At 70.4% G+C, this 56,518-nt stretch carries 51 protein-coding genes, 1 tRNA gene and 1 pseudogene (1 of these 53 cut by a window edge); 23 read left to right on the top strand and 30 right to left on the bottom strand.

What is annotated here, in order from left to right:
- A protein-coding gene (locus AC07DI_RS31370) for a D-alanyl-D-alanine carboxypeptidase family protein (protein ID WP_384252312.1) crosses the window boundary here: on the top strand, nt 1-825 show its 3' portion. 69 nt of this gene lie to the left of the window's left edge; the window shows 825 of its 894 coding nt (coding positions 70-894); the start codon falls outside the window, past its left edge; its stop codon occupies nt 823-825.
- Between the two features lie 108 nt (nt 826-933).
- Here AC07DI_RS31370 and AC07DI_RS31365 read toward each other — a convergent pair whose 3' ends face one another.
- Genes AC07DI_RS31365 through pdhA (AC07DI_RS31355) form a run of 3 tightly spaced genes read right to left on the bottom strand, consistent with a single transcriptional unit; the run spans nt 934 to nt 4,593 of the window.
- The gene (locus AC07DI_RS31365) at nt 934-2,400 is read right to left on the bottom strand and encodes a dihydrolipoamide acetyltransferase family protein (protein WP_478907816.1); all 1,467 of its coding nucleotides are present in this window, start codon (nt 2,398-2,400) and stop codon (nt 934-936) included.
- Between the two features lie 19 nt (nt 2,401-2,419).
- Nucleotides 2,420-3,400 carry an alpha-ketoacid dehydrogenase subunit beta gene (locus AC07DI_RS31360; RefSeq protein WP_384252314.1) on the bottom strand — a complete coding sequence of 327 codons (981 nt, stop codon included), beginning with the start codon at nt 3,398-3,400 and terminating at the stop codon, nt 2,420-2,422.
- A 2-nt stretch (nt 3,401-3,402) separates the two neighbouring features.
- Nucleotides 3,403-4,593, bottom strand: coding sequence for a pyruvate dehydrogenase (acetyl-transferring) E1 component subunit alpha (gene pdhA / locus AC07DI_RS31355; RefSeq protein WP_478907707.1), 1,191 nt, complete (start codon nt 4,591-4,593; stop codon nt 3,403-3,405).
- A 383-nt stretch (nt 4,594-4,976) separates the two neighbouring features.
- Here pdhA (AC07DI_RS31355) and AC07DI_RS31350 point away from each other — a divergent pair, with 383 nt between their 5' ends.
- Nucleotides 4,977-5,636 (top strand): response regulator, encoded by a 660-nt coding sequence (locus AC07DI_RS31350; protein ID WP_478907705.1) that lies wholly within the window; start codon nt 4,977-4,979, stop codon nt 5,634-5,636.
- Between the two features lie 73 nt (nt 5,637-5,709).
- Nucleotides 5,710-6,147 carry a pyridoxamine 5'-phosphate oxidase family protein gene (locus tag AC07DI_RS31345; RefSeq protein WP_384252323.1) on the top strand — a complete coding sequence of 146 codons (438 nt, stop codon included), beginning with the start codon at nt 5,710-5,712 and terminating at the stop codon, nt 6,145-6,147.
- A gap of 133 nt (nt 6,148-6,280) precedes the next feature.
- Here AC07DI_RS31345 and AC07DI_RS31340 read toward each other — a convergent pair whose 3' ends face one another.
- Nucleotides 6,281-7,855: a protein kinase domain-containing protein gene (locus AC07DI_RS31340; RefSeq protein ID WP_478907702.1), complete on the bottom strand. Its 1,575-nt coding sequence runs from the start codon at nt 7,853-7,855 to the stop codon at nt 6,281-6,283.
- Between the two features lie 308 nt (nt 7,856-8,163).
- On the opposite strand from AC07DI_RS31340, the gene AC07DI_RS31335 reads away from it, so the two are divergent.
- Nucleotides 8,164-9,831, top strand: coding sequence for a protein kinase domain-containing protein (locus AC07DI_RS31335; RefSeq protein ID WP_478907700.1), 1,668 nt, complete (start codon nt 8,164-8,166; stop codon nt 9,829-9,831).
- Between the two features lie 110 nt (nt 9,832-9,941).
- Here the strand turns inward: AC07DI_RS31335 and AC07DI_RS31330 are convergent, their stop codons facing one another.
- From AC07DI_RS31330 to pdhA (AC07DI_RS31290), 9 genes are all read right to left on the bottom strand, one after another.
- Nucleotides 9,942-10,487 (bottom strand): bacterial proteasome activator family protein, encoded by a 546-nt coding sequence (locus tag AC07DI_RS31330; RefSeq protein ID WP_384252331.1) that lies wholly within the window; start codon nt 10,485-10,487, stop codon nt 9,942-9,944.
- Nucleotides 10,488-10,552: 65 nt separating this feature from the next.
- Nucleotides 10,553-10,981, bottom strand: a complete 429-nt coding sequence (locus AC07DI_RS31325) for a hypothetical protein (protein ID WP_384252332.1) — start codon at nt 10,979-10,981, stop codon at nt 10,553-10,555.
- 529 nt (nt 10,982-11,510) lie between these two features.
- A complete protein-coding gene (locus AC07DI_RS31320; protein ID WP_478907697.1) occupies nt 11,511-12,488 on the bottom strand; it encodes an NAD(P)H-quinone oxidoreductase in 978 nt (325 codons plus the stop codon).
- 198 nt (nt 12,489-12,686) lie between these two features.
- Nucleotides 12,687-13,784, bottom strand: coding sequence for a potassium channel family protein (locus AC07DI_RS31315; protein ID WP_478907695.1), 1,098 nt, complete (start codon nt 13,782-13,784; stop codon nt 12,687-12,689).
- Nucleotides 13,781-15,379, bottom strand: a complete 1,599-nt coding sequence (locus AC07DI_RS31310) for a molybdopterin molybdotransferase MoeA (protein ID WP_478907693.1) — start codon at nt 15,377-15,379, stop codon at nt 13,781-13,783. The genes AC07DI_RS31315 and AC07DI_RS31310 overlap by 4 nt, the downstream gene beginning before the upstream one ends.
- Nucleotides 15,376-16,437, bottom strand: a complete 1,062-nt coding sequence (locus AC07DI_RS31305; protein ID WP_478907691.1) for an NTP transferase domain-containing protein — start codon at nt 16,435-16,437, stop codon at nt 15,376-15,378. The genes AC07DI_RS31310 and AC07DI_RS31305 overlap by 4 nt, the downstream gene beginning before the upstream one ends.
- 92 nt (nt 16,438-16,529) lie before the next feature.
- Nucleotides 16,530-17,978, bottom strand: coding sequence for a dihydrolipoamide acetyltransferase family protein (locus AC07DI_RS31300; protein WP_478907689.1), 1,449 nt, complete (start codon nt 17,976-17,978; stop codon nt 16,530-16,532).
- A 1-nt stretch (nt 17,979) separates the two neighbouring features.
- Entirely contained in the window at nt 17,980-18,996 is a 1,017-nt protein-coding gene (locus tag AC07DI_RS31295; RefSeq protein WP_384252350.1) for an alpha-ketoacid dehydrogenase subunit beta, read from the bottom strand.
- Nucleotides 18,993-20,138, bottom strand: coding sequence for a pyruvate dehydrogenase (acetyl-transferring) E1 component subunit alpha (pdhA, locus tag AC07DI_RS31290; RefSeq protein WP_478907687.1), 1,146 nt, complete (start codon nt 20,136-20,138; stop codon nt 18,993-18,995). Before pdhA (AC07DI_RS31290) ends, AC07DI_RS31295 begins: the two co-directional genes overlap by 4 nt.
- Nucleotides 20,139-20,326: 188 nt before the next feature.
- Here pdhA (AC07DI_RS31290) and AC07DI_RS31285 point away from each other — a divergent pair, with 188 nt between their 5' ends.
- Nucleotides 20,327-20,926 (top strand): Lrp/AsnC family transcriptional regulator, encoded by a 600-nt coding sequence (locus tag AC07DI_RS31285; protein WP_478907685.1) that lies wholly within the window; start codon nt 20,327-20,329, stop codon nt 20,924-20,926.
- 36 nt (nt 20,927-20,962) lie between these two features.
- Here AC07DI_RS31285 and AC07DI_RS31280 read toward each other — a convergent pair whose 3' ends face one another.
- Together AC07DI_RS31280 and AC07DI_RS31275 are read right to left on the bottom strand one after the other, a co-directional pair.
- Nucleotides 20,963-21,556, bottom strand: a complete 594-nt coding sequence (locus tag AC07DI_RS31280) for a TetR/AcrR family transcriptional regulator (protein ID WP_384252358.1) — start codon at nt 21,554-21,556, stop codon at nt 20,963-20,965.
- The gene (locus AC07DI_RS31275; protein WP_478907683.1) at nt 21,553-23,064 is read right to left on the bottom strand and encodes a 3-hydroxyacyl-CoA dehydrogenase; all 1,512 of its coding nucleotides are present in this window, start codon (nt 23,062-23,064) and stop codon (nt 21,553-21,555) included. The genes AC07DI_RS31280 and AC07DI_RS31275 overlap by 4 nt, the downstream gene beginning before the upstream one ends.
- Before the next feature lie 196 nt (nt 23,065-23,260).
- On the opposite strand from AC07DI_RS31275, the gene paaN reads away from it, so the two are divergent.
- Nucleotides 23,261-24,952 (top strand): phenylacetic acid degradation protein PaaN, encoded by a 1,692-nt coding sequence (gene paaN, locus AC07DI_RS31270; protein ID WP_478907681.1) that lies wholly within the window; start codon nt 23,261-23,263, stop codon nt 24,950-24,952.
- Nucleotides 24,953-25,063: 111 nt separating this feature from the next.
- On the opposite strand, the gene AC07DI_RS31265 is transcribed toward paaN, so the two are convergent.
- From AC07DI_RS31265 to AC07DI_RS31255, 3 genes are read right to left on the bottom strand one after another with little or no spacing between them, the layout of a single operon-like run.
- Nucleotides 25,064-25,894, bottom strand: a complete 831-nt coding sequence (locus AC07DI_RS31265; protein ID WP_384252364.1) for a TrmH family RNA methyltransferase — start codon at nt 25,892-25,894, stop codon at nt 25,064-25,066.
- Nucleotides 25,891-27,138 (bottom strand): HTTM domain-containing protein, encoded by a 1,248-nt coding sequence (locus AC07DI_RS31260; protein ID WP_478907678.1) that lies wholly within the window; start codon nt 27,136-27,138, stop codon nt 25,891-25,893. The genes AC07DI_RS31265 and AC07DI_RS31260 overlap by 4 nt, the downstream gene beginning before the upstream one ends.
- Complete coding sequence (locus AC07DI_RS31255; protein WP_478907676.1) at nt 27,135-27,911, bottom strand: DUF5819 family protein; 777 nt, start codon at nt 27,909-27,911, stop codon at nt 27,135-27,137. The genes AC07DI_RS31260 and AC07DI_RS31255 overlap by 4 nt, the downstream gene beginning before the upstream one ends.
- A 184-nt stretch (nt 27,912-28,095) precedes the next feature.
- Here AC07DI_RS31255 and paaA point away from each other — a divergent pair, with 184 nt between their 5' ends.
- The 6 genes from paaA to AC07DI_RS31225 all read left to right on the top strand — a co-directional run bounded on the left by paaA (nt 28,096) and on the right by AC07DI_RS31225 (nt 33,128).
- Entirely contained in the window at nt 28,096-29,190 is a 1,095-nt protein-coding gene (paaA, locus tag AC07DI_RS31250; protein WP_478907674.1) for a 1,2-phenylacetyl-CoA epoxidase subunit PaaA, read from the top strand.
- Nucleotides 29,187-29,477 carry a 1,2-phenylacetyl-CoA epoxidase subunit PaaB gene (paaB, locus tag AC07DI_RS31245; protein ID WP_384252373.1) on the top strand — a complete coding sequence of 97 codons (291 nt, stop codon included), beginning with the start codon at nt 29,187-29,189 and terminating at the stop codon, nt 29,475-29,477. Before paaA ends, paaB begins: the two co-directional genes overlap by 4 nt.
- The gene (gene paaC / locus AC07DI_RS31240; RefSeq protein WP_478907672.1) at nt 29,474-30,226 is read left to right on the top strand and encodes a 1,2-phenylacetyl-CoA epoxidase subunit PaaC; all 753 of its coding nucleotides are present in this window, start codon (nt 29,474-29,476) and stop codon (nt 30,224-30,226) included. The genes paaB and paaC overlap by 4 nt, the downstream gene beginning before the upstream one ends.
- Nucleotides 30,220-30,720 carry a 1,2-phenylacetyl-CoA epoxidase subunit PaaD gene (paaD, locus tag AC07DI_RS31235; RefSeq protein ID WP_384252378.1) on the top strand — a complete coding sequence of 167 codons (501 nt, stop codon included), beginning with the start codon at nt 30,220-30,222 and terminating at the stop codon, nt 30,718-30,720. Before paaC ends, paaD begins: the two co-directional genes overlap by 7 nt.
- The gene (locus AC07DI_RS31230; protein WP_478907669.1) at nt 30,720-31,805 is read left to right on the top strand and encodes a 2Fe-2S iron-sulfur cluster-binding protein; all 1,086 of its coding nucleotides are present in this window, start codon (nt 30,720-30,722) and stop codon (nt 31,803-31,805) included. Before paaD ends, AC07DI_RS31230 begins: the two co-directional genes overlap by 1 nt.
- A 189-nt stretch (nt 31,806-31,994) precedes the next feature.
- Complete coding sequence (locus AC07DI_RS31225; protein WP_478907667.1) at nt 31,995-33,128, top strand: acyl-CoA dehydrogenase family protein; 1,134 nt, start codon at nt 31,995-31,997, stop codon at nt 33,126-33,128.
- A gap of 48 nt (nt 33,129-33,176) precedes the next feature.
- On the opposite strand, the gene AC07DI_RS31220 is transcribed toward AC07DI_RS31225, so the two are convergent.
- The 4 genes from AC07DI_RS31220 to AC07DI_RS31205 form a co-directional block, all read right to left on the bottom strand.
- Complete coding sequence (locus tag AC07DI_RS31220; protein ID WP_478907814.1) at nt 33,177-33,506, bottom strand: rhodanese-like domain-containing protein; 330 nt, start codon at nt 33,504-33,506, stop codon at nt 33,177-33,179.
- A gap of 59 nt (nt 33,507-33,565) precedes the next feature.
- Nucleotides 33,566-34,495, bottom strand: a complete 930-nt coding sequence (locus AC07DI_RS31215) for a hypothetical protein (RefSeq protein ID WP_478907812.1) — start codon at nt 34,493-34,495, stop codon at nt 33,566-33,568.
- Between the two features lie 112 nt (nt 34,496-34,607).
- Entirely contained in the window at nt 34,608-36,104 is a 1,497-nt protein-coding gene (locus tag AC07DI_RS31210) for a DUF2252 domain-containing protein (protein ID WP_478907665.1), read from the bottom strand.
- Nucleotides 36,105-36,333: 229 nt separating this feature from the next.
- Nucleotides 36,334-36,420 (bottom strand) — tRNA-Leu (locus AC07DI_RS31205).
- A 549-nt stretch (nt 36,421-36,969) separates the two neighbouring features.
- Here AC07DI_RS31205 and AC07DI_RS31200 point away from each other — a divergent pair.
- From AC07DI_RS31200 to pknB, 6 genes are all read left to right on the top strand, one after another.
- Nucleotides 36,970-37,881, top strand: coding sequence for an FhaA domain-containing protein (locus AC07DI_RS31200; RefSeq protein ID WP_478907663.1), 912 nt, complete (start codon nt 36,970-36,972; stop codon nt 37,879-37,881).
- 10 nt (nt 37,882-37,891) lie between these two features.
- Complete coding sequence (locus AC07DI_RS31195) at nt 37,892-38,407, top strand: FHA domain-containing protein FhaB/FipA (protein WP_478907661.1); 516 nt, start codon at nt 37,892-37,894, stop codon at nt 38,405-38,407.
- A 131-nt stretch (nt 38,408-38,538) separates the two neighbouring features.
- Nucleotides 38,539-40,092 (top strand): Stp1/IreP family PP2C-type Ser/Thr phosphatase, encoded by a 1,554-nt coding sequence (locus AC07DI_RS31190; RefSeq protein ID WP_478907659.1) that lies wholly within the window; start codon nt 38,539-38,541, stop codon nt 40,090-40,092.
- A gap of 26 nt (nt 40,093-40,118) precedes the next feature.
- Nucleotides 40,119-41,549, top strand: a complete 1,431-nt coding sequence (locus AC07DI_RS31185; RefSeq protein WP_384252395.1) for an FtsW/RodA/SpoVE family cell cycle protein — start codon at nt 40,119-40,121, stop codon at nt 41,547-41,549.
- On the top strand, nt 41,546-43,015 hold the full coding sequence (locus AC07DI_RS31180) for a peptidoglycan D,D-transpeptidase FtsI family protein (RefSeq protein WP_384252398.1): 1,470 nt from the start codon (nt 41,546-41,548) through the stop codon (nt 43,013-43,015). Before AC07DI_RS31185 ends, AC07DI_RS31180 begins: the two co-directional genes overlap by 4 nt.
- Before the next feature lie 168 nt (nt 43,016-43,183).
- Nucleotides 43,184-45,217 (top strand): Stk1 family PASTA domain-containing Ser/Thr kinase, encoded by a 2,034-nt coding sequence (pknB, locus tag AC07DI_RS31175; protein WP_478907656.1) that lies wholly within the window; start codon nt 43,184-43,186, stop codon nt 45,215-45,217.
- Nucleotides 45,218-45,342: 125 nt separating this feature from the next.
- Here pknB and AC07DI_RS31170 read toward each other — a convergent pair whose 3' ends face one another.
- From AC07DI_RS31170 to AC07DI_RS31145, 6 genes are read right to left on the bottom strand one after another with little or no spacing between them, the layout of a single operon-like run.
- Complete coding sequence (locus AC07DI_RS31170) at nt 45,343-46,089, bottom strand: class E sortase (RefSeq protein WP_478907654.1); 747 nt, start codon at nt 46,087-46,089, stop codon at nt 45,343-45,345.
- A 24-nt stretch (nt 46,090-46,113) separates the two neighbouring features.
- Nucleotides 46,114-47,379 (bottom strand): class E sortase, encoded by a 1,266-nt coding sequence (locus tag AC07DI_RS31165; RefSeq protein WP_478907652.1) that lies wholly within the window; start codon nt 47,377-47,379, stop codon nt 46,114-46,116.
- Nucleotides 47,376-48,035 (bottom strand): aminodeoxychorismate/anthranilate synthase component II, encoded by a 660-nt coding sequence (locus AC07DI_RS31160; protein ID WP_478907650.1) that lies wholly within the window; start codon nt 48,033-48,035, stop codon nt 47,376-47,378. Before AC07DI_RS31160 ends, AC07DI_RS31165 begins: the two co-directional genes overlap by 4 nt.
- Complete coding sequence (locus AC07DI_RS31155) at nt 48,032-48,193, bottom strand: hypothetical protein (RefSeq protein ID WP_384252411.1); 162 nt, start codon at nt 48,191-48,193, stop codon at nt 48,032-48,034. The genes AC07DI_RS31160 and AC07DI_RS31155 overlap by 4 nt, the downstream gene beginning before the upstream one ends.
- A 52-nt stretch (nt 48,194-48,245) precedes the next feature.
- Nucleotides 48,246-48,989 (bottom strand): class E sortase, encoded by a 744-nt coding sequence (locus AC07DI_RS31150; protein WP_478907811.1) that lies wholly within the window; start codon nt 48,987-48,989, stop codon nt 48,246-48,248.
- Between the two features lie 27 nt (nt 48,990-49,016).
- On the bottom strand, nt 49,017-49,787 hold the full coding sequence (locus AC07DI_RS31145) for a DUF881 domain-containing protein (protein WP_384252414.1): 771 nt from the start codon (nt 49,785-49,787) through the stop codon (nt 49,017-49,019).
- A 141-nt stretch (nt 49,788-49,928) separates the two neighbouring features.
- On the opposite strand from AC07DI_RS31145, the gene crgA reads away from it, so the two are divergent.
- The gene (crgA, locus tag AC07DI_RS31140) at nt 49,929-50,186 is read left to right on the top strand and encodes a cell division protein CrgA (protein ID WP_384252416.1); all 258 of its coding nucleotides are present in this window, start codon (nt 49,929-49,931) and stop codon (nt 50,184-50,186) included.
- A 266-nt stretch (nt 50,187-50,452) separates the two neighbouring features.
- Here the strand turns inward: crgA and AC07DI_RS31135 are convergent, their stop codons facing one another.
- Nucleotides 50,453-51,358 carry a rhomboid family intramembrane serine protease gene (locus AC07DI_RS31135; RefSeq protein WP_384252419.1) on the bottom strand — a complete coding sequence of 302 codons (906 nt, stop codon included), beginning with the start codon at nt 51,356-51,358 and terminating at the stop codon, nt 50,453-50,455.
- A 135-nt stretch (nt 51,359-51,493) separates the two neighbouring features.
- Nucleotides 51,494-52,027, bottom strand: coding sequence for a peptidylprolyl isomerase (locus AC07DI_RS31130; RefSeq protein WP_384252422.1), 534 nt, complete (start codon nt 52,025-52,027; stop codon nt 51,494-51,496).
- 352 nt (nt 52,028-52,379) lie between these two features.
- Here AC07DI_RS31130 and AC07DI_RS31125 point away from each other — a divergent pair, with 352 nt between their 5' ends.
- The 4 genes and pseudogenes from AC07DI_RS31125 to AC07DI_RS31110 form a co-directional block, all read left to right on the top strand.
- Nucleotides 52,380-53,129, top strand: coding sequence for a DUF5324 family protein (locus AC07DI_RS31125; RefSeq protein WP_478907646.1), 750 nt, complete (start codon nt 52,380-52,382; stop codon nt 53,127-53,129).
- A gap of 215 nt (nt 53,130-53,344) precedes the next feature.
- The gene (locus tag AC07DI_RS31120) at nt 53,345-54,823 is read left to right on the top strand and encodes an aminotransferase class I/II-fold pyridoxal phosphate-dependent enzyme (protein ID WP_478907644.1); all 1,479 of its coding nucleotides are present in this window, start codon (nt 53,345-53,347) and stop codon (nt 54,821-54,823) included.
- Between the two features lie 29 nt (nt 54,824-54,852).
- Nucleotides 54,853-55,371: a flavin reductase family protein gene (locus AC07DI_RS31115; protein WP_478907642.1), complete on the top strand. Its 519-nt coding sequence runs from the start codon at nt 54,853-54,855 to the stop codon at nt 55,369-55,371.
- Nucleotides 55,372-55,514: 143 nt separating this feature from the next.
- Nucleotides 55,515-56,518 (top strand): annotated as a pseudogene (locus AC07DI_RS31110) (Fe-S oxidoreductase); the annotation flags it as partial.

Genomic DNA, 56,518 nt, shown 5'->3' with positions numbered 1-56,518 from the left:
GGCGGCGCCCTCACCACTACGGCCCACGCGGCCGCACCGCCGAAGCCGTCGATCGTCGCCAAGGGCGGCTTCGCGATGAACAACAGCACGGGGAAGAGCCTCTTCACCAAGGCCGCCGACACCCGGCGTTCCACCGGCTCGACGACAAAAATAATGACGGCGCGCGTCGTGCTCGGCCAGCGGAACCTGAACCTGGATTCCAAGGTGACGGTCCAGAAGGCCTACAGCGACTACATCGTCAGGAACGGCGCCTCGTCGGCGCGGCTCATCGTCGGCGACAAGGTCACCGTCCGTCAGCTCCTCTACGGTCTGATGCTGCCGTCCGGCTGTGACGCCGCGTACGCGCTCGCGGACAAGTTCGGCAAGGGTTCGTCCCGGGCCGCCCGCGTGAAGAACTTCATCGGCCAGATGAACACGACGGCCAAGAACCTGAACCTGAAGAACACCCACTTCGACTCGTTCGACGGCATCGGGAACGGCAGCAACTACTCGACGCCGCGCGACCTGACGAAACTCGCGAGCAACGCGCTGAAGTACTCGCAGTTCCGCTCGGTCGTGAAGACGAAGTCGACGAAGCAGAAGGTCACGACGAAGAACGGCGGCTACCGCTACATGTCGTGGTCCAACACGAACAACCTTCTCAGCTCCTACCGCGGCGCCATCGGCGTGAAGACGGGCTCCGGCCCCGAGGCGAAGTACTGCCTGGTCTTCGCGGCGACCCGCAACGGCAAGACGGTCGTCGGGACGGTCCTCACCTCGACGTCCGTGAACAACCGCACCGCGGACGCGAAGAAGCTGCTCGACTACGGCTTCAAGGTCGCCTGACGCCCAGCGGTTCTCCGCAGTCGCACGGGAAGGGGCCCGCCGCACTTTCGCGGCGGGCCCCTTCTTCATGCGCTGCGGGTACTACTGCGCCATGCGCTGCGGGTACCGCTACGCCCAGGTCAGCAACCGCTTCGGCCGCTCCAGGATCGCCGCCACATCGGCGAGCACCTTGGAGCCCAGCTCCCCGTCCACCAGGCGGTGGTCGAAGGACAGCGCGAGCGTCGTCACCTGGCGCGGCTTGACCTTGCCCTTGTGGACCCACGGCTGGAGCTTGATCGCGCCGACCGCGAGGATCGCGGACTCGCCGGGGTTGATGATCGGCGTGCCCGTGTCGACACCGAAGACGCCGACGTTCGTGATCGTGACCGTGCCGCCCTGCATGTCCCCGGGCGACGTCTTGCCCGACCTGGCCGTGGAGACCAACGCGCCGAGGGACTCGGCGAGTTCGGGCAGGGTCTTGGCGTGCGCGTCCTTGATGTTCGGCACGATCAGACCGCGCGGGGTGGCCGCGGCGATGCCCAGGTTCACATAGTGCTTCTGGACGATCTCCTGATTCGCCTCGTCCCAGGCGGCGTTGATGCCGGGGTTCCGCTTGATCGCCACGAGCAGGGCCTTGGAGATGAGCAGCAACGGATTGACCCGCAGCCCCTCGAACGCCTTGTCCTGCTTGAGCTCCTCGACCAGCTTCATCGTCCGCGTCACGTCGATCGTCACGAACTCCGTGACGTGCGGCGCCGTGAACGCCGATTCGACCATCGCCTGCGCGGTGACCTTGCGGACGCCCTTGACCGGGATACGGGTCTCGCGGGCATCCGTGCCCACCGCGGAAGCGGAGGCGGAGGCAGCGCCGGCCGTCGCCCCGGCCTCCGGGGCGGGCGCCCGCGTCACCTGCGGAGCGGGCGCGGAGACGGGCACCGAGGCGGGCTCGGCGGCCGGAGCCACCGCCGCGTGCACGTCCTCGCGGGTGATGATCCCGTCGGGCCCGGACGGGACGACCGCGGTCAGGTCGACGCCGAGGTCCTTGGCGAGCTTGCGGACGGGCGGCTTGGCCAGCGGGCGGGCGCCGTTCCCGTTCACCCGCACCTCCTGCGGGGCCGCCGGCTCGGGGGCCGCGACAGGGGCACCACCGGAGGCGGTGCCGGAGTCCGTGCCGGAGTCGGTGCCGGTGGATTTGCGGGCCCGCCGCTTCGTCGAGGCCTCGGACACCCCGTAACCCACGAGCACCGGCTGACGTCCGGCGGGCTCGGCCTCGGCGGCGGCCGCGGGCTCGACCGTCCCGCCCTGAGCCGTCACCGGTTCGGGCGCCGCCACAGGCCCCGCCCCGCCCGACACGTCGACCGCGATGATCACCTGGCCGACGTCGACCGTGGTGCCCTCGGGGAAGCGCAGCTCCCGTACGACACCGTTGAACGGGATGGGGAGCTCGACCGCGGCCTTGGCCGTCTCGACCTCGCACACGACCTGGCCGTCGGTGACCTCGTCACCGGGCTGTACGTACCACTTGAGGATCTCGGCCTCGGTGAGTCCCTCGCCCACGTCGGGCATCTTGAACTCGGCAAGAGCGGTGTCAGTCATCGTCGTCACGCCCTTTCCCTCAGTACGCCAGCGAGCGGTCGACGGTGTCGAGCACTCGGTCGAGGCCCGGCAGGTACTCCTCTTCCAGGCGCGCCGGCGGGTACGGCGCGTGATAGCCGCCGACCCGCAGCACGGGCGCCTCCAGGTGGTAGAAGCACCGCTCGGTGATGCGGGCCGCGATCTCCGCGCCCGTGCCCAGGAAGACCGGCGCCTCGTGAACGACGACGAGCCTGCGCGTCTTCTCCACCGAGGCCTGCACCGAGTCGAAGTCGATCGGCGACATCGAGCGCAGGTCGAGGACCTCCAGGGACTTGCCCTCCTCCTCGGCCGCCGCGGCCGCCTCCAGGCAGACCTTCACCATCGGGCCGTACGCGACGAGGGTGAGGTCGCTGCCCTCGCGGGCGACGACGGCCTTGTGCAGGGGGCCGGGGATCGCGTCCTTGTCGACCTCGCCCTTGTCCCAGTACCGCCGCTTCGGCTCGAAGAAGATCACCGGGTCGTCGCTCTGGATGGCCTGCTGCATCATCCAGTAGGCGTCCGCCGAGTTGGAGGGCGAGACCACCTTCAACCCCGGGACGTGCGCGAACAGCGTCTCGGGGGACTCGCTGTGGTGCTCGACGGCGCCGATGCCGCCGCCGTACGGAATGCGGATGACGACCGGCATCTTGACCTTGCCGAGCGCGCGGGCGTGCATCTTCGCGAGCTGCGTGACGATCTGGTCGTACGCGGGGAAGACGAAGCCGTCGAACTGGATCTCCACCACCGGGCGGTAGCCCCGCAGGGCGAGGCCGATGGCCGTGCCGACGATGCCGGACTCGGCGAGCGGGGTGTCGATGATCCGCTCTTCGCCGAAGTCCTTCTGGAGCCCGTCCGTCACGCGGAAGACGCCGCCGAGCTTGCCGACGTCCTCGCCCATGATGAGGACCTTGGGGTCGTTCTCCAGCGCCGTGCGCAGCGATTCGTTGATCGCCTTGGCGATGGGAAGCTTCTGGACAGCCATGGTTACTTGCCCTCCCCGCCCGCGGGCGCGTCCGCGAACGACGCCTGGTAGGCGGCGAACTGGGCGCGCTCCTCGTCCACGAGCGCGTGCCCGTCCGCGTAGACATTCTCGAAGATCGCCATCAGATCCGGATCCGGCATCGCCCGCACCACCTCTCGCACTCGCTTGCCCAACGCTTCGCTCTCGTCGTCGAGTTCCGCGAAAAATCCCTCATCCGCGTGACCTTCGGACTCCAGGTAGGCCCGCAGCCGCAGAATCGGGTCCTTGACTTCCCAGGCCTCCCGCTCCTCGTCCCTGCGGTACTTGGTCGGGTCGTCGGAGGTGGTGTGCGCGCCCATGCGGTAGGTGAACGCCTCGATCAGCGCGGGGCCCTCGCCCGCGCGGGCCCGCTCCAGGGCCCACTTGGTGACGGCGAGCACGGCGAGCACGTCGTTGCCGTCGACCCGCACACCGGGGAAGCCGAAGCCCTGCGCGCGCTGGTAGAGCGGCACCCGGGTCTGCTTCTCGGTGGGCTCGGAGATCGCCCACTGGTTGTTCTGGCAGAAGAACACGACCGGGGAGTTGTAGACCGCGGAGAACGTGAACGCCTCGGCCACGTCGCCCTGGCTGGAGGCGCCGTCCCCGAAGTACGCGATCACGGCCGAGTCGGCACCGTCCTTGGCGACGCCCATGGCGTAGCCGGTGGCGTGCAGCGTCTGCGAGCCGATGACGATCGTGTAGAGGTGGAAGTTGTTGCTGTTCGGGTCCCAGCCGCCGTTGTTCACGCCGCGGAACATGCCGAGCAGGTTGGTCGGGTCCACGCCGCGGCACCAGGCCACGCCGTGCTCGCGGTACGTGGGGAACACGTAGTCGTCGTCCCGGGTGGCCCGGCCCGAGCCGATCTGGGCGGCCTCCTGGCCGAGCAGCGAGGCCCACAGGCCCAGCTCGCCCTGGCGCTGCAGGGCGGTGGCCTCGGCGTCGAATCGCCGGGTGAGGACCATGTCGCGGTACAGGCCGCGCAGTTCCTCGGCGGTGATGTCGGCGACGTACGAGTCGTACACCGCGTTCTCGACCCGCTGGCCCTCGGGGGTCAGCAGCTGTACGAGCTCGGGCTCCGTGCTCTTCTGCGGCGCGGCCTTCTTGGCGCTCGCGCGCTTGCCGCCGCCCGTACTGCTACGGCGCGGTTTGCGCGCGGCGGTGCTCTCCACGGTCACGTGTGCTCCTCCGTCGGTCCGGCCCCCCAGGGTTACCGGGTTGGCCAGTGCGGCTCGCCTGGTCCGTGCCCGCGCACGGGGTGGGTGCGACTCAGCCGGGAAACAGGCGTGACAGGTGCCCCGGCAAGCGCCCTGCACAAAGCACGTTACCCAGTGCTTCCCATTTCTGTGAAACCCCATCTGACCTGCGAATTTGCTTGGATTACCAAGTATCTGACTGCTTGGATTTCCGAGTAAACCGAGAAAATCGGGAACACTTCCTGGTCACAGCACTGATCACAGCCTGGCAGGGGGCCGGAACACCGGCACGTTATCCCGGGTACCCCGGCGACGGGAAGGGTTCCGCCCGGGCACGGAAAGAGATCGTGTGTGAGACTGGGCCCGTGCGCGAAGACGGAAAAATTACGGTATTTCTCCTCGACGATCATGAAGTGGTCCGGCGGGGGGTCCATGAGCTGCTGTCCGTGGAGGCCGACATCGAGGTCGTCGGCGAGGCCGGAACCGCGGCGGACGCCCTGGTCAGGATCCCCGCGACCCGGCCGGACGTGGCCGTGCTCGACGTACGCCTGCCGGACGGCAGCGGCGTCGAGGTGTGCCGCGAGATCCGCTCGCAGAACGAGGACATCAAGTGCCTGATGCTCACCTCGTTCGCCGACGACGAGGCCCTCTTCGACGCGATCATGGCCGGTGCCTCCGGTTATGTCCTCAAGGCCATCCGCGGCAATGAGCTGCTCACCGCCGTGCGGGACGTCGCCGCGGGCAAGTCCCTGCTCGACCCCGTCGCCACGGCCCGCGTCCTGGAGCGGCTGCGCGACGGCAACAACGCCAAGGGTGACGACCGCCTGGCCGGCCTCACCGAGCAGGAGCGGAAGATCCTCGACCTGATCGGCGAGGGCCTGACCAACCGCGTGATCGGCGAGCGGCTGCACCTCGCCGAGAAGACGATCAAGAACTACGTCTCCAGCCTGCTGTCCAAGCTGGGCATGGAGCGGCGCTCGCAGGCGGCGGCGTACGTGGCCCGCATGCAGGCGGAGAGGCACTGAGGGACTTACGTCCCTGGTTGATGGGGCGGGATCCCCTTTTCGGACACCCCGCCGATGAACCAGGGTGGGTGGTATGCCCACCGACGACCAGCTCGCCTTCGAACTGCTCAGCCGCACCGACTACGGCCGGGTGGCGACCAGCATGCGCGCGCTGCCCTTCCTCGCGGCGTCCCGGCACATCGTCGTGGACGGCGCGATCCTGCTGCGCATGCACAAGGGGTACGGCTACCACCAGGCGTGCGTCGGCAGCGTCGTCGCGTACGGCGCGGACAACCTCAATGTCACGAGCGTGCGCGACGTCCGGTGGACCGTCCAGTGCGTCGGCCTCTGCGAGGCGGTGGAGCCGAGCACCGCGGAGCTCGCGCTCTTCGGGCCAGGCCCCCGCTTCGTGGACGGCGACCTGTTCGACCCGGTCTACCTGCGCATTCAGCCGCAGTTCAGCACGGTGCACACCCTGCGGGCGGGCGAGGACCGGACCGGCCACGACCTTCTGCTGCAGTACATGCACTAACCGCTGAGGATGCGGTATTGCGGTATTGCGGTATGCGGTATGCGGTATGCGGTATGCGGTATACAGAAGCGAAGACAGAAAGGCCCCCGCCGCAGCGGGGGCCTTTCTCATGCACGCCTCAGAGCTTCACGTCTCAGAGCCCGTTCTCACCGTCACCGGCACCGCCGTCACCCGCGCCGCCGTTGCCCTCGCCCGGGTCCGTCGGGTCACTCGTGGGGTCCGGCGGGTCCTGGGTGGGCGTAGTCGGGTCGGTGGTGGGATCCGTGGTCGGGTCCGTGGTCGGCGTCGTCGGGTCGTTCGTCGGCCGGGTCGGGTTGTTCGTCGGGTAGTTCGGCTTGGACGTCTGATTCTGCGGCGGGTCGTAGTCCGTCGCGCCACCGGTGTCCGTACCCGGGTCCGTCTCGTCGTCCGTCGTCTCGTCGTCCGTGCTCTTGGTCGGTTCCTTGGACTGCGAGTGCTTCGGCGTGGGCGACTTCGTCGGGTCCTTGTGGTCCTTCTTGTCGGCCGCGCTCAGTGCGAACGCGACACCCACCGCGATGGCGATGATCGCGAGCACGGCGATGATCCACATCCGGCCGCGGCCGGACTTGCCGCCCTGGGGCCCGCCGTCGAAGCCTCCGTCGTCGCCCCCGTGCTGACGCAGCATGGGGCTCGGGATCTGCGCGGTCCCCGAGTCCGGGTGCGCCATCGCGGTCGTGCCGGCGACGCCCATGGCCGAGGTGCCGCCACCCTCGTGCAGCGCGACGGGACCGGTGTTCCAGGTGCCCGTGTGGCTGCCCTGCTCGTGCAGCATCTGCAGCCCGTACTGGACGAGGCCGCGCATCTCCTCCGCCGTCTGGAACCGGTCGTCCGGGTCCTTGGCGAGGGAACGCATGACGAGCCCGTCCAGTTCCGGCGGGGCCGCGTCCGACACCTCGGAGGGCGGCACCGCCTGGTCCTGGACGTGCTGGTAGACGACGGAGAGCGGCGTCTCACCGGTGAACGGGGGCCGCAGCGCGAGCAGTTCGTAGAGCAGACAGCCGGTCGCGTACAGGTCGGAGCGGTGGTCGACGGCCTTGCCGAGCGCCTGCTCGGGCGAGAGGTACTGGGGCGTGCCCATGACCATGCCGGTCTGCGTCATCGTCGACTGCGCGCCGTGCAGGGCGCGCGCGATGCCGAAGTCCATCACCTTCACCGCGCCGGTGTTGGTGATGATCACGTTCGCGGGCTTGATGTCGCGGTGCACGATGCCGTGCTGGTGCGAATAGGCCAGGGCCTCGAGTACGCCCGAGACGATGATCAGGGCCTGCTCCGGACCCGGCGCCTCCGCGTTGAGCAGCAGATCGCGGATCGTCCGGCCCTCGACGATCTCCATGACGATGTACGGGACCACGCTCGGCCCGACGACGTCTTCACCGGAGTCGTACACCGCGACCACAGCGTGGTGGTTGAGGCCCGCGACGGACTGTGCCTCGCGCGTGAAACGGGCCTTGGAGACCGGGTCCTCTGCGAGGTCGGACCGGAGCAGCTTGACGGCGACGGTGCGGCCGAGACGTACGTCCTCGGCTGCGAACACCTCGGCCATGCCGCCCCGGCCGAGTCTGTGGGTCAGCCGGTAGCGGCCGTCGCCGACCAGCCCGCCGTTACCCCACAATTCGGGCGCGTCTGACATACCGCCGCCAGTCGCCTCGGGGTCGGACGGGCCCTGAGCGCGCTGCGTCTGTGCCATCAGTCCTCGCCGTCGTTTCTGGTCGTGGTACTTGGTGCTGAGTACGTCGCGGTACGGGGTACTCCGACGGGCCACGCTACAGCCTTCGGGCCACCCGCCGGTTCGAGGTGGACCGCACATCAAAGCCTTCACCGGGTGCCACGCGCAAACTTGTAACGCTTCCGAGACGCTTCTTGCGCGTACGGTCACGGAACGGGCACCGAGCTTGACGCGTCATCGTCCTCGGGCAGACTTGGCCTGGAATAAGCGGTAAATCGATCACCAGCCGCGGAGCCGTCCGGCAACCGCGCCGATGGGGGACGCACGAGATGAGCAGCCAGGACGGCGCACAGGGGCGGTATGCGGGGCGTTCGCTGGCCGGTGGCCGCTACCAACTGCGTGATCTGCTCGGCGAGGGCGGCATGGCGTCGGTGCACCTCGCCTATGACACCGTGCTCGACCGCCAGGTCGCCATCAAGACACTGCACACCGAGCTCGGCCGCGAACAGTCCTTCCGCGAACGCTTCCGCCGCGAGGCCCAGTCGGTGGCGAAGCTCACGCACACGAACATCGTGTCGGTCTTCGACACCGGCGAGGACACGCTGTCCGACGGCGACTCCGCCGCGGGCGACGGCGCTCCGATGCCGTACATCGTCATGGAGTACGTCGAGGGCAAGCCGCTCGGCTCCGTGCTCGACGCGTCCGTCGCCCAGTTCGGCGCGATGCCGACCGACCAGGCGCTGAAGATCACCGCCGATGTGCTCGCGGCCCTGGAGATCAGCCACGAGATGGGCCTGGTCCACCGCGACATCAAGCCGGGCAACGTCATGATGACCAAGCGCAACGTCGTCAAGGTCATGGACTTCGGCATCGCCCGCGCCATGCAGTCCGGCGTCACCTCCATGACCCAGACCGGCATGGTCGTCGGCACCCCGCAGTACCTCTCCCCGGAGCAGGCCCTCGGCCGCGGTGTCGACGCGCGCTCGGACCTCTACTCCGTCGGCATCATGCTCTTCCAGCTGGTCACCGGGCGGCTGCCCTTCGAGGCGGACTCGCCGCTCGCCATCGCGTACGCGCACGTCCAGGAGGAGCCGGTCGCTCCCTCCTCGATCAACCGCTCCCTGCCGCCCGCGGTGGACGCGATCGTCGCCCGCGCGCTCAAGAAGAACCCGAACGAGCGTTTCCCGACCGCCGACGCCATGCGCGACGAATGCCTGCGCGTCGCCCAGTCCCTCCAGGCGGCGGCCCCCAGCATCGTGCCGGGCGCGCAGACCTCGAGCGGCGCGGGCGTGGGCTCGGCGGTCTTCCCGCCGGTCGACACGTCGCTGCCGCAGAGCGGCCAGGTGCAGACCCCGTACCAGCCGGGTCCGTACGGCCCGTCCACCCCGGCCCCTGCCCCCACTCCCGGCTACGGCTACCCGCAGCAGAGCGGCTACCGGACGCCGCCGCCCGTCAACGCGTACGCGCCGCAGCAGGGCGCGCAGACCCCGCCGCCGTACAACCTCTCGCCGCAGCCGGCGACGTCCGCCTCGGTCGGGGCGGGCGGCACCGGCGGCGGCAAGCGTCGGAACATGCCGGTGATCGTCGGCTCGATCGTCGTCGCCCTGCTCGCCATCGGCGGCCTGATCACCGCCCTGTCGCTCAACAGCGACGACGGCGATGGCGGCAAGGAGGCCGGCGGCGACAAGTCGAAGCAGCCGGTCGCCGGGCACAAGGGGCCCGACCGCAACATGACGATGGAGACCGACGAGTGCACCGACCCTGAAGAGGGTTACAACGACGAGAACAAGATCAAGGTCCCTGACTTCACCTTCAAGGACTGGCGCTCGGTCCTGTCCTGCCTCCAGGCGGCCGGCTGGAGCTACGACAAGCGCAAGATCAACGAGAACGCGTACGGCGAGGACACCGTGATGCGGCAGAACCCGAAGGAAGGCACGGAGGTCGACCCGAAGACGCTGGATCTTCAGTTCGACATCTCCACGGGCAACCCCTCATAGCGGGAGCGGTCCTCTTCCTAGCGGGAGCGGTCCTCTTCCTGCTGCTACGCCGAGGGGCTCGGTACGCGCGATGCGTACCGAGCCCCTCGGCATAGCCGTATCCGCCCCTCCTAGAGGTAGGGGCCTCCGGAGCGTCCTGCGATGCCGCCGGTCTCGTCGTCATCGTCGCCGCCGCCCACGCCGGGCGGCAGCGCCCGCCGCATCGACTCCAGCTGGGCCCGCGCCGCCATCTGCTGCGCGAACAGCGTCGTCTGGATCCCGTGGAAGAGGCCTTCGAGCCAGCCGACCAACTGGGCCTGCGCGATGCGCAGTTCCGCGTCGCTGGGCGTCGACTCGTCCGTGAAGGGAAGGGAGAGCCGCTCCAGCTCCTCGACGAGCTCGGGGGCGAGGCCATCCTCGAGCTCCTTGACGGAGCTGGCGTGGATCTCCTTGAGGCGCACCCGGCTCGCCTCGTCGAGAGGAGCCGCCCGCACCTCCTCGAGCAGCTGCTTGATCATGCTGCCGATGCGCATGACCTTGGCCGGCTGTTCGACCATCTCCGTCACCGGAACCTCGCGGGATTCGTCGTCTCCGCCGCCACCGAGAGCCATTCCGTCCTGGCCCACGACCAGGACATGGGGGCTCTCCGGCGACCGTTCGTTCCTCGGCATCTCCATGCCGCCATTCTCGCGCACCGGTACATCACACGTCGGTAGTGCCCCCATTCCCGGCTGATCCACCCTCAGCCGCGGCGCAACCGCCAACCGAGGAAGCCGAGACCGAGGCCGATGAGGAGCAGGCCGCCGCCGAGGGGCAGGACGTGCAGGTTGGGCAGGACGGGGCCGGCGGGCGGGCGCTCCGGGGGAACGGCCTGGGTGTCCTGATGCCGCTCGACCGAGACCGGCTCCGGTTGCCGAGGAGGCGGGGCGAAGGGCAACGGCGACAGGTCGGGAACGCCCGGCCGCGCCTGCCCCGGCCGCTCACGCCCCTCCCCGGCACGGCTCCCCGCACGAGAGGTCTCGTCGACGGTGGTCACGGTCCGCCCGGGTGGCCGTCCGTCGGCCGCGTACGCCACGAGCCCGGACCCGACCGTACCGAGTACGGCGAGCAGCACCCCCACGACCAGGACCAGGGCCAGAACCAGGCGCCGCCCCACCCACAACCCATCCATCGCGCCGACCCTCCCGCCACCGGGTAACAAGATCAAACCCGCTCACACACCATGCTCAATCGTCACACAGCGCCACAACCCCGGCATCCGGAACCGCCACGAGGGCCCAGGGGCACGAGGAACTGCGCGCCAAGCCCCCGCCGAACCGGCACCCAAAAACAAGACCCCAGCCACCCCAGGGGCGCGGGGAACTGCGCGACAAACCCCCACCGACCCCGCACCCAAAAACAAGACCCCAGCGACCCCAGGGGCGCGAGGAACTGCGCGACAAACCCCCACCGGACCGGCACCGGAAAACGAGCCCCCAGCCCGCCTCAGGGGCGCGGGGAACTGCGCGACAAACCCCCACCGGACCGGCACCCGAAAACGAGCCCCCGGCCCACCTCAGGGGCGCGGGGAACTGCGCAACAAGCCCCCACCAGCCCCGCACCCAAAATCGAAACACCCACCCACAAACAAGGGGCGCGGGGAACTGCGCAAAAGCACAGCCACCCGCACCCCACCCCCGCTACCCCAGCCCGCGCCCCCGCTACCGGGTCAAAACCACCTTCCCAATATGCCCACTCTCCTCAAGCACCCGATGCGCCACCCCCGCATCCCGCATCCCCACAGTCCGATCCACAATCGGCCGCACATGCCCCCCACCGATCAACGGCCACACATGCTCCCGGACAGCCGCGACGATCGCCGCCTTCTCCGCCCCCGGCCGCCCCCGCAGCGACGTAGCCGTGACAGCCGCCCGCTTGTTGAGCAGCGCGCCGATGTTCAGCTCACCCTTCGCCCCGCCCTGCATACCGATGATCGCGAGCCGCCCGTTGACCGCGAGGGCCCGCACGTTCCGGTCCAGGTACTTCGCCCCCATGTTGTCGAGGATGACGTCCGCACCGGCCCCGCCCGTGGCCCGCTCGATCTCCTCGACGAAGTCCTGCTCGCGGTAGTTGATGAGGATGTCCGCCCCCAGCTCACGGCAGAACGCCAGCTTCTCCTCGCTGCCCGCCGTGACGGCGACCTTCGCACCGACCGCCTTGGCCAGCTGGATCGCCATGGTGCCGATGCCGCTCGACCCACCGTGCGCCAGCAGCGTCTCGCCGGGCCGCAGGTGGGAGATCATGAAGACGTTGGACCACACGGTCGAGGTCACCTCGGGCAGCGCGGCCGCCGTGACGAGGTCGACGCCTTCGGGCACGGGCAGCAGCTGACCGGCCGGCACGACGACCTGCTCCGCGTAACCGCCACCGGAGAGCAGCGCGCACACCTCGTCCCCGACCGCCCAGCCGGAGACGCCGGGGCCGAGTGCGGAGATCCGTCCGGCGCACTCCAGGCCGGGGTAGGCGGAGGCACCGGGCGGCGGGTTGTAGAAGCCCTGCCGTTGCAGCAGGTCGGCGCGGTTCACGGCGCTGGCCACCACATCGACGAGCACCTCGCCCTCGCCGGGCACGGGATCGGGGACCTCGGCCCATACGAGCGCTTCAGGGCCGCCGGGTTCGGGGATCGTGATCGCATACATGCTGGCGAGGCTACTCGCGTCACGGGATTCGCACCGGTTACCACCCACCCGATACGCCGCACCGCCCCCGCCCGACACCACGGGCCCCCGGCCCACTGCGCACAGCCCGCTCCCCGAACCCCGTACCGCGCTCGCCGCTTCCCGCTGCTCACCCGCGCCGGGGCCCCGCCTTAGCTGGGCCACCTCAGCCGGGCCGCCTCAGCCGGGCCGCAACGGCTTCACATCGGGTGCGACAGCCGTCCCCGGCGAGGCCCGGACGATCGTGATCAGCCGGTCCGTCAACTGCAGCTTCCCGACCGCCGGATCGTCGTACCCGAGCACCCGATGCCCGCGTACGACACTCACGACCAGGTCGTCCGTCTCCCGTACCCCGAGCCCCACCTCGGCCTTTATCACCGGCCGTTCGACGAGATCGAGCCCGCTGCCCTGTTGGATCAGGTCCTCCATCACCATGCCCGCACTCGGGCTGAGCACGGAGAGACCGAGCAGACGGCCCGCCGCGCTGGCGCTGGTGATGACCGCGTCGGCGCCGGACTGGCGGAGCAACGGCGCGTTCTCCTCCTCGCGCACCGCCGCCACGATCTTCGCCCCACGGTTCAACTGCCGTGCGGTGAGGGCGACAAGGACCGCCGTGTCGTCTCGTTGCGTCGCGATGATGATCTGCCGCGCCCGCTGCACCTCGGCGCGGAGCAGCACATCGCTGCGCGTCGCGTCGCCGATGACGCCCGCGAAACCCTCGGCCGTGGCGGCGTCGATGACCTTCGCGCTCGGGTCGACGACGACGATCTGCTCCGGCTTCAGACCGGTGGCGCAGACGGTCTGGATCGCGGAACGGCCCTTGGTGCCGAATCCGACGACGACGGTATGTTCACGCAAGTTGGACCTCCAGCGGGACAGACGCCACTCCTCGCGCGTCCGTTCCGTGAGCACTTCGAGAGTGGTGCCGACCAGAATGATCAGGAAGAGCACGCGCAGCGGCGTGACCATGAGGATGTTGGTGAGCCGGGCGCTGTCGCTGTACGGGACGATGTCGCCGTAGCCGGTGGTGGAGAGCGTGACCGTCGCGTAGTAGGCGGAGTCGAGGAAGTCGACGCGGCTGTCCGAGTTGTCGTGGTAGCCGCTGCGGTCGATCCAGACGATGAACGTCGTCAGGGCGAGGACCAGCAACGCCATCGCCAGACGGCGGGTGACCTGGCGCAACGGACGCTCGACCTTACGCCGGGGCAGCGCGATCCGGTGCGTCGTGTGCTGCTCTTCGGGGTGACGCGCGATCGCGTCATGCCCGGGAAGTTTCACGTGAAACGCTCCTCGCCGTCAGCGCCCTCAGCGCCGTCCGCCCCGGCTCCGCCGACCGGGCCCGGACCACCGTACGGGCCCGCCCCCGTCCCCACGTCCGGCACCGCCCACGGCAGGTCGAGGATCTCCACTTCCTGCCTCTCCCGCGCCCCGCCCGGTGGCACGACCGCGAGCCCGTCGGCCGCCGCGATGCCGCGCAGCATCGCCGGGCCATTGAAGCGCAACGGCACGGCCCGGTCGGCGCGCAGGGTGACGGGGACGAGGCGGGTGTCGTGCGGGTGGCCCTGTACTGCGTCGCGCAGGGGAGCGGTGTACGTGGAGGGCCCGCCGCAGCCGGACGCGCGCCCGGAGAGCGTACGCAGCAGGGGTTCGGCCAGCGTCAGAAGACCGGAGACGGCGGCGAGCGGATTGCCGGGCAGGCCGACGAGGTGCTGTCCGGGGCGGATGCGGGCAAGCAGCATGGGGTGGCCGGGGCGCACGGCGACGCCGTCCACGAGCAGTTCGGCGCCGATCAGCGCGAGGGTGGGGTGGACGTGGTCGACGGGACCGGACGCGGTGCCGCCCGTCGTGACGATCAGGTCGGCGGTGGACGTGGTGACGGCCTCGCGGAGGGCCTCGGCGTCGTCCCCGAGGCGCCGGACGGCGGTCACGTCGGCGCCCAGCGCGTGCAGCCAGGGCGGCAGCATCGGGCCGAGCGCGTCCCGGATGAGGCCCTCGCCGGGGAGCCCCTCGGCCAGCAACTCGTCGCCTAGGACGAGGACTTCGGCGCGGGGCCTGCGGACCACCGGCAACGTGTCGTACCCGGCGGCCGCGGCCAGCCCGAGCACGGCGGGGGTCACCAGGGATCCCGCGGGCAGGAGGTGGTCGCCGGAGCGGCACTCCTGGCCGCGCGGGCGGATGTCCTGGCCGGTGACCACCTCGCGCCGCGCGTGCAGCCTTCCCTTGTCGTCGATGACGCCGTGCTCGCTGCGCAGCACGGCGGTGGCGTCCTGAGGGATGCGCGCGCCGGTCGCGATGCGCACCGCCTCCCCGTCGCGGAGCGCGTCCGGGCGGCCGTATCCTGCGAGGACCTTGTCGGCGCGTACGTCCCAGGGGCCGGGTCCCGCGACGGCCCAGCCGTCCATCGCCGAGGTGTCGAAGGACGGCAGATCGGTGAGGGCGGTGAGCGGCGCGGCGAGGATCAGGCCGAGGGCCCGGTCGAGGGGGGCCGGGGCGGGCTCGGCCTTCGGCTGCGGAGCGGCCCGCTCCGCTCGGGCGCGGGCGGCGGGCCAGGGCGTGATGTCCCGGTGCTTGCCGTCCTCCGGCTCGGCGCCGGTGGCTGCGGGGCCGACTGCGTCGGGGCCCTGGGAGGCGGGCTTGGGGGCGGACGACGACGCGGACGATGACGCGGACGCGGACGATGACGCGGACGGCGAGGTGGCTGAGGACGCGGCTGAGGGTGAGGACCCGGGTGAGGACGCGGGCGTGGCGGCGGGCCGGGCGGCCGGGTCGGTCACCGGTGCCGGCCGGGGCACGGCCTCACGGCTGTCACGGTCTCCGTTCACCAGAGCGATCGCCTCGTCGAGCTCGGCGTCCGACGCGGGTTGCCCGGTCATCCGGCGTCCGGCCGTGAGCCGGGCACGGCACCGGGCTTCTCGCCCCGCGCAAGCCCGTGTCCGGGCGCGGCGTCCGACTTCTCCGACCTCTCACCCTGTGCGAGGCCCTGCTCCGACGCGGCACCGGGCTCCTCACTTCGCCCCGGATCCGGCTCAGGCGCCGCCACCGGCACCTCGTCCTGTTGATCCTCGTCCGCCCACCGGGCGGCAAGTGCCGCCGCCTTGCGTGTCGCCTCGGCCACCGCCCCGGTGCCGTCGGCCGTTCCGCCCCGCGCGGCGGCCTGCGCCGCCGCGTATCCGACGAGGAACGTGGTCAGCGGTGCGGCGGGCCTGGCCACGCCGTGCGCGGCGTCGCGGGCGAGATCGAGGAGGGCGCCGGTGTCGACATCGAGGTCGATGCCCAGCTCGTCCTTGACTGCGGAGATCCATTCATCCAACACGTTGCCATGCTCCCTGATACGGGCTCGGGCGGTGGCGATGTCGTCCCAGGTGTCGCAGTCGAATGCCGCGACGGGGTCGGCGACCCTCGCGAGGTCGAGCCGCGCGGTGAGCACCCGCAACGGCGTCCCGGCGAGCCCGCCGCCGGCGACCGCGGCGATCTCCCGGCACAGCGCGTCCCGCCGGTAGGCAGCGACGAGCGGCTGGTCCCGGCCGCCGGGATCGGTGAGGACCGCCCCGTCCGCGCCGCTCCCGCGCAGGGCGGCGAGCAGGCGGCGTACGGTCTGCCCGCCCAGGAACGGCAGGTCGGCCGAGAGCACCACCACCCGCTCCGCGGCCGTGTGGCGGAGCCCCGCGTCGAGCGCGGCCAGCGGCCCGCCGCCCGCGGGCTCCTCGCGCGCCCACACCACGGGGGACGCGGTCGGCCTCGGCTCGGCCACCACGACAGTGGTCCCCGCGCCGGAGCAGGCCGCGAGGACCCGGTCGAGCAGCGTCCGGCCGCCGACCCGCACCCCCGGCTTGTCCGCGCCGCCGAGCCGCCGGGCGCCGCCGCCGGCGAGTACGACGGCGTCGTACGGCGGCGCGGCGGGCTCGCGCGAGCCGCCCTCGTTCGTGGTCACCCACTGAGTATGGGCGTACCAAGGATCATTGCCACCCCTGTACGGGGCCTTACCGGCAAGGGACGTGCGTCACTCGCGTACGCCCCTGCCCCTCACACCGACCGCAGCAGCACCGCCGGCTGTTCGACGCAGTCCGCCACGTAGCGCAGGAAGCCGCCCGCGGTACCGCCGTCGCACACCCGGTGGTCGAAGGTGAGCGACAACTGCACCACGTGTCGCACCGCCAATTCCCCCTGGTGCACCCACGGCTTGGGGATGATGCGGCCCACGCCGAGCATGGCCGCCTCGGGGTGGTTGATGATCGGCGTGGAACCGTCGACTCCGAACACCCCGTAGTTGTTGAGGGTGAAGGTCCCGCCGGTGAGCTCCCCCGGCGTGAGCGTCCCCGCCCGCGCCGACTCCGTGAGCCGGATCAGCTCCGCGTTGATCGAGTCGGTCGTACGGGTCTGGGCGTGCCGCACCACCGGAACGACCAGGCCCCGGTCGGTCTGCGCGGCGAAGCCGAGGTGGATGTCGGAGAACTGCCGCACCTCGCGCGCTTCCATGTCCACGGAGGAGTTGAGCATCGGGAAGCGGGTCAGTGCGGCCACGCTGATGCGGGCGAGCAGCGCGAGCAGCGACACCTTGGGGGCGCCGGTGCCGTCCCGCTCCGTGGTCGCGGCGTTCATGGCCTTGCGGGCCGCGAGGAGCTCGGTCGCGTCGGCGTCGACCCAGCAGGTGGCTTCCGGTATCTCGCGTCGGCTGCGGGACATCTTGTCCGCGACCAGGCCCCGGATGCCGGTCAGCGCGTGCCGGGACTCGGCACCGGCGCTCCGTGGCTCCTGCCCCGCCGCCACCTGGTGACGCGCCTCGGCCCGCCCCGCCTGAGCCCCCGCTCCGGCGCCCGCCTCGGCCGGCGTGCCGCCCGCCCGGCTCGCGCTGAGGGCCGCGTCGACGTCCGCGCGCGTGATGAGCCCGTCCGGTCCTGAGCCCGCGAGGGCGCGCAGATCCACGCCGTTCTCGCGGGCCAGCCTGCGTACGAGAGGGGAGATGACCGGTATGGGGCCGTCCCCGCGCGCGGGGGACGCGACCGGTTCCTGTGCCGCGGGCAGCGGCGCGGTCTCCTGCGGCACAGGGCGCGCGGGCCGCACCCTTCGGCGGCGTGCCGGGGCCGCCGCCGTGCCGTACCCCACGAGGACGTTCCCGGAGGACTCCTCCGCGGCCGTCTGCAGGGCACGCTCCGCGGGCTCCTCGGGGGCCCTCGACCCGATGGGGCCCACCTCGGCGCCCGCCCCCTCCGGGGCGCTCACGGCGACCGTCAACAGCGGCGCCCCCACCGGCAGTTCCGTGCCCTCCTCGCCGAAGCGTGCCGTCACCACGCCCCCGTAGGGACACGGCACCTCGACCATCGCCTTGGCCGTCTCGACCTCGACGACCGGCTGGTCCACTGCCACGACGTCGCCGACCTCGACGAGCCAGCGGACGACCTCCGCCTCCGTCAGCCCTTCCCCGAGGTCCGGCAGCTTGAATTCCAGGCTGTTCACATCAAAAGCAGGGGCCATCTCAGCTCTCCGCCTCCCACTGCAGCCGCGCGACCGCGTCCAGGATCCGGTCGACGCCCGGAAGGTGGTGCTTCTCCAGCATTGGCGGCGGATACGGGATGTCGAAGCCCGCGACCCGCAGCACCGGCGCCTCCAGGTGGTGGAAGCACCGCTCGGTGACCCGCGCGGCGATCTCGCCGCCCGGCCCGCCGAAGCCGCCCGACTCGTGCACGACGACCGCCCGGCCCGTCCGCCGCACGGAGGCGGCGACCGTCTCGTCGTCGAAGGGCACCAGCGAGCGCAGATCGACCACTTCGAGGTCCCATCCCTCGGCCCGCGCGGCCTCGGCGGCCTCCAGGCAGACGGGCACGGACGGGCCGTACGTGATGAGCGTGGCGCTGCGTCCGGGGCGCCTGACCACAGCGCGGCCTATCGGCTCGACGCTCTGCGGGGCGTCCGGATTCCAGTCGGCCTTCGACCAGTACAGGCGCTTCGGCTCCAGGAAGACGACCGGGTCGTCGGAGGCGATGGAGGCGCGCAGCAGCCCGTAGGCGTCGGCGACCGTGGCGGGCGTGACGACATGGAGCCCCGGCGTCGCCATGTAGTACGCCTCGGAGGAGTCGCTGTGGTGCTCGACGCCGCCGATGCCGCCGCCGTAGGGCACGCGGACGGTGATGGGCAGCGGCATCGCGCCCCGGGTGCGGTTCCGCATCCGGGCGACGTGCGAGATCAGCTGCTCGAAGGCGGGGTAGGCGAATGCGTCGAACTGCATCTCGACGACGGGCCGCAGACCGTACATCGCCATGCCGACCGCCGACCCGAGGATGCCCGCCTCGGCCAGGGGGGTATCCGTGCAGCGGTCCTCGCCGAATTCGGCGGCGAGCCCGTCGGTGATCCGGAAGACCCCGCCGAGCGCCCCGACGTCCTCTCCGAGGACGTGCACGGCAGGGTCCTCGGCCATGGAGTCCCGCAGCGCGCGGCCGAGCGCCTGCGCCATGGTGGCCGGTTTGGTGACCGGTTTCGCCGCGACCGTGGTCATCGCGTCTCCTCCCCGGCCTCTTCGCCGGCCGCTTCCAGCTCGGCACGCAACTGGGCCGCCTGCTCCCGCAGTTGCGTGGTCTGCTCGGCGTACACGTGCGTGAAGAGATCCATGGGGTCGAGCACGGGGTCCTGGTTCATGCGCTCGCGCAGGTCGGCCGCCATGGCCTCCGCGTCGTCGGCCGCTTGTCGCTTCGTCGCGTCGTCCAGGAGTCCGCGCTCCGTCAGCTCCCGCTCCAGGAGCAGGATCGGGTCGTGGTCGCGCCAGGCGTCGACATCGGTGTCCCGGCGGTAGCGCGTGGCGTCGTCGGCGTTCGTATGGGCTTCCATGCGGTACGTGACGGCCTCGACGAGCGTCGGTCCGCCGCCCTCCCGCGCGCGGGAGACCGCTTCGCCCAGCACCTCGTGCATCGCCGCCGCGTCGTTGCCGTCCACCAGGCGCCCCGGCATGCCGTACCCCACGGCCTTGTGGGCCAGGGACGGGGCGGCGGTCTGCTTGGCGAGCGGCACGGAGATGGCGAAGCCGTTGTTCTGTACGAGGAAGACCACCGGGGCCTGCCACACCGCCGCGAAGTTCAGCGCCTCGTGGAAGTCGCCCTCGCTGGTGCCGCCGTCGCCGACCATGGCGAGCGCGACGACGTCGTCGCCCTTGAGCCGGGCGGCGTGCGCGAGGCCCACGGCGTGCGGCAGCTGGGTCGCGAGGGGGGTGCTCAGGGGCGCTATGCGGTGCTCGCGCGGGTCGTACCCGGTGTGCCAGTCGCCGCGCAGCAGGGTCAGCGCGCTCATGGGGTCGAGTCCGCGGGCGACCACGGCGAGGGTGTCGCGGTAGCTGGGGAAGAGCCAGTCCCGCTCCCGCAGGGCGAGCGCGGCGGCGATCTCGCACGCCTCCTGCCCGGTGCTCGACGGGTAAACCGCCAGCCTGCCCTGCTTCGTCAGAGCCGTCGCCTGCGTGTTGTAGCGGCGACCGCGCACCAGCTCCGCGTACAGACGGCGCAGCAGACCCGGGTCGGCCTTCTCCGCGGCCGCGGTGCCGAGGACGCGGTACGGCTCCGCGTCGGGAAGCAGCGGCGCGGGGTCGGTCCTGGGCTGCCAAGTGGGGGGCGGGGTGGGCCGGTAGGCGCCCCGCCGCTCCATGACCGTCATGACGGCACCTCCTGTGGGAAGCGGTCTCCACATGGGAGTGGGAAGAGGCACGCCGATGTGAGGCGCCTCACCTACCGATTGTTCGGTCGTCGGCACATTTTGGCTACAGGCACCTTCAGGCTGTGGACAAACGGTTCTCCACAGCCTGGGATGGATGCAGTACGTCCATGGTAGGGAGGCGGGGGGACATGGCTTCTGAACGAATGGCCGAGGGGCAGGACGGCGACCGCACCGGGCCCGGCGAACCGGAGGACGACGTTCCCGAGCCCCGCTTTGTGGAGCCCCGCTCTCCGGAAGTCCGCGCTCCGGACTCCCGTCCCCCAGAGACCCGTGCCCCGGAACCCCGGCCCCTGGACGCCATCGACCACGACATCCTGCAGATCCTGCATACGGACGGTCGCGCGTCGATACGTTCCGTGGCCGAGCGCGTCCACGTGTCGCGCGCCAACGCCTACGCCCGCATCAACCGCCTCATCGACGACGGCGTCATCCGGGGCTTCGGGGCGCGGATCAACCACGAGCGCGCCGGGCAGGGCGCGTCCGCGTACATCACGCTCAAGATCGTGCAGAACACCTGGCGTACGGTCCGCGAGCATCTGCGCGCACTGCCCGGTGCGACCCACATCGCGCTGGTCAGCGGTGACTTCGACGTACTGCTCCTGGTGCACACGCCGGACAACCGCGCCCTGCGGGAGCTGGTGCTGACCCGGCTGCAGTCCATCCCCGAAGTCCTCAGTACGCGTACGTTGCTGGTCTTCGAGGAGGACGACATGGAGCCGGAGGGCTGACCCCGCAGGAGCCCGGAAGCGGGCGCCGGGCAGGCCTCAGCGGTCGGTGCGCAGCCCGGCGAAGGCCAGCTGCACGACCGCGTCGGCGATCTGCTCGCCGTTGGCGGCGCCCCGGCTCTCCGGCCGGTACCACTCCACGATGGAGTTGATCATCCCGAAGAGGAGGCGGGTGGCCAGCCGCAGATCGCCGTCGGAGCGCAGGTCGCCGTCGGCGGCGGCCTGCTTGAGCAGTTCGGCCACCTGCTGGTCGAACTCCCTGCGCCGCTCCATGGCCCACCGTTCGGTGTCCGTGTTGCCGCGCACCCGCAGCAGCAGCGTCACGTAGGGCAGCTCGGCGACCAGCACCTCCACCGTGCGGCGCGTCACATACTCGAGGCGCGCCACCGCACTGCCCACGCGCGCGTGCTCCTCGGTGAGGATCGCGAAGAGACCGTCGAGCGCCCGGCTCACCGCGCGGCGCAGCAGTTCCTCCTTGCCCGCCACGTGGTGGTAGATCGAGGACTTGGAGATGCCGGCCGCCTTGGAGAGGTGCTCCATGGACGTGCCGTCGTAGCCGCGCTCGTTGAAGACCCGGACGGCCACGCTGAGCAGCGTCTCCGGGGTGTACGTGTCCCGGCGGGCGGTGGTCATGAGTACTCCTCTCGCACGGCCTGGCGCCGCAGTGCCTGGGAGGGCGCGTAACGCCCGGTGGGGTACTCGTCGTGCAGGGCGTCGAGTGCTTCGGCCACCCGGTACGCGGTCAGCCGACGGCCCCATTCGAGCGGTCCGACGGGGTAGTTGACGCCGAGCCGCATGGCGGTGTCGATGTCATCCGCGGCGGCGACCTCGCGCCCCACGGCGTCGAGGGCGAAGTCGACGAGCATCCAGACGATGCGGGCCACGATCATGCCGGGAGTGTGCCCGATGACGCTGACCTTCTTGCCGAGCGCCTGGAAGAGGCCGACCGCCTCCTTCAGCGCCTGTTCACTCACCCTGCTCGACGGGGCGAGCGCGATCCTGGTCGCGGCGCGGTAGTCCAGGGCGAGGTCGAAGTGGATGGTGGGCTCCGCCGCGGCGTCGGCGGCCGTGCCGTCGGCCAGGGCGAGCCGGGCGCCGCTGGGCAGCTCGATGAAACCGGGGCAGTCGGGGATCCCTTCGCCGCGGCCGGCCCGGATACCGGCCTCGCCCATCAGGTCGGACAGCGCGTCGGCCGGGAAGAGGTCGCCGTGGACGGCGACGGACGCCGGGGCCTTCTCGGCCGGCGTGGTGTGCGGCTGCGCGCGTCGGGCGTCCTCCCCGTACGCGTACCAGCCCTGCCCCGACTTCCGGCCGAGGCGGCGCGACTCGACGAGGCGGCGCTGGGCCAGCGAGGGCGTGAACTTGGGGTCCTGGAAGAAGGATTCCCAGACGGAGCGCGTGACGGCCTCGTTCACGTCCTGGCCGATGAGGTCGGTGAGCTCGAAGGGGCCCATCTTGAAGCCGCCGCACTCGCGCAGCACGGCGTCGATCGTGGCGGGGTCGGCGACCCGCTCCTCGTACAGGCGCAGGGCCTCGGCGTAGAAGGGGCGTGCGATGCGGTTCACGATGAAGCCGGGGGTGTCCGCGCAGCGCACCGGCGTCTTGCCCCAGGCTTTCGCGGTGTCGTACGCGCGCGTGGCCGCGCCCTGGTCCGTCGCGAAGCCGCTGACCACCTCGACGAGGGGGAGCAGGGGCGCCGGGTTGAAGAAGTGCAGGCCGACGAAGCGGCCCGGGTGGCGCAGCGGGCCCGCGACGGCGGTCACGGAGAGGGACGAGGTGTTGGTGGCGAGCAGACAGTCCTCGGAGACGATCTCTTCGAGCTCCTGGAACAGCCGCTGCTTGACGTCCAGTTGTTCCAGGACCGCCTCTATGACGAGGCCGCAGTCCGCGAGCTCCGCGAGGCTTTCGGCCGGAAGGAGCCGGGCGCCGGCCGCGGCACGGTCCTCGGCGGCGAGGCGGCCCTTCGTGACGAGCCGGTCCAAGCGGGCACCGATCGCCTCGGCCGCCGCCTGCGCGCGGTCGGGCACGGCGTCGTACAGCCGCACGGGGTGGCCCGCGACCAGGGCGACCTGGGCGATGCCCTGCCCCATGGTTCCGGTACCGACCACGGCAACGGCGCTGCTGAGCTCGAGTGCTGTCATGCTCGCGATCCTCCCGTACGGCCCGGCGGCCGCGGGGTTCGGGGGTGGCCGCGAAGAAGTTGTCCACAGGTTCGGCGGACCCCCTTGTCCCGACCGATCGTTCGGTTACTCTAGCTCTGTCAGAGCGTTCCTGCCCCCCGTCCCCGCCCAGCTCGCCGGCTCGATGAAGAGCCCACGAGGAGGAGTTGGTCCCGTCATGGCCGCCGAACTCACCGCGCACCAGTTGATCGCCAAGCACCGGCCCACCCTCGACCAGGCGCTGGAGACCATCCGCTCGCGCGCGTACTGGTCCCCCCACCCCGAACACCCCAAGGCGTACGGCGAGGACGGCAGCCTGAGCCTGCCCGAGGGCAAGGCCGCCTTCGACGCCCTCCAGGGCACCCGCTTCGACCTCGGCCAGCCCGGCACGGACGACTGGGTCGGCGGCGAAGTCTCGCCGTATGGACCCGAGTTGGGGATCACCTATCCCCACCCGGACATCGACACCCTGCTCCCCGCGATGCGCGCCGGCATGCGCGCGTGGCGTGACGCGGGCCCGGAAGTGCGCGCGGCGGTGTGTCTGGAGATCCTGGCGCGGATCAGCGCCCGCACGCACGAGTTCGCGCACGCGGTCATGCACACCAGCGGCCAGGCGTTCATGATGGCCTTCCAGGCGGGCGGCCCGCACGCCCAGGACCGCGGCATGGAAGCGGTCGCGTACGCGTTCGCCGAGCAGACCCGCACCCCCGACACCGCGGAGTGGAGCAAGCCCCAGGGCAAGCGCGACCCGCTCGCGCTGAACAAGCGCTTCACGCCCGTCGCGCGCGGCATCTCACTCCTGATCGGCTGCAACACCTTCCCGACGTGGAACGGCTATCCGGGCCTGTTCGCCTCGCTCGCGACCGGCAACCCGGTCCTGGCCAAGCCCCACCCGCGCGCTGTCCTGCCGCTGGCGCTGACGGTCCGGATCGCCCGCGAGGTCCTCATCGACGCGGGCTTCGACCCGAACCTCGTGTGCCTGGCCGCCGAGCGGCCCGGAGAGGGCATCGCCAAGACCCTCGCCCTGCGCCCCGAAATCAAGATCATCGACTACACCGGCTCGACGTCGTTCGGCGACTGGCTGGAGGCCAACGCCCGTCAGGCGCAGGTCTACACGGAGAAGGCCGGGGTCAACACCGTCGTCGTCGAGTCGACGGACAACTACAAGGGAATGCTGGCCAACCTCGCCTTCTCCCTGTCGCTGTACAGCGGCCAGATGTGCACCACCCCGCAGAACCTCCTGATCCCGCGCGACGGCATCCAGACGGACGCGGGCGCCAAGTCGTACGACGAGGTGGTGTCCGACCTCGCGGCCTCGGTGAACGGCCTGCTCGGCGACGACGCCCGGGCGAACGGCGTCCTCGGCGCCCTGGTCAACCCGGACGTCAAGGCCCGCCTGGAAGCGGCGGCCGGCCTCGGTGAAGTCGCGCTCCCCTCGCGGGAGATCACCAACCCCGACTTCCCGGACGCCGTGGTCCGCACCCCGGTAATCGTCAAGCTGGACGGCGCCAAGCCGGACGCCGAGGCTGCCTATCTCAGCGAGTGCTTCGGCCCGGTCTCCTTCGCGGTCGCCGTCGATTCGGCGGCGGACGCCGTGGAGCTGCTGCGCCGCACGGTGCGCGACAAGGGAGCGATGACCGTCGGGGCGTACACGACGTCGCAGGAGCTCTCCGCCGCCGTGGAGGAGACCTGCCTCGAAGAGTGCGCCCAGCTGTCCCTGAACCTCACGGGCGGTGTCTATGTGAACCAGACGGCGGCGTTCTCGGACTTCCACGGCTCCGGTGGGAACCCCGCGGCGAACGCCGCCCTGTGCGACGGCGCTTTCGTCGCCAACCGCTTCCGCGTGGTGGAGATCCGCAAGGACGCGTGACGGCGAAAGGCTCCGGGACCCGTACGGGTTCCGGGGCCATGCGGGCTCCGGCACCGTGCGGGCTCCGGCATCGTGCGGGCTCCGGCACCGTGCGGACGGCCGCCGGAGATGTCAGCTCGGCATCTCCGGCGGCCGTCCCGCCGAAGCCGACCAGTGGAACAGCGTCATGCCGACGCTCGTCGCGAGGTTGTAGCTGGAGACCTGGGGACGCATCGGCAGGGACACCAGGTGGTCCGCGCGGTGCCGCAGCTCCGCGGAGAGACCGCTGCGCTCGGACCCGAAGGCCAGCACGGCGTCGTCGGGCAGCTTCAGGCCCCTGATGTCCTCGCCCTCCGCGTCGAGTGCGAACACCGGGCCCGGCGGCAGACCGGCCACGTCCACGCGCTCCACGGCCGTCGCGAAGTGCAGACCCGCGCCACCCCGTACGACCGTGGGATGCCAGGGGTCGAGGGTCCCGGTGGTGACGACCCCGGTCGCCCCGAACCCCGCGGCGAGCCGGATCACGGCCCCGGCGTTGCCGAGGTTGCGGGGATCGTCGAGCACGACGACCGGCGCCGATCTGGGTAGTTGCGCCAGAGCTTCGAGATTGGCCGTACGGGAGGGACGTACCGCGAGCGCCGCCACGGCCGTGGGGTGCAGCCTCGGCACAAGGGCGCGCAGCCGCTCGGCCGGAATCTCCACCAGGAGCGCACCGAGCGCTTCCGTCACGTCCGGCGCGAGCTCGTCCGCGAGGGCCAGGGCGGCTGACCGGTCACCGGTCAGCGCGACCGGCACCCGCGCGCCGAAGCGCAGCGCGTGCTTGAGCGCGTGGAAGCCGTCGAGCAGGACGGAGGTCTCTGCGAGTCCGCGCCAGGCGCGTACGGCGCCCTCGGGGTCCACCCCGTCAGCCCCGTCCGCCCCAGCCGTCCCGTCGGCCCTGTCCGCCCCGTCCGCCCTGGTCATGGAGTGAAGCCTACGTGTGCGGTCTCGGTGGGCTCCTCGTCCTGCTTGCCGCCCAGGGCACGCTGCTCCGGCACACCACCGTCGCCGTCACCGGTGACGTGCCGCGGGCGGGAGAGCGGAAGACGGGATACCGCCCCTTCACGCGCGCGTACCGCCCAGCCGCCCAGCCGGCGCAGGAACGACGTCGGCAGGAACACCGCGTCGGCCGCGATCATCGCGAGCGAGAAGAACGGCAGCCCCAGGACGACCGCGATCACCGCGTGCTCAGCGATCATGGCCGCGAGCAGAACGTTCTTGACCCTGCGGTTGAAGAGCGTGAACGGGAAGGCCACCTGCACGGCGACCGTTCCGTACGTCACCAGGAGCACCATGACGCCGTGGGACGACAGCAGGTCGGAGAGCGCGGGCCAGGGGGAGAAGTAGTCGAGTTTCAGCGGGTAGTAGACGGCTGTGCCGTCCTGCCAGCGGCTCCCCTGGATCTTGTACCAGCCCGCTGTCGAATAGATCAGACAGGCCTCGAACATGATCACAACGAGGCCCGCGTTGTGGGCGAGATTGCCCACGACGTCGAGCAGCTTGCGCAGCTCACCGCGCGGGGCGCGCCACCCCACGGCCCACCACAGGCCGTGCACCAGCAGGAGCCCCCAGAAGAAGAGCAGCCACCCACCGTGGATCTCCCCCATGAACGTCACCGCGGACAGGCCGAGCCCGCACACCCACCACAGGGCGGGCCCCGCCCGGTCGGCCGGTTCGACGCCCTCCCCGCGCGCGCGTGCCGCTCGCCGCGCGTCCAGCGACCACACCTGGCCGCAGCGGGTGAAGACCAGGTAGGTCGCCATCAGGTGGATGACGTTGTCGCCGCCGTCCCCCATGAAGATGCTGCGGTTCTGCAGCGAAAGGACGCCGATCATGAAGAGCACGGACATCGCGCGGGTGTGCCAGCCGAGCAGCAGCAGGACGGCACTGACCATGGCGAGCGCGTAGACGACCTCGAACCAGACCTGCCCGTCCGACCACATCAAGGCGGTGAAGGCGCCGTTGCTCGCGGTGAGTTGCTGCGCCATCTCCCAGTTCCATGGGCCGTCGGGCCCGTACAACTCCTGACGATGGGGGAGTTCGCGCAGCAGGAAGAAGAGCCAGGTGACGGAGAAGCCGATGCGGATCACCGCGGCCTGGTACGGGCCGAGGGCGTATCCGGTGACCTTGTTGATGCCCTGCGCCAGCGGGCGTTCGAAACGGCTCACCGGGCGGTCCTCCGCATGTGTGCGGCCCTCTCGTGCCTGTCCGGCTCGTCACTGAGCGGCAGATCACCGGGCTTCACCGGCCACCAGGAGAGCAGCCGGTACGAGGGCTTGGTGGAGATCTTCTCCTCACTCCACTTCGGCGGCCGCACGTTCGTGATCTTCGAGCGCACCTGAACACTCGCGATCTCGTCACCCTTGCCGCCCGGTGCCTCCCGGTCGAGCCGCATGTACGCGATCCGGCGGACGTAGCGCTCGGAGAGCTGTCCGCGCAGACCGACGGGACGATTCTTCGCGTCGTGTGAACCCACGTAGAAGTCCCAGGCCCTGCGGAGTTCGTTCTGTTGCGTATGGCTGGGCAGCAGGCTGCCGTCGATACCGGCGCCGTCCTGCGCGGACAGGTCGTACCAGTCCGTGGTCCGCACGCCCCCGTCGGCCGTACGGAGTTCCGCCCGGGCCTGCACCGCGACGTTCTGCTGGAGCGGGTTGGGCGCGAAGAGCTTCCAGTTCTGCTCGAACTCCGGATAGATCCACTCGTCGACCACGTCACCGTGCTGCTTGGTCACCGTGTTCGCGGGCGCGACATGGAGGAAGAGCATCCCGATGTGGACGCAGGCGGCCACGGCGACCACCACCAGGGCGCACGCCGCCGCGATCTGGTGGCCGAGCTTGAGCCCGGCGATACCGACCCGGGCTTGCGGCTCGGCGGCCACGTCGGGCTCGGGCGCCGCGTCGGGCTCGGGTCCACCACCCGAGCCCTTGTCGTACCCGTCCATCGCGCCCCGTTCCCCGATCGCCCACCGAACCCTGCCGCCGGAACGGTACTCAGGCCTGCCCGCCACGCACAGCGTCCGTGAAGTTATCCACAGGGTTGACACCTTATGGCGGAGGGCCGCACCATTGAATTCAACGAACCGAACGATCGGTCGGGCGGTTCGCATCAGGTCAAGGGGGACCGAGATGGCGACAGCAGCCCCACACCGGGCGGCGACGACGGAGCCGGACGAGGCTGCCGCGCGCACGGCGGAGCAGCAGGCCGCGTTCGACGCGGCGGTCGCCGCCGACGAGCGCATCGAGCCGCGCGACTGGATGCCGGACGCCTATCGCGCGTCCCTGGTCCGCCAGATCGCCCAGCACGCGCACTCCGAGATCATCGGCATGCAGCCGGAGGCCAACTGGATCACCCGCGCCCCGTCCCTGCGGCGCAAGGCGATCCTCATGGCCAAGGTGCAGGACGAGGCCGGTCACGGCCTGTATCTCTACAGCGCGGCCGAGACCCTCGGCACCAGCCGCGACGAGCTGCTCAACAAGCTGCACTCCGGCCGCCAGAAGTACTCATCGATCTTCAACTACCCGACGCTGACCTGGGCGGACGTCGGCGCGATCGGCTGGCTCGTGGACGGCGCGGCCATCACCAACCAGGTCCCCCTGTGCCGTTGTTCGTACGGCCCGTATGCACGCGCGATGGTCCGCGTCTGCAAGGAGGAGTCCTTCCACCAGCGCCAGGGGTACGAGTCGCTGCTCGCCCTCAGCCGCGGCACCCAGGCCCAGCACGACATGGCACAGGACGCGGTCGACCGCTGGTGGTGGCCCTCCCTGATGATGTTCGGCCCGCCCGACGACGAGTCCTCGCACTCCGAGCAGTCGATGACATGGAAGATCAAGCGCCACTCGAACGACGAGTTGCGCCAGCGCTTCGTGGACATCTGTGTCCCCCAGGCCGAGTCGCTCGGGCTGACGCTCCCCGACCCGGACCTGGTGTGGAACGAATCCCGGGGGCACTACGACTTCGGCGCGATCGACTGGACCGAGTTCTGGGACGTCCTCAAGGGCAACGGCCCGTGCAACGACCAGCGCATCACCCAGCGCCGACGCGCCCATGAGGAGGGCGCCTGGGTCAGGGAGGCCGCAGCCGCGTATGCCGGGAAACAGACGGCCGGGAAAAGGACGGCCGGCGAGCAGGGGGCCGATGCGCGGACAGCCGGGCCCGCGCGGCAGACGGACGTGACCGGCACGCACGGCGAGGCCGCACAGCACGGAGAGGCGACAGCATGAGCAGCTCGACCGACTGGCCGCTGTGGGAGGTGTTCGTCCGCTCCCGCCGCGGGCTCTCCCACACCCACGCGGGCAGCCTGCACGCCCCGGACGCGCAGATGGCCCTGCGCAACGCCCGCGATCTGTACACGCGCAGGAGTGAGGGCGTCTCCATCTGGGTCGTGCCGTCCGCCGAAGTCACCGCCTCCTCACCGGACGAGAAGGACTCCTTCTTCGAGCCGGCCGGCGACAAGCCCTACCGCCACCCCACGTTCTACGAGATCCCGGAAGGGGTGAAGCACCTGTGACCGCCCCGGCCCCCCGCACGGCGAGCGCCCCGGACCTCCCCGCCTCGGCACTCCCCGCCCTGGCCCTCGGCGACGACGCCCTGGTGCTCTCCCACCGCCTGGGGGAGTGGGCGGGACACGCCCCCGTCCTCGAAGAGGAAGTGGCGCTGGCGAACATCGCCCTCGACCTGCTCGGCCAGGCCCGCATCCTGCTCTCCCTGGCAGGCGACGAGGACGAATTGGCGTACCTCCGCGAGGAGCGCGCCTTCCGCAACCTCCAGCTGGTCGAGCAGCCGAACGGCGACTTCGCCCACACCATCGCCCGCCAGCTCTACTTCTCCACCTACCAGAGCTTGCTGTACGGCCAGTTGGCCGCGGGAGACGGCGAGTTCGCCCCCTTGGCCGCGAAGGCCGTCAAGGAGGTCGCCTACCACCAGGACCACGCCGAGCAGTGGACCCTGCGGCTCGGTGACGGCACGGACGAGAGCCACGAGCGGATGCGGCGCGGCCTCGCCGCGCTGTGGCGGTACACCGGCGAGATGTTCCAGCCGGTGGCAGGTCTTGCCGTCGACTGGCAGCGGTTGCGCAAGGACTGGACCGCGTCGGTGACGGCGGTCATCGAGCAGGCGACGCTGACCGTGCCCGAGGGACCGCGGACCGGGGCGTGGACGGCCGGAGCCGGCCGTCAGGGCCTGCACACCGAGCCGTTCGGCCGGATGCTCGCCGAAATGCAGCACCTGCACCGCAGCCACCCGGGGGCGTCATGGTGAAGACCGCGCCCACCGCGCTGGAGGCCGAGCTCCTGGCCCTCGCGGGCTCGGTGCCCGACCCCGAGCTGCCCGTGCTCACCCTGGCCGAGCTCGGCGTGGTGCGCGGCGTGCGGGTCCTCGCCCCCGGCAGGGTCGACGTCGAGCTGACCCCCACGTACACGGGTTGCCCGGCGATAGAGGCCATGACCGCCGACATCGAGCAGGCCCTGCACGAGCACGGCATGGCCGAGGTCTCCGTGCGCACGGTCCTCTCCCCCGCCTGGTCGACGGACGACATCAGCGCCGAGGGCCGCCGCAAGCTAGCCGAGTTCGGCATAGCGCCCCCGCGCTCCCACGCGGCGGACGGCCCGGTCCCCCTGAGCCTGTCGATCCGCTGCCCGCACTGCGGCTCGACCGACACGGAACTGCTCAGCCGGTTCTCCTCCACGGCCTGCAAGGCGCTGCGCCGCTGCGCCTCCTGCCGTGAACCCTTCGACCACTTCAAGGAGTTGTGATGGCCCGCTTCCACCCGCTCCGGGTAGCGGCGGTCGACCGGCTGACCGACGACTCCGTGACGCTGACGTTCGACGTGCCGCCCCCGCTGCGCGAGGAGTTCCGCTTCGCCCCGGGCCAGCACCTCGCCATCCGCCGCCTCGCCGACGGCACCGAGATCCGGCGTACGTACTCGATCTGCTCCCCGGCCCCGTCCCCCGACGCCCCGGACGAGCCCCGCACCCTGCGGGTCGGGGTGCGCCTCGTCGAGGACGGCGCCTTCTCCACGTACGCCTTCAAGGAAGTCGCCGCCGGTGACGAGCTGGAGGTGATGACGCCGGCCGGCCGCTTCACGCTGGACCCGGCGCCCGGCCACTATGCGGCGATCGTCGGCGGCAGCGGCATCACACCGGTGCTCTCCATCGTCACGACCCTCCTGGAGCGCGAGCCGAAGGCGCACTTCTGCCTCATACGCAGCGACCGCACGGCCGCCTCGACGATGTTCCTGGAAGAGGTCGCCGACCTGAAGGACCGCTGGCCCGGACGGTTCCAGCTGGTCACCGTGCTCTCGCGGGAGGAGCAACAGTCCGGCCTCGATTCCGGACGGCTCGACGAGGAGCGGCTTACCCGGCTCCTGCCCGCGCTGCTGCCCGTGGCGGAGATCGAGGGCTGGTTCCTCTGCGGTCCGTACGGTCTGGTGCAGGGCGCGGAGCGGACGTTGCGCGGTCTGGGCGTGCCCCGCCGCCGCGTCCACGAGGAGATCTTCCACGTGGACGACGGCCTCTCCACCGCGTCCCCGTCCCCCGCGGCCGCCATGGCCGCCGCGCCCGCTCACAGCACGGTGACGGCCACGCTCGACGGGCGCTCCGGCACCTGGCCCGTCCTGGAGGGCGAGACGCTCCTCGAAACGGTGCTGCGCAATCGTGCCGACGCGCCCTACGCCTGCAAGGGCGGAGTATGCGGGACCTGCCGTGCCTTCCGTGTCTCGGGTGAGGTGCGGATGGACCGCAACTTCGCGCTGGAGCCGGAGGAGACGGAGGCCGGGTATGTGCTGGCATGCCAGTCCCGGCCGGCCACGGACACCGTGGAGCTGGACTTCGACCGCTGAGCCCGCCCTCCCCGGCCGGAACCCCGCCCCGACCCACTCCTCCCGCCCTGTTCCCTTCCCGTAGAACCTGTTCTATCTTGACGCCCCGTCAGGTGCGAGCGGGCGGAATGGACGGAACAAGCAGAGCAGGCAGAACAGGCAGAACAGGCGACGGAAGCGTCGGTCGGCCGGTGCGCGGGAGGACAGGCAGTGGACTTCACCTTCACCGAGGAACAGCAGGCCGTGGTCGAGACGGCGAAGGCGCTCTTCGCCGACGTCGCGCCGGACGGGGTGCCGAGCCCCGCCCGCACGCCCGGCGCCGTCGCCGAGGACTTCGACCGCGCCCTGTGGTCCCGGCTCGCCGACGCCGACCTGCTCGGCATCCTCATCGGCTCCGAGCACGGCGGCGTAGGCCTGGACCCCATCGCGCTCTGCCTGGTCCTGCGGGAGGCGGCGAAGGTCCTGGCGCGCGTGCCACTGCTGGAGAGCAGTGCCGCCACGGCCGCCGTACAGACCGACGGCGGGGACGAGTTGCGGCGCAGGATCCTCCCGGCGGCCACCCGGGGTGACCTGGTCCTGACGGTCGCCGCCAACGGCCTCAGCGGGCACGACCCGGCCGAACTGGCCGTCACCGCACAGCGCGACGGCGACAGCTGGGTCCTGGACGGCCTGCAGACGGGCGTGCCCTGGGCGCACAACGCCGATCTCGTCGTCGTGCCCGCGCGCGAGTCCGAAGGACGCACCGTCCTCGCGTTCGTGCCCCGCGACCACGAGAACCTCGCCCTCGCCGAACAGTTCTCCACCAGCGGCGAACGCCTCGGCGAACTCCGCCTGGAAGTGGTACGCGTCGCCGCGACCGACGTCATCGAGGCCGACGGAGCCTGGGACCGGTTGCGGGATCTGCTCACCACCGGGACCTGCGCGCTCGCCCTCGGCCTCGGCGAGAGCGTTCTGCGCATGACGAGCGAATACACCGGCAAACGCGAGCAGTTCGGCCACCCGGTGGCCACCTTCCAGGCCGTGGCCGTGCAGGCCGCCGACCGCTACATCGACCTGCGCGCGATGGAGGTCACCCTCTGGCAGGCCGCCTGGCGCATCACCACCGGAGCGGACAGCGCCCTGCCCATGTCGGGAGACGTGGCCGTCGCCAAGATCTGGGCGTCGGACGGCGTACGAAGGGTCGTGCAGACGGCCCAGCACCTGCACGGCGGCTTCGGAGCGGACACCGACTACCCCCTGCACCGCTATCACGCCTGGGCCAAGCAGCTGGAGCTGTCCCTCGGCCCGGCCGCGGCCCACGAGGAGGCGCTGGGCGACCTACTGGCCGCCCACGCCCTCGGCTGAGCCGCCACAGATCACCGCTGAGCCGCCACAGCTCACCGCTGAGCCGCCTCAGATCACCGTGCCCGGCTGACCCTTGTCGTCGACGACGGGCCGTCCCGCGGACGCCCAGGCCTCCATGCCGCCCGCGACGTTCGCCGCGTCGATGCCCTGCTGCGCGAGGTACATGGTGACCTGCGCGGAGCGGCCACCGGACCGGCAGATCACATTGACCGTGCCGTCCTGCGGCGCGGCCTCGGTCAACTCGCCGTACCGGGCGACGAACTCACTCATCGGAATGTGCAGCGCGCCCACGGCGTGGCCGGCCTGCCATTCGTCGTCCTCCCGGACGTCAAGGAGAAAATCGCCGCTCGAAAGGTCGTCGACACCGACCGTGGGCACATGAGATCCGAAAGCCATGCCCCCGACGCTACCCGACCACCACCGGGTGCCGGGCAGTACTAGGCGGTCAGCCTCTCCAGCTCCGCCTCGCGCTCCGACACCTGGGCGAGCAGTTGCTCGGCGATCTCGTCGAGCAGGGTGTCCGGGTCGTCGGGGGCGAGCCGCAGCATCCCGCCGATCGCGCTCTCCTCCAGCTCCTTGGCGAGGACCGAGAGGAGCTCCTTGCGCTGGGCGAGCCATTCCAGCCGCGCGTACAGCTCCTCGCTGCGGGTGAGACGCTGCTCCTCGGGCACGGGTCCCGCGGCCCACTCCTCGGACAGCTCCCGCAGCAGGGCCTCGTCCCCGCGGGCGTAGGCGGCGTTCACGCGCGTGATGAACTCCTCGCGCCGCTGCCGTTCGCCCTCCTCCTGCGCCAGGTCGGGGTGGGCCTTGCGGACCAGCTCGCGGTAGAGCTTGCGGGCCTCCTCGCCGGGGCGCACCCGCTGCGGCGGCCGCACGGACTGATCGGTGAGCATCGCGGCGGCCTCGGGGTAGATCCCGTCGCTGTCCATCCAGCCGTGGAACAGCTCGTCGACGCCCGGCATCGGCATCACCCGGGCCCGCGCCTCCTCGGCCCTGTGCCGGTCCTCCGGGTCACCGGTGCGGGCCGCGGTGGCCTCGGCGATCAGGGCGTCCAGCTCGTCGAGACGGGCGTACATCGGACCGAGCTTCTGGTGGTGCAGACGGGAGAAGTTCTCCACCTCCACACGGAAGGTCTCCAGCGCGATCTCGTACTCGATCAACGCCTGCTCGGCGGCGCGCACAGCCCTTTCGAGCCGCTCCTCGGGGCGTTCCTCGGAACGCTCTCCGGACTGCGCCGCAGACCGCTCGGCCCGTTCCCTGAGCCGCGTCTTCAGCTGCTCCTTGAGCCGCCCTTCTGACCCCGGCTGCTGCGCCCCCTCTTCAGGAGTCTCAGGAGTCTCGGGCTGCGTCGGCTCGGCTTCCGGCATCGTCACCCGTCCAGCCTAGGCCACCGGGGAGCCGGCCCCGGAAGCCCGCGCCGAGCCCCGGCCACCACCGCCCTGGCCGCCACCGCCCCGGCCCCCGGCGCTCCGGCTGCCCTCACACCCCCGACTCCGCCGCCACCCGCCCCTCCTTGACCGCACTCACCAGCAGCGCGTGATCCGCCTCGGTACGGTCCGCGTACACCGTGGCGAACCGGGCCATCGCCTCGTCCAGCTCGTCGTTCTTGCCGCAGTACCCCGCTATGAGGCGCGGATCGGCGCTGTGCGCGTGCGCGCGGGCCAGCAGGGCGCCGGTCATGCGGCCGTAGTCGTCCAGCTGGTCGGCGGCCAGCGCCGCCGGGTCCACGCTGCCCTTGCGGTTCCTGAACTGCCGTACCTGGAAAGGCAGCCCCTCGACCGTCGTCCACCCGAGCAGGAAGTCACTGACGACCTGCATCCGCTTCTGGCCGAGCACCACCCTGTGCCCTTCGTGCACGCTCTCCTGCGCCTTGAATCCGGCCACCGGCAGATGCGGCAGCAGCGCGGAGGAGCGCGCCTCCTTCACCTGGAGCACCAGCGGCTCGTCCCGGTGGTCGAGCAGCAGCACCACATACGACCGGAGTCCGACGCTGCCCGTGCCGACGACACGGAACGCCACGTCCTGGATTGCGTACCGCGCGAGCAGCGGGAGCCGGTCCTCGGTCAGCGTGCCCAGATACTCCTCCAGCGCGCCGGCCACCGAGGCGGCCTCGGCGTCGGGCACCCGGCGGAGCACGGGCGGGGCGTCGACGAAGCGCCACCCGGCAGAACCGTCACCGCCCTCGACCGCCTCGGTCGACTTCGCCGCGAAACGGGCGCTCGTGTTCTTCCGTGCCTTCTCGGAGACCTTCTCCAGGGTGCCGAGAAGGTCACGCGCGTCCGTGTGCGAGACCAGTTCCTCGTCCGCGATGGCGTTCCACGCGTCGAGGACCGGAAGCTTGGCGAGCAGCCGCATGGTGCGGCGGTAGGCCCCGGCGGCGTCCCGCGCGGCCGCCTCGCAGACGTCGTCGGCCGCACCCGCCTCGCGCCCCGCGAGCACCAGGGACGCGGCCAGGCGCTTGAGGTCCCACTCCCACGGGCCGTGCACCGTCTCGTCGAAGTCGTTCAGGTCGATGACGAGGCCGCCGCGCGCGTCCCCGTACAGCCCGAAGTTGGCCGCGTGCGCGTCACCGCAGATCTGCGCGCCGATGCCGGACAGCGGGGTGCGCGCGAGGTCGTACGCCATGAGTCCCGCGGAGCCCCGCAGGAACGCGAAGGGCGAGGCGGCCATCCTGCCGACGCGGATCGGCGTGAGCTCAGGGAGCCTGCTGCGGTTGGACTCCCGCACGGCGGCCACGGGATCGGGACGCCCGCCGTCCACCGTGAACTCCGCGTGCGAGGCGCGGGGCACCCGACGCCGCAGCGCCTTGCCCTCCGCCTTGGGCGACCCCTGCGCGGGCCACTCGGCGAACCCCGCCACGCGCGGCACCCGCTCACCCTGCCGCCCTGCCCCGCGCCGCTTGCCCCGCTGGTCCTGTCGTCCGCGCTGTCCGGGAATCGTCCCGGCGAGCTCCGCCATGCCCATCGCCCCCGTCATCCATCGGCCCCACCCGAATCCGGTTCGACGGTACCGCCGCGCGCCGACCGCCGTCAGAGCCTGTGGATAACTTCGGTGACATACATCACGGCCGCGCGGAGCCGCCCCGGGAGCACGAGGCGTGCGGGGGAAAGCGCACAACGTGCGGGGGAAAGCGCACAAACGGAAAAGCGCACAAAAAGAAGCGGCCCCCTTCCGGACTTTCGTCCGGAGGAGGACCGCTTCCTCATGGTGCGCGAGGGGGGAGTTGAACCCCCACGCCCTTTCGGGCACTGGAACCTGAATCCAGCGCGTCTGCCTATTCCGCCACCCGCGCATGGGTGTTGTCTTTGGGTCTCTTCACTGTGTGGTGCGAGCGCCTGCCGACATCCAGAAGATTAGCACGCTGCAGAGGGTGGATTCACATCCGTTTGGCGGGGCACCTGGCCAGACAGCCCGCCGCTCACCGCTCCGCCTCGCCCGGCCCGGCATCCGGACCAAACCCGTCCCGCCAGGCACTTGAGCCCCACATGCCCCAGCACACCCCTCCTACAGGCACCCGTCCCGATCCCGCTGCGCCCCCGGCCCGCCCGAACCCGGCGAGGTCCACAGCCAGGTGCGGGACACTGGCTTTGGGCCCCCTCTACGATCCCTTGTAAAAGGTGGCTCGAGCAGAGGCCCCGAGCAGCTGCCCTTACGGGGCTCCGGGGTCACGGATCAGGGCTTCCTCAGGGGCCCTGGGAGGATCCACTGGACCCTGGCGCGGGCATGTCTTGTGAGAGGCGACACTCGTCGACCGGGTGGACAGGGGGAACCAGCCGTTTTCCCGGCGCGTGGATACGATCAGTAAGCAGTACCAGGATGACTACGACGGAGGAGGTGCCCCATGGGAGTCCTGAAGAAGTTCGAGCAGCGTCTCGAAGGTCTGGTCAACGGCACCTTCGCCAAGGTGTTCAAGTCCGAGGTCCAGCCCGTCGAGATCGCCGGCGCCCTCCAGCGCGAGTGCGACAACAACGCGACGATCTGGAACCGCGAGCGGACCGTCGTCCCGAACGACTTCATCGTGGAGCTCAGCGCCCCCGACTTCGATCGGCTGAGCCCGTACTCGGGCCAGCTCGGCGACGAGCTCTCCGGCATGGTGCGTGACTACGCGAAGCAGCAGCGCTACAGCTTCATGGGTCCCATCAAGGTCCACCTGGAGAAGGCCGAGGACCTCGACACCGGCCTGTACCGCGTGCGCAGCCGCACCCTCGCCTCCAGCTCCTCCCAGGCGCCCGAGCGCGCCCCCGCGGGCCCCGGCGGGCCGACGGCTCCCGGCCGCGGTGCGGGCGGCGCCGGTACGGGCGGCGGCTATGGCTATCCGCAGCCGTCCTCCGGAGCTCCTGGCTCCGGCGGCGCTCCCGGCGGCGCACCTCCCATGCCCGCCGCGCCGCCGCCCGGCGCGGGCCGACCCGGCGGGCACTCCCCGGCACCGGCCAGGCCTCCGGGCTCCGGTGCAGGACCACTTCCGGGCGCCCAGGTGCGGCGCTGGATCGAGATCAACGGCAATCGCCATCAGATCTCCCGCCCGACGCTGGTGCTGGGCCGCAGCACCGACGCCGATGTGCGGATCGACGATCCCGGCGTATCCCGCCGGCACTGTGAGATCCGGACCGGAACGCCCTCGACGATCCAGGATCTCGGGTCTACCAACGGCATCGTGGTAGACGGGCAGCACACCACCCGCGCTACGCTCCGCGACGGCTCGCGGATCGTCGTGGGCCAAACCACCATCGTTTACCGGCAAGCCGAAGGGTGAAGCGGGGGCAATGTCAGAGCTGACCCTGACGGTCATGCGGCTAGGTTTCCTAGCTGTTCTGTGGCTGTTCGTGATCGTGGCCGTCCAGGTCATCCGCAGCGACCTGTTCGGAACGCGTGTCACACAGCGCGGTTCGCGCCGCGAGCGGCCCCAACAGGCCGCCCGCCAGCAGCAGGCCGCCACACCCCCGCCGCAGCGGCAGCAGGCCGGCGGTGGGCGCCAGCGGCGCGGCGCCCCCAACAAGCTCGTCGTCTCCGAGGGCATCCTCGCCGGGACGACCGTCGCGCTGCAGGGCCAGACCATCTCCCTGGGCCGTGCGCACGATTCCACGATCGTGCTGGACGACGACTACGCCTCCAGCAGGCATGCCAGGATCTACCCGGACCGTGACGGCCAGTGGATCGTCGAGGATCTCGGGTCCACCAACGGCACGTATCTCGACCGGACCCGACTCACCACCCCGACGCCCGTTCCGCTGGGCGCGCCGATCCGCATCGGCAAGACCGTCATCGAGCTGCGGAAGTAGTACTACGTCATGACAGAGCGCGAGCGGAGCGAGCGAGCCGAAACGGCTGTCCAGGCACTGGACGCCGGCGCGCTCCCGACCGGAGGGTGGGCACCGTGCGGATGTACCCGGAGCCGACGGGCGAGGTGCGCATGAGTCTGTCTTTGCGCTTCGCCGCCGGATCGCACAAAGGCATGATCCGGGAGGGGAACGAGGACTCCGGTTACGCCGGCCCCCGTCTCCTCGCCATCGCCGACGGCATGGGTGGCCAGGCGGCGGGCGAGGTGGCGAGCTCCGAGGTCATCTCGACGCTCGTCACGCTCGACGACGACGTCCCCGGCTCGGACATCCTGACGTCACTGGGCACCGCCGTGCAGCGGGCCAACGACCAGCTGCGGCTGATGGTCGAGGAGGACCCCCAGCTCGAGGGCATGGGGACGACCCTGACCGCCCTCCTGTGGACGGGCCAGCGCCTCGGCCTCGTACACGTCGGCGACTCACGCGCGTACCTCCTGCGGGACGGCGTCCTCACGCAGATCACGCAGGACCACACCTGGGTGCAGCGCCTCGTCGACGAGGGCCGCATCACCGAGGAAGAGGCCACCACCCACCCGCAGAGGTCCCTCCTCATGCGCGCGCTGGGCAGCGGCGACCACGTCGAGCCGGATCTGTCGATCCGCGAAGTGCGCGCGGGCGACCGGTACTTGATCTGCTCGGACGGTCTTTCCGGCGTCGTCTCCCACCAGACGATGGAAGACACCCTCGCCAGCTACCAGGGCCCCCAGGAGACCGTGCAGGAGCTGATCCAGCTCGCGCTGCGCGGCGGCGGCCCCGACAACATCACCGTGATCGTCGCCGACGTCCTGGACATCGACAGCGGCGACACCCTCGCGGGCCAGCTGTCCGACACCCCCGTGGTGGTCGGCGCGGTCGCCGAGAACCAGCTCCAGGCGCAGGACGACGGCGCCATGCAGACGCCCGCGGGCCGCGCGTCGGGCCTCGGCCGCCCGGTGCCGACACAGACCTCCCACGGGCAGGGTGGCGGCTTCGGCCCGCCCGGTAGCGGCGACACCACGGGATACGTCCCCGAGGGCGGTTTCGGGGCCTACGACGACGAGGACTTCGTCAAGCCCGGCGGCGGCCGCAAGTGGCTCAAGAGATCCCTCTACGGGGCGCTCGCGCTCGCCGTCATCGCCGGTGGCCTCTACGGCGGCTACCGCTGGACCCAGACCCAGTACTACGTCGGCACCAAGGACGCGCACATCGCGCTCTACCGCGGCATCGACCAGGACCTGGCCTGGGTCAGCCTCTCGAAGGTCGAGAAGGACCACCCCGAGATCGAACTCAAGTACCTGCCGCCCTACCAGCGCAAGCAGGTCGAGGCCACCATCCCCGGCAACGACCTGGACGAGGCGCGCGGCAAGATCGACGAGCTGGGCGTGCAGGCCTCCGCCTGCAAGAAGGAAGCCGAGCGCCGCGAGGTCGAGCGCCAGAACAACGCCAGGACGGGCGAGGGCGAAGCGGGCGGCGCCTCCGGGCAGCGCAAGACACCGCCAGGCCCGGACTCCATGACGTCCCCGCCCGTCGACAACGACAAGAACAGCACCACCGACAAGAACAAGTCCAAGACCGCACCGACTCCCACACCCGGCCCCAGCCTCTCCGAGGATGAGCAGAAGCTGGTCCCGCTGTGCGGTAAGCAGTAAGCAGCCGTTGGGGGCCTCTGCACGCCATGAGCAGTACTACACACACGTCGACGATCGGCGCGATCGGAGCGCCGAGCCGGCGCAACACCGAGCTCGCGCTGCTCGCGTTCGCGGTCGTCATCCCGTTGTTCGCCTACATGAACGTGGGCCTGGCGCTGGACGGCAAACTGCCGTCCGGCATGCTCGGCTACGGCGCGGGCCTCGGCCTGCTCGCAGGCGTCGGCCACATCGTCGTACGCAAGTTCGCGGCGTACGCCGACCCGCTGCTGCTGCCGCTGGCCACGCTGCTCAACGGCCTCGGCCTGGTGGTGATCTGGCGGCTCGATCAGTCGGAGCGGTTGCAGCAGCTGCCCAACTTCAGCCCCGCGGCGCCGAACCAGCTCATGTACTCCGCGATCGGCATCGCCCTGTTCGTCGGCGTACTGCTGCTGCTCAAGGACCACCGCGTCCTGCAGCGCTACACGTACATCTCCATGGTGGCGTCTCTGATCCTGCTGCTCCTGCCGCTCGTGCCGGGCCTCGGTCTCAACATCTACGGCGCGAAGATCTGGATCCACGTCGGCGGATTCTCGATCCAGCCGGGTGAGTTCGCGAAGATCGTCATCGCGATCTTCTTCGCCGGCTACCTGATGGTGAAGCGCGATGCCCTGGCCCTGGCCAGCCGCCGCTTCATGGGTCTCTACCTCCCGCGTGGACGTGACCTCGGGCCGATCATCGTCGTCTGGGCGATGTCGATCCTGATCCTCGTCTTCGAGACCGACCTGGGTACGTCGCTGCTGTTCTTCGGCATGTTCGTCGTCATGCTGTACGTCGCCACGGAGCGCACCAGCTGGATCGTGTTCGGTCTCCTGATGTCCGCGGTCGGTGCCGTCGCCGTGGCGAGCTTCGAACCGCACATCCAGACGCGTGTGCAGGCATGGCTCAACCCGTTGCGCGAGTACAAGCTCAGCCAGGCCGGTGTCCAGGACGGTGTCATCCACTCCGAGCAGGCCATGCAGGCCCTGTGGGCCTTCGGCTCCGGCGGCACCCTCGGCTCCGGTCTCGGCCAGGGCCACTCGGACCTGATCAAGTTCGCCGCCAACTCCGACTTCATCCTCGCCACCTTCGGTGAGGAGCTGGGTCTCGCCGGCATCATGGCGATCCTGCTGATCTACGGCCTGATCGTCGAGCGCGGCGTCCGCACGGCACTCGCCGCCCGCGACCCGTTCGGCAAGCTCCTCGCGATCGGTCTCTCCGGCGCCTTCGCCATCCAGGTCTTCGTCGTCGCAGGCGGCGTCATGGGCCTGATCCCGCTGACCGGTATGACGATGCCGTTCCTGGCGTACGGCGGTTCCTCCGTCATCGCCAACTGGGCCCTGATCGGCATCCTGATCAGGATCAGTGACACCGCGCGCCGTCCCGCCCCGGCCCCCGCCCCGAACCCCGACGCCGAGATGACCCAGGTGGTCCGACCGTGAACAAGCCCCTGCGCCGGATCGCGATCTTCTGCGGGCTGCTCATCCTCGCCCTGCTCGCCCGTGACAACTGGCTCCAGTACGTCAAGGCCGACAGCCTCGCCAAGCACGAGAAGAACCGCCGCGTCACCATCGAGCGCTACTCGCAGCCGCGCGGCGACATCATCGTCGACGGCAAGCCCATCACCGGCTCGAAGGCCACCACCACCCCGGGCAGCGACCTCAAGTACAAGCGCACCTGGAAGGACGGGCCCATGTGGGCACCCGTCACCGGGTACTCCTCGCAGCGCATGGGCGCCACCCAGCTGGAGTACATCGAAGACGGCATCCTCACCGGCAACGACGACCGGCTCTTCTTCCGCCGCACCCTCGACATGCTGACCGGCGAGAAGAAGGAGGGCGGCAATGTCGTCACGACCCTCAACTCCGCCGCGCAGAAGGCCGCGTACGAGGGCCTGAAGAGCAAGGGCAAGGGCGCCGTCGCCGCGATCGACCCGTCCACGGGCGCGATCCTGGCGCTGGCCTCCACGCCGTCGTACGACCCCGGTGACTTCGCGGGCAACACGAACGACGAAGCCGAGGAGTACGTCCGCCTGGAGAAGGACAAGGACAAGCCGATGGTCAACCGCGCGCTGCGCGAGACCTACCCGCCCGGCTCCACCTTCAAGGTGGTCACGGCGGCGGCCGCCCTGGAGCACAACCTCTACAACGGCATCGACAGCAAGACGGACTCGCCGGACCCCTGGACGATGCCGAACACCACCCAGCCGCTGCCGAACGAGGGCAACATCCCCTGCAAGAACGCCACGCTGCGTGAGGCGCTGCGCTGGTCCTGCAACACCGTCTTCGGCAAGATCGGCTCCGATCTCGGCAAGGACAAGATGCTGGAGACGGCGAAGAAGTTCGGGTTCAACGAGCAGCAGTTCGTGCCCGTCCGCTCCAACGCCTCCAACTTCCCCGAGGACATGGACAAGCCGCAGACCGCGCTGTCCTCCATCGGTCAGTTCGAGACCGCGGCGACGCCGCTCCAGATGGCCATGGTCGCCTCCGCGATCGCCAACGACGGCAAGCTCATGGAGCCGTACATGGTCAGCGACCTGCAGGCGCGCAACCTCGACGTCATCGAGAAGCACTCGCCCAAGGAGATGAGCGAGCCGCTCTCGAAGGAGAACGCGCAGAAGCTCCAGGCAATGATGGAGACGGTGGTCGAGAAGGGCACCGGAACCATGGCCAAGATCCCCGGCGTCACCGTCGGAGGCAAGACGGGTACGGCCCAGCACGGCGTCGCGAACAGCAAGAACCCGTATGCCTGGTTCATCTCGTACGCCAAGACGGACTCCGGTTCGCCGGTCGCCGTCGCCGTCGTCGTCGAGGACTCCAAGGCGAGCCGTCAGGACATCTCCGGTGGTGGTCTGGCCGCTCCCATCGCCAAGTCCGTGATGAAGGCAGTCATCGACAGCAAGAAGTGACCCCCGTCACGACAACTCGACATCGGTGCACGTTGCGGTACCGGTCCGGTATCGGCTGACAGTCGTGTCCGGGTCACCTAAGTGGAGCCGGGTACGGTATGCCCGGACAGCACACCGCCGGACCGCACACCGGTGCGGTCGGGACCGACGGAGAGGGCTGGATTAGCTATGGAAGAGCCGCGTCGCCTCGGCGGCCGGTACGAGCTGGGCCAGGTGCTCGGCCGTGGTGGGATGGCGGAGGTCTACCTCGCGCACGACACCCGCCTCGGTCGCACCGTGGCGGTGAAGACGCTGCGGGTCGACCTGGCCCGCGACCCGTCGTTCCAGGCCCGGTTCCGCCGTGAGGCCCAGTCTGCCGCCTCGCTCAACCACCCGGCGATCGTCGCGGTCTACGACACCGGCGAGGACTACGTCGACGGGGTCTCCATCCCGTACATCGTGATGGAGTACGTCGACGGCTCCACCTTGCGTGAGCTGCTCCACTCCGGCCGCAAGCTGCTGCCCGAGCGAGCCATGGAGATGACGATCGGCATCCTCCAGGCCCTGGAGTACTCCCACCGCAACGGCATCGTGCACCGTGACATCAAGCCCGCGAACGTCATGCTGACGCGCAACGGCCAGGTCAAGGTCATGGACTTCGGCATCGCCCGCGCCATGGGTGACTCCGGCATGACGATGACGCAGACCGCCGCGGTCATCGGCACGGCTCAGTACCTCTCGCCCGAGCAGGCCAAGGGCGAGCAGGTCGACGCCCGTTCCGACCTGTACTCCACCGGCTGCCTGCTCTACGAGCTGCTCACCGTCCGGCCGCCGTTCGTCGGTGACTCCCCGGTCGCGGTGGCCTATCAGCACGTACGTGAGGAGCCGCAGGCCCCGAGCGTCTTCGACGGAGAGATCACTCCGGAGATGGACGCCATCGTCCTGAAGGCCCTCACCAAGGACCCGGACTACCGCTACCAGTCGGCCGACGAGATGCGCGCCGACATCGAGGCCTGCCTCGACGGCCAGCCGGTCGCGGCCACCGCAGCCATGGGCGCGGTGGGCTACGGCCACCCGGACGACCAGCAGACCGCGATGCTGCACGCGCAGAACGGCGGCGGCCAGACGTCGATGATGCCGCCGGTCAACCCGGACGACGGGGGCTACGGCTACGACGAGGGCCGCGGACGGCGCCAGAAGAAGAGCAACGTCTCGACGTGGCTCCTCGTCCTCGCGGGCGTCCTGGTCCTGGTGGGGGCGATCCTCATCGGGAAGTGGGCGTTCAGCGGGAACGGCGACGACAACGTCACCAAGGCGCCGGACTTCGTGGGCGAGACGTACAAGGAAGCCCAGGAGTCGGCGGAGAACGTCGGTCTCAAGCTGGAGACGGGCGAGCGCAAGCCGTGCGCCAAGTACCCGAAGGGCCAGATCTGCGACCAGGACCCCGGGGCCGGCACGGAGGTCAAGAAGGGCGACACCATCACGGTGACGGTGTCGACCGGCGCGCCCAAGGTCGCGGTGCCGAACGTGATCTCGATGAGCGTCGATGACGCCACGAAGAAGCTCAAGGGCGACAAGTACCAGTTCGACGTCTCCACCAAGCCCCAGGAGTCCACCGAGGAGCCGGGCACGGTCCTCGAGCAGGACCCGACCTCGGGTAGCGAGGTCCAGAAGGGCAGCAAGATCACGCTTGTCGTGGCGAAGGAGAAGAAGCAGGTCAGCGTCCCGGAGGTGACCGGCCTCGACTACGCGGCCGCCGAGAAGCAGCTCAAGGACAACGGCTTCGCGGTCTCCCGTGAGGACGTCGCGAGCGAGGACGTCGACGAGGGCAAGGTCATCAAGACCACGCCGGCGGCCGGTACCGCCGCCGACCCCGGCTCCACGGTCACCGTCCAGGTCGCCAAGGCGGCCGAGGAAGCCACCGTTCCGCCCCTCACCGGCCAGAAGCTGAAGGACGCCCGCAAGGCCATCGAGGACGCGGGCCTGACGGTCGGAACCATCGTGGGGCCGCAGGACGACGACGCGCTCGTGCTCGTGTCCCAGCCCAACGTCGGCCAGAAGGTCGCCCCCGGCTCGGCGGTCAACCTGACCACCGCGGGCGGCGGCGGTGGCGGCAACGACAACGGCAACAACGGCGGTGGCGGGGACGGCGACGATGACGACGGTCTCGTCGGCGGCTGGTCCCGTCACGGCCGCGGGCACTGGCCGGGCTTCGACGACTGACCCGTCGCAGGCCACGAGCCATGGGAGAGCCCCGGTGACCGCTCAGCGGTCACCGGGGCTCTGTCGTATCGCGGTCTCGGTCGGTGAGTGGCGGAGCGTCGGTCCGTGCGTGCCGCGTACGTCGGCTACTTCAGCTCCGCCGGTGGCGTCCGCTTGCTGTCGACCTTCTCGACGCGCTCCAGCTCGCCCCACACCACGTACCGGTACCGCGAGGTGTAGACCGGCGTGCAGGTCGTGAGCGTGATGTAGCGGCCCGGCTTCTTCGCGCCCGATTCCTTCGGGACGGGGTCCAGGACCTTCACGTTGAACTTCGAGGTCTCGGGCAGCGTCGCGTACACCTTGTAGACGTACCACTTGTCCCGGGACTCGTAGACGATCGCGTCGCCCTTCTCGATCTTGTCGATCTTGTGGAACTTCGCGCCGTGCCCGTCGCGGTGCGCGGCCAGCGCGAAGTTGCCCTCCTTGTCCTCGGGGAGGGCCGACTTGACGGGGTCCTTGTAGTAGCCGGCGACGCCGTCGTTGAGGACCTTGCTGCTGGTGCCCGCCTTGACGAGGACCTCGCCACCGCCCATCGCGGGGACGTGCAGGAAGCCGATGCCGTCCTTGGTGTCGATCTTGCCGGGGCCGCTCGCCCAGTGGTCGCGCACGCGGTTGCCCTGCTTGTGCGCCTCGCGGTCCGCTATGACGTTCGTCCACCAGAGCGAGTAGACGACGAACAGGCCGAGCACCAGGCCCGCGGTGATGAGGAGTTCACCGAAGACGCTGACCGCGGTGGCGATGGGGCCGCGGCCCCTGCGTCGTGGTGCGGGGGCCGGATCGGGGTCCGGTGCGGGCGCCTTGGCCTGCTGCTCGTCGTTGGTCGTGGCTGCCACTCGTTCCGCCCCGTTCTCACCGTTCTAGTTCACGAGCGCGCTGGGCTTGCCCTTGCTGCGCGGTCGTTCCTCGACCATCTTGCCCCAGACGATCATTCGGTACTTGCTCGTGAATTCCGGGGTACAGGTGGTCAGTGTGATGTACCGGCCGGGTTTGGTGAACCCCGAACCCGGCGGGACGGGACCGATCACGCTCGTGTTGCCGGGGGAGGTCTGCGGCAGGATGCTCGCCATCTTGTAGACGAAGTACTTGTCCCGCGTCTCCACGACGATCGGATCGCCCGGCTCCAGGCGGTTGATGTAGCGGAACGGCTCGCCGTGCGTGTTGCGGTGGCCCGCGACCGCGAAGTTGCCCGGCGCGGCGTCCGGCATCGGTGTCTTGGTGCTGCCTTCGCTGTAGTGGCCGACCATGCCGCGGTCGAGGACCTTCTGCTTGTCGATGCCCTCGGCGATCGGCACGACGACGTCCAGGCGCGGGATGTGCAGCATCGCGAAGCCCTGCCCCGGCTCGAAGGCCCCCGGCCTGCCCTCTCCCTTGGCCCAGCTCTCCTGGAGGTCGTGGGCGGCACTGTCCGCCTGCTGATGGGCGCGGATGTTCGTCCACCACAGCTGGTACGTGACGAAGAGGAGCATCAGGACGCCGACGGTGATGAAGACCTCGCCGAGCCCCCGGCTGATGACGGCGCCGGGTGACGGCCTGCGGGCGCGCTCGGCACGGCGTGCCTCTACGCGGGAGAGGGGGGCGGCGGCCGGTCGGTTTCCGGCGGCCCGGTCGCGGCTCTCGGCCGGGCGCGTACCGCCCTTCCTGGCGGCCTTGCGGCGGGCTGCCCGGCCGCCTGCCGTGGGGAGGTCGGGTTCCGGTGCGGCTATTCGGCGGGCGTCCACCGTGCGCAGCCCCACCGTCTCGTCGTCCTGGACGGGGACGGGGACAGGGTGGTGGGGGGCCGATCGCTCCGGCTGGGGGGCGTACCCGCCGTACAGCTCGTCGTACGTGGGTTCCGGCTGGGGCCGGGGCTCCGCAGGCACCGCCGCCGGGGGCTCAGCCGCTGGCTGCTGCTCCGGCTCCGCCGCGGGCGCACTCCGGAACCACGGCGAGGGGTGCTGCCCCGGCGAAGGACGCTGTCCCGGCGAGGGATGCTGCCCCGGCGAAGGGCGCTGCCCCGGCAGTGGATCCGTCAGGGGGTCGTCCAGGTCGTCGACCGCCGCCTCGAACGCGCCTGCGGCCCCGTACGCGTCATCCGCGTCGTCCGGGGCTCCGGAGGAGTCACGCTCGGGGCGCACGTCCGTCACGCCGTGGCCCGGCCCACCACCGGGGCCAGCCCGCCCGATCGCTCGACGGCGCCGGTGTCGCCGCACTCCACCAGCCAGTTGGCGAGCATCAGATGGCCGTGCTCGGTCAGCACCGACTCGGGGTGGAACTGCACGCCCTCGACCGGCAGCTCGCGGTGGCGCAGGCCCATGATGATGCCGCCTTCCGTACGCGCGGTGACCTCGAGCTCGGCCGGGACGGTGGCGGGCTCGGCGGCCAGCGAGTGGTAGCGGGTCGCGGTGAACGGCGACGGCAGGCCCGCGAAGACGCCCTTGCCCTCGTGGCGGACCGGCGAGGTCTTGCCGTGCAGGAGCTCCGGGGCGCGGTCCACCACACCGCCGTACGCGACCGCCATGGACTGCATGCCGAGGCAGACGCCGAAGACGGGCACGCCGGTGGCGGCGCAGTGGCGCACCATCTCCACGCAGACCCCGGCCTGCTCCGGCGTGCCGGGACCCGGCGAGAGCAGCACGCCGTCGAAGCCGTCCTGGGCGTGCCTGAGCTCGACCTCGTCGTTGCGCACGACCTCGCACTCGGCGCCCAGCTGGTACAGGTACTGGACGAGGTTGAAGACGAAGCTGTCGTAGTTGTCGACGACGAGGACGCGGCTGCGGCGCGGGCCGCCGGCGGCGCTCACTGGCCGTCCACGGTGACGTCGTTGAAGGGCAGGAGCGGTTCCGCCCACGGGAAGATGTACTGGAACAGCACATAGACCACCGCGAGTACGAGCACCAGCGAGATCAGCGCCCTGATCCACGCGTTTCCCGGCAGATGCCGCCAGATCCAGCCGTACATGCCGTCCCTTCCGTCACGTACGGCATGGCCTCCCTCGCCGTACGGCACCAGACTAACGGCGCAGTGCCTCCGGTTTCCCGGCCTCCACGGGCTGGGTGGCGTCCAGATGCGCCCAGACGATCAGCCGGTGGCTGTGGCCCCACTCCGGTTCGCAGGTCGTCAGGGTGAGGTAGCGCCCCGGGCCGTCGTAGCCGGATCTGCGCGGCACGGGATCGATGACGCCGATGTCGCCGGGGAGTGTCCTGAAGGGCTTCTTGTCGATGCGGTACGTGAACCAGGTCGTGCCGTCGGTCAGGACGACGGGGTCGCCGGGGCGCAGCTCGGGAAAGTCCTTGAAGGGGTCGCCGTAGGTGCGGCGGTGGCCCGCGACGGAGAAGTTGCCCTTCTGGCCGAGCCGGGCGGTGGAGGCGTAGTGGCCGAGGCCCTTCTTCAGGACGTCGGTGCCGGTGCCCTGGAGCACGGGCTTGTTCCACGTGAAACCGAACCGCGGGATGTACATGACGGCGAAGGCCTTGCCGTCCTTGTAGGGGGCCGGTTCCTCGGGCGCTGCCTCGCTGCCGGACGAGGCCCCGTCGTCGGGCGCGGTCCCGTCGTCGGGGGACGTCCCGGCCGGCTTGTCGTCCGTCCCCGCGGAGACCGCGCCCCGCGCCCACCGGTCCTGCAGCTCGTCGATCTGGCTGTCCATGGCGTTGTCGGCCTTCACGCCGGTCCAGAAGAGGACGTACACGACGAAGAGCACGATCAACGTGCCGACGGTGACGCACAGTTCGCTGAACGTCCTGACGAGCGCACGCACCGACACAGGACGCTCCCTCCCCGGGTGCTACTCCACAGGCTTCGCGTAGTGGAGATCCACTGTGCCCGAGTAGCCGGGAAGAGTCACCGCCCCGTCGTCGTCCACTTTCCAGCCGAGACCGTAGGCGTTGACGTAGAGCATGTAGTTCTGGATCTGAGGGGAGGCCGCCAGGGCGTTCTTGAGCTTGCCGGGGTCGCCGACCGCGGTCACCTTGTACGGCGGGGAGTAGACGCGGCCCTGGAGGATCAGGGTGTTGCCGACGCAGCGCACGGCGCTCGTGGAGATCAGCCGCTGGTCCATGACCTTGATGCCCTTGGCGCCGCCCTGCCAGAGGGCGTTGACCACGGCTTGCAGGTCCTGCTGGTGGATGACCAGGTCGTTGGGCTGGGGCTCGGGGTAGCCGGGGAGCTTGGCGGTGGCGTTGGGCGGGGCGTCGGCGAGCGTGACCGTGACCGCGTCGCCGCTGAGCTTCTTGCTGCCGGCGTTCTCCTCCAGCGCGTCGAGCCGGGCCTCGTCGGCCTTGGTGCCGCCGCTGTCGCGCTGGGCGAGCGACTCGACGTCGTCGCGCAGGGAGCCGTTGGACTCGTCGAGCTCGCCGTTCTTGTGGCTGCGCTCCTGAATGAGGTCGGAGAGCTTCAACAGGGAGGCGTCCGTACGGATGTTGGTGCCCTTGGCCGTGTTGAAACTGGTGAAGAAGATCAGGCCGGCAAGGGCGAAAACAGCACCCGTAAGCACCCGAACCGGACGCCATCGGGGGCGACGACCGGCACCTTTGTGGGGGTCGGCAGAATTGCTCAACGTACCCTTATCTCCTTCAGCGCCGCGGAAGCACTACGCTAACGGACGCCCGGGGGAGGCTTCAGCTCCCGTAGTGCCACGCCCGGCGCCAGACCACAGTCACCTGCGCGGCCACGCAGCGCATCGACAGGAGAGACCCTCGTGCCGAAGTCACGTATCCGCAAGAAGGCAGACGACTACACGCCGCCGCCGGCCAAGAAGGCGACGGCCATCAAGCTGACCAATCGCAGCTGGGTGGCTCCGGTGATGCTGGCGTTGTTCCTCATCGGCCTCGCCTGGATCGTCGTCTTCTACGTCACGGACGGCAAGCTGCCGATCGACCCGCTGGGCAACTGGAACATCGTGGTGGGCTTCGGCTTCATCGCGGCGGGCTTCGGCGTCTCCACGCAGTGGAAGTAGCACCCGCAGTGGAAGTAGCACCCGTCCCGCCCCTCGTTCCGCAAGCCCTGCCCTGAGTTATCCACAGCGCTATCCCCACCTGGGGATAAGACTGAAGATCTGTGGATAACCCTCGGCCGGTTGACGTTGGTGTGACCGGTCCACGGGATCTCCACACCTCGCGTGCCCCTTGTCCTTGCTGGGGAAACCCAGGTCAGTGACGAGGGGCACTGCTGTTCCCCACAGCATGCACAAGATCGGGCACACGCTGTGGACAACGTGGTACGTCAGGTGAGCTGCCCGGTGCGTACGAGGACCATGACCACAGCCGCGACCAGCACCAGCGCACAGGTGCCGTACTGGATGAGGTTCCGTCGCCCGCGGGGCGCGTGCACCATCGCGTAACCCACGATGACGCCGCCGACGAGTCCGCCGATGTGGGCCTGCCAGGCGATGTTCGGCCACCAGAAGGTGATGGCCATGTTGATCGCGAGGAGCGCGATGACCGGCCGCATGTCGTAGTTGAGCCGCCGCATCAGGATGGCGGTCGCGCCGAAAAGACCGAAGATGGCGCCCGAAGCCCCGAGCGAGGCCTGATTCGGCTCCGCGAGGAGATACGTCAGCGCGCCGCCCGCGAGGCCCGACGCCAGGTAGAGCGCGAGGAAGCGGACGCGGCCGAGGGCCGCTTCGAGCGGGCCGCCGATCCACCACAGGCTGAGCATGTTGAAGGCGATGTGCATGTAGCTGCTGTGCAGGAACATCGCCGTCACGAGGCGGTACCACTGCCCCTCGGCGACGCCCTCCACCGAGCCGAACTCCGGGACGAAGGCGCGCCCCAGCAGGTCGAACCGGTCGGTGAAGCGGTCCCCGACCACCATCTGCACGACGAACAGCGCGAGATTGATCCCGAGCAGGACCTTGGTGACCAGGCGCGGGTCGGCGGCGATCGTGCCGCCCGCGACCGTGCGCGGCTGGTTGGCCTCCGGCGTGTGGCCGGTGCCCGAGCCGCTGCGCACGCACTCGGGGCACTGGAAGCCGACCGACGCGCTGATCATGCACTCGGGGCAGATGGGGCGCTCGCAGCGCGTGCAGGTGATGCCGGTCTCACGGTCCGGATGCCGGTAGCAGCCGGGCGGGCCCGACGCGCCTTCGGGCTGCTGCGGCTCCTGCGGGCTGCCTGGCGCCTGGTCCATGGGGTCCCCTCAATCTCGTACGAAGGCACGGTGCCGGCACGTGTGGCAACGCACCGCCCCGCCCTTCCTTTACGGACGGGCGGGGCGGATTGGTTCCCTCGCGGCTACGCGCGGGCCCTCGCTGATACGCGCAGGTCAGGCATCGCGGGTCTCGATGACCACGGACTCGATGACCACGTCGTTGACCGGACGGTCGGTGCGCGGGTTGGTCTGGGTGGCCGCGATGGCGTCCACCACCTTCTGGCTGGCCGCGTCGGTGACCTCGCCGAAGATCGTGTGCTTGCGGGTCAGCCACGCCGTCGGCGAGACAGTCACGAAGAACTGCGAGCCGTTGGTGCCCGGACCGGCGTTGGCCATCGCGAGCAGGTAGGGCTTGTCGAAGGCGAGGTCGGGGTGGAACTCGTCCTCGAACTCGTAGCCCGGGCCGCCCGTGCCGTTGCCCAGCGGGTCGCCGCCCTGGATCATGAAGCCGCTGATGACCCGGTGGAAGACGGTGCCGTCGTACAGCCGGTCCGTCGTCTTCTTGCCGGTCTGCGGGTGAACCCACTCACGCTCGCCCTGGGCGAGCTCCACAAAGTTCTTGACCGTCTTGGGCGCGTGGTTCGGCAGGAGCCGGACCACGATGTCGCCCTGGTTGGTCTTCAGGGTGGCGTAAAGCTGCTCAGCCACGATCTGCCTTCCGTTGTCTTCTGTGACCCACCGATCCTCGCACGGACCGGTTTGGGACGAGTAGCCACCGACCGGGCGCGCGTCGAAGCGATCCGTGGCATTGTCGGCCGGAAGCTCTTTCGTACCGATTCGATCGACGGGAAGCGATGGGATTCGACGGGAGCGGTACGGGCGGGCCGATCGGGGCACTCGGGGGACGCAGGGATTTTTCCTTGCCCGGGAAACGGATCGACTGGCGCGGACCGACACCCGGATGCCCGCCCTTGCATGCCCGTCGGAGCGATCCGGAAGGCATGATCCCTGAAAGGGTGGAAAGGTGACATACCTATACGCCACCGAGGAGGAGGATCCCGTGACCCGCATCGACAGCGTGCGCGCCGCGACCGGCTCGGCCAAGGACAGCGTGCGTCACGCCGCGGACGCGGTGGCGCCCTACGCCGACACGGCCAAGGACCGGGCCGCCCACTACGCCCACGAGGCGCGCGTACGGCTCGCGCCCAAGGTGTCGCAGGCCGCTGAGCAGGCCCGTGTCCAGTACGGCGCCCACGTCGCCCCCCGCGTCGAGCAGGCCCGCACGCATGTACCGCCGAAGGTCGACCAGGCCGCGCAGGAGGCCGCCGCCCGTACGCGCAAGGCGGCCCGCCAGGCCGCCGACTACTCCAAGCCCCGCATCGAGCAGGCGGTCGCCGCCGCGCAGCCGGTCCGCGAGGAGGCGGCCTCCCGCGGTACGGCGGCACTCGCCGCACTGCGCGGCCAGGTCTCGGCGAAGGAGATCCAGCGCCTGGCCCGCAAGCACGAGCGCCGGGCCAGGATGGGACGTCTCGCCAAGGGCCTGGCCGTCGTCGGCATCCTCACGGGTGGTGCGGTCGCCGCCTGGAAGTGGTGGGACAAGCAGGCCAACCCCGACTGGCTGGTCGAGCCCCCCGCGGCCACGGAGGTCCCGGCCGCCAAGGCCACCACCACCCCGCTGACCTCCGTGGACGGCAGCGGTCAGACGTCCCTCGACCCCGAGGTCCAGGCCAAGCAGGCCGAGGCCGAGGCGGAGGCCAAGGACGCCAAGGACGGCACGGACTCCAAGGCCGCGGACAAGAAGAAGAGCTGACGCGGCCCTGGTGCGGATGACGACATCGTGGGGCGAAGACCGGTAGGTCTTCGCCCCACCATGTTGAGGTCTTCGCCCCACGATGTTTCACGTGAAACAAGGCGCCGCGCGGGGGAGCCCGGCGACTGAGTGGTTCGGGTGAGCCCGGTGGCCTGAGTGAGCGTCGGCAGCGCTGACACTGGTTGGCGCACGCCGGAAAGGGAACTCCTCCTGGCATGGCTGAGAACGAGAGCTTGAACCACGACGAGGCACCTGTGCTGGAGGCGCTGGAGCGCTACCACGACGCCGGCGAACTGGCCTTCACTCCCCCCGGCCACAAGCAGGCCCGCGGCGCTGACCCCCAGGTACGGAAAGCACTCGGGGACGCCGTGTTCCTCGGCGATGTGCTCGCCAACGGCGGGCTCGACGACCGGCTGACCCGCAACAACGTCCTGGAGCGGGCCGAGCGGCTGATGGCGGACGCCGTCCACGCCGAGCACACCTACTTCTCCACCTGCGGCAGCTCCCTGTCGGTCAAGGCGGCCATGCTGACCGTGACCGCGCCGCACCACCGTCTCCTGGTCGGACGCGATGCCCACAAGTCCGTCATCGCGGGCCTGATCCTCTCGGGGGTCGAGCCCGTCTGGGTCGAGCCGGCCTGGGACGCCGAGCGCCATATCGCCCATCCGCCCCGGCCCGAGTCCTTCGAGAGGGCCTTCGCCGCCCACCCCGACGCCGACGGCGCACTGGTCACCAGTCCCACGCCCTACGGGGCCGCCGCCGACCTGGACGCCATCGCCGAGGTGTGCCACCGGCGCGGAAAGCCCCTGATCGTCGACGAGGCCTGGGGCGCCCATCTGCCGTTCCACGAGGAGTTGCCGTCCTGGGCGATGGACGCGGGCGCGGACATCTGCGTGACCAGCGTCCACAAGATGGGCAGCGGTCTCGAACAGGGCTCGGTCTTCCACCTCCAGGGCGACCTCATCGACCCCGCCGTCCTCGCTTCCCGGGCCGATCTGCTGGGAACCACCAGCCCCTCGGTACTGCTCTACGCGGGCCTGGACGGCTGGCGCCGCCAAATGGTCAAGGACGGCAGGCAGCTCATCGACGACGCCCTTCGCCTCGCCGCCCGCACCCGTGCGGCGATCGAACGGATCGACGGACTGCACGTCGATGACGCCGACGACTACTGCGGTCCCGGGCTCGCGGCGGATTTCGACCCACTGCCCATCGTGATCGACCTCTCCGCGCTCGGCACCACCGGCTATCGCGCCGGGGACTGGCTGCGCGCCCACCACCACATCGACATGCACCTCTTCGACCACCGCCGGATCAGCGCCCAGCTCACGCACGCCGACGACGAGTCCACCGCCGGGCGGCTCCTCGACGCGCTGCGCGATCTGTCCGCACACGCCGACGAGCTGAAGGACGCGCCCGGGGTGACCGTCCCTGACCCCGCCGACCTGCGGATGACCCAGGCGGCACTGCCGCGCGACGCCTACTTCGCCTCCTACGAGGACGTCCCCGTGGAGGACGCGGCAGGACGTGTCGCCGCCGAGATGATCACCCCGTATCCGCCCGGAATCCCCGTCGTCCTCCCCGGCGAGCGGCTGACCGAGCCGGTCCTGACCTATCTGCGCTCGGGTGTACGGGCGGGCATGAACCTCCCCGACGCCGCCGACAGCAGCCTGAAGACCGTCCGGGTCACCGCGTGAACGCACCGGGGGCCGAGAGGGACGAGCACATGGACGCCTTCACGGGGCTCCTGAATCCGCCCGTGTACGTGGTCACGGCGGCGACGGGGGACGGTCGGCGCGCGGGGTGTCTGGTCGGCTTCGCGAGCCAGTGCTCCCTGGATCCGACGCGGTTCGCCGTATGGCTCTCCAAGGCCAACCACACGTACGACCTGGCCCTGGAAGTCCGTACTCTCGCCGTCCACCTCCTGCCGCACGACCGGCACGACCTCGCCGAGCGCTTCGGTTCCCTCTGCAGCGCGGAGACGGACAAGTTCGCCGGGCTTCCGTGGCACGAGGGGCCGGATGGCACCGTCGTCCTCGATGACGCCCTCGGCTGGTTCACCGGCCGCGTCCACGAGCGCGTCGACGGCGGCGACCACGTCGCCTTCATCCTCGACCCGGTTCTCACCCGCGCCGCGGGCACCTCGGGCACCGAAAACACCGAGGGCACCGAAGGCACCGCCGAGGAGCGAGCCGCGCTCACGCTGCACGGCGTGGGCGACATCGACGCGGGTCACCCGGCGTGATGGCGCGATAGCAGCGACGCAGATCACTGCCGGTGCGGGTGTTGCTGCCGCTGAGCGGGACGGTACTCTCGTACGAGCTCAATAAGTTACCGCTTAGTAATAGGCAGCCATCAGCCCCACCGGGACCGGTTCGAGGAGCCCCCATGCAACTCGCCGCGATCGTCGTTTCGCTGACACTCAGCGCGGTCGGCATTGCATTGTTCGTGCGCGCCTTTGTGCATTTCTTCCGCTTCTTCCGGCTGGGTGCGCCGTTGCCGGAGAACGCGAATCGTCTGGACAATCCGTGGCAGCGGAGCGTGACGCTGGTCAAGGAGTTCCTCGGCCACACGCGCATGGCCCAGTGGGGGCTTGTGGGCTTCGCCCACTGGTTCGTCGCGCTGGGCTTCTACACGCTGATCCTGACGATCGTGAACGCGTACGGGCAGCTCTTCGACCCCGAGTGGACGCTGCCGGTCATCGGCGGCTGGCTGCCGTACGAGATGTACATCGAGTTCATCGGCACCGGCACCACGCTCGGCATCGTGATCATGTTCGTGATCCGGCAGCTGAGCCTGCCGACCCGGCCGGGCCGCAAGTCCCGCTTCGCCGGATCGAACCGGGCCCACGCCTACTTCGTCGACACCGTCATCTTCCTCATCGGTCTCTCGGTGATGGCGCTGCGCGGCCTCGAAGGCGTGCTGCACCACGCGGACTACGGCCCGGACAACTACGTCTCCTACGGCGTGACGCTCCTCTTCCAGGACGTCGGCCACTCCGGCGTGGAGACCTGGGTCTACTTCTTCGCCATGCTCAAGCTGAGCGCGTCCTTCATCTGGATGATCACGGTCAGCCTGAACCTCGACATGAGCATCGCCTGGCACCGCATGCTCGCCTTCCCGAACATCTGGTTCAAGCGCGAGGCCTCCGGCCGCACGGCGCTCGGCGGGTTGCAGCCGATGACGTCGGGCGGTAAGCCGATCGACTTCGAGGACCCGGGCGAGGACGACGTCTACGGCGTCTCGCAGGTGGAGCAGTTCTCCTGGAAGGGTCTGCTGGACTTCTCGACGTGTACGGAGTGTGGTCGCTGCCAGTCGCAGTGCCCCGCCTGGAACACCGGTAAGCCGCTCTCCCCCAAGCTCCTGATCATGTCGCTGCGGGACCACTCGCA

This window comes from Streptomyces sp. NPDC044106, assembly GCF_056433985.1.
This window is presented reverse-complemented; position numbering and strand designations above follow the sequence as displayed.

Coding starts and splice junctions, on each gene's coding strand:
- AC07DI_RS31365 (WP_478907816.1), bottom strand. CDS start 2,400: ATGACTGACACCGCTCTTGCCGAGTTCAAGATGCCCGACGTGGGCGAG.
- AC07DI_RS31360 (WP_384252314.1), bottom strand. CDS start 3,400: ATGGCTGTCCAGAAGCTTCCCATCGCCAAGGCGATCAACGAATCGCTG.
- AC07DI_RS31345 (WP_384252323.1), top strand. CDS start 5,710: ATGCCCACCGACGACCAGCTCGCCTTCGAACTGCTCAGCCGCACCGAC.
- AC07DI_RS31340 (WP_478907702.1), bottom strand. CDS start 7,855: ATGGCACAGACGCAGCGCGCTCAGGGCCCGTCCGACCCCGAGGCGACT.
- AC07DI_RS31335 (WP_478907700.1), top strand. CDS start 8,164: ATGAGCAGCCAGGACGGCGCACAGGGGCGGTATGCGGGGCGTTCGCTG.
- AC07DI_RS31330 (WP_384252331.1), bottom strand. CDS start 10,487: ATGGAGATGCCGAGGAACGAACGGTCGCCGGAGAGCCCCCATGTCCTG.
- AC07DI_RS31325 (WP_384252332.1), bottom strand. CDS start 10,981: ATGGATGGGTTGTGGGTGGGGCGGCGCCTGGTTCTGGCCCTGGTCCTG.
- AC07DI_RS31320 (WP_478907697.1), bottom strand. CDS start 12,488: ATGTATGCGATCACGATCCCCGAACCCGGCGGCCCTGAAGCGCTCGTA.
- AC07DI_RS31310 (WP_478907693.1), bottom strand. CDS start 15,379: ATGACCGGGCAACCCGCGTCGGACGCCGAGCTCGACGAGGCGATCGCT.
- AC07DI_RS31300 (WP_478907689.1), bottom strand. CDS start 17,978: ATGGCCCCTGCTTTTGATGTGAACAGCCTGGAATTCAAGCTGCCGGAC.
- AC07DI_RS31295 (WP_384252350.1), bottom strand. CDS start 18,996: ATGACCACGGTCGCGGCGAAACCGGTCACCAAACCGGCCACCATGGCG.
- pdhA (WP_478907687.1), bottom strand. CDS start 20,138: ATGACGGTCATGGAGCGGCGGGGCGCCTACCGGCCCACCCCGCCCCCC.
- AC07DI_RS31285 (WP_478907685.1), top strand. CDS start 20,327: ATGGCTTCTGAACGAATGGCCGAGGGGCAGGACGGCGACCGCACCGGG.
- AC07DI_RS31280 (WP_384252358.1), bottom strand. CDS start 21,556: ATGACCACCGCCCGCCGGGACACGTACACCCCGGAGACGCTGCTCAGC.
- AC07DI_RS31275 (WP_478907683.1), bottom strand. CDS start 23,064: ATGACAGCACTCGAGCTCAGCAGCGCCGTTGCCGTGGTCGGTACCGGA.
- paaN (WP_478907681.1), top strand. CDS start 23,261: ATGGCCGCCGAACTCACCGCGCACCAGTTGATCGCCAAGCACCGGCCC.
- AC07DI_RS31265 (WP_384252364.1), bottom strand. CDS start 25,894: ATGACCAGGGCGGACGGGGCGGACAGGGCCGACGGGACGGCTGGGGCG.
- AC07DI_RS31255 (WP_478907676.1), bottom strand. CDS start 27,911: ATGGACGGGTACGACAAGGGCTCGGGTGGTGGACCCGAGCCCGACGCG.
- paaA (WP_478907674.1), top strand. CDS start 28,096: ATGGCGACAGCAGCCCCACACCGGGCGGCGACGACGGAGCCGGACGAG.
- paaB (WP_384252373.1), top strand. CDS start 29,187: ATGAGCAGCTCGACCGACTGGCCGCTGTGGGAGGTGTTCGTCCGCTCC.
- paaD (WP_384252378.1), top strand. CDS start 30,220: ATGGTGAAGACCGCGCCCACCGCGCTGGAGGCCGAGCTCCTGGCCCTC.
- AC07DI_RS31230 (WP_478907669.1), top strand. CDS start 30,720: ATGGCCCGCTTCCACCCGCTCCGGGTAGCGGCGGTCGACCGGCTGACC.
- AC07DI_RS31215 (WP_478907812.1), bottom strand. CDS start 34,495: ATGCCGGAAGCCGAGCCGACGCAGCCCGAGACTCCTGAGACTCCTGAA.
- AC07DI_RS31210 (WP_478907665.1), bottom strand. CDS start 36,104: ATGACGGGGGCGATGGGCATGGCGGAGCTCGCCGGGACGATTCCCGGA.
- AC07DI_RS31200 (WP_478907663.1), top strand. CDS start 36,970: ATGGGAGTCCTGAAGAAGTTCGAGCAGCGTCTCGAAGGTCTGGTCAAC.
- AC07DI_RS31195 (WP_478907661.1), top strand. CDS start 37,892: ATGTCAGAGCTGACCCTGACGGTCATGCGGCTAGGTTTCCTAGCTGTT.
- AC07DI_RS31190 (WP_478907659.1), top strand. CDS start 38,539: ATGAGTCTGTCTTTGCGCTTCGCCGCCGGATCGCACAAAGGCATGATC.
- AC07DI_RS31185 (WP_384252395.1), top strand. CDS start 40,119: ATGAGCAGTACTACACACACGTCGACGATCGGCGCGATCGGAGCGCCG.
- pknB (WP_478907656.1), top strand. CDS start 43,184: ATGGAAGAGCCGCGTCGCCTCGGCGGCCGGTACGAGCTGGGCCAGGTG.
- AC07DI_RS31155 (WP_384252411.1), bottom strand. CDS start 48,193: ATGTACGGCTGGATCTGGCGGCATCTGCCGGGAAACGCGTGGATCAGG.
- AC07DI_RS31135 (WP_384252419.1), bottom strand. CDS start 51,358: ATGGACCAGGCGCCAGGCAGCCCGCAGGAGCCGCAGCAGCCCGAAGGC.
- AC07DI_RS31120 (WP_478907644.1), top strand. CDS start 53,345: ATGGCTGAGAACGAGAGCTTGAACCACGACGAGGCACCTGTGCTGGAG.
- AC07DI_RS31115 (WP_478907642.1), top strand. CDS start 54,853: ATGGACGCCTTCACGGGGCTCCTGAATCCGCCCGTGTACGTGGTCACG.